This window comes from Bradyrhizobium sp. HKCCYLS3077, assembly GCF_051167555.1.
Lineage (GTDB): Bacteria > Pseudomonadota > Alphaproteobacteria > Rhizobiales > Xanthobacteraceae > Bradyrhizobium.
This window is the reverse complement of the sequence record NZ_JBNPTH010000007.1, coordinates 225841-282418: the sequence shown is the minus strand read 5'-3', so window position 1 is coordinate 282418 and position 56578 is coordinate 225841. Positions and strand designations below refer to the sequence as shown.

At 66.4% G+C, this 56578-nt stretch carries 50 protein-coding genes (2 of these 50 running past the window's edge); 28 read left to right on the top strand and 22 right to left on the bottom strand.

Annotated features, from left to right (window positions below; genetic code table 11):
• The 4 genes from ACQR0Z_RS27300 to ACQR0Z_RS27285 form a co-directional block, all read left to right on the top strand.
• Nucleotides 1–263 carry the 3' portion of a PepSY domain-containing protein gene (locus ACQR0Z_RS27300; protein WP_434861099.1) on the top strand. The gene continues 16 nt to the left of window position 1, outside the view, so 263 of the gene's 279 nt are visible here — the last part of the coding sequence; the start codon falls outside the window, past its left edge; the stop codon is at nt 261–263.
• A gap of 10 nt (nt 264–273) precedes the next feature.
• Nucleotides 274–1050, top strand: coding sequence for a cytochrome b/b6 domain-containing protein (locus tag ACQR0Z_RS27295; protein ID WP_434920828.1), 777 nt, complete (start codon nt 274–276; stop codon nt 1048–1050).
• A 559-nt stretch (nt 1051–1609) separates the two neighbouring features.
• Nucleotides 1610–1951, top strand: coding sequence for a cupredoxin domain-containing protein (locus ACQR0Z_RS27290; RefSeq protein ID WP_434875189.1), 342 nt, complete (start codon nt 1610–1612; stop codon nt 1949–1951).
• Between the two features lie 100 nt (nt 1952–2051).
• Nucleotides 2052–3905, top strand: a complete 1854-nt coding sequence (locus tag ACQR0Z_RS27285; protein ID WP_434920692.1) for an outer membrane beta-barrel protein — start codon at nt 2052–2054, stop codon at nt 3903–3905.
• A gap of 436 nt (nt 3906–4341) precedes the next feature.
• Here the strand turns inward: ACQR0Z_RS27285 and ACQR0Z_RS27280 are convergent, their stop codons facing one another.
• From ACQR0Z_RS27280 to ACQR0Z_RS27250, 7 genes are all read right to left on the bottom strand, one after another.
• Entirely contained in the window at nt 4342–5130 is a 789-nt protein-coding gene (locus ACQR0Z_RS27280) for an energy transducer TonB family protein (RefSeq protein WP_434920691.1), read from the bottom strand.
• A gap of 26 nt (nt 5131–5156) precedes the next feature.
• A complete protein-coding gene (gene exbD, locus ACQR0Z_RS27275) occupies nt 5157–5606 on the bottom strand; it encodes a TonB system transport protein ExbD (protein WP_434920690.1) in 450 nt (149 codons plus the stop codon).
• Nucleotides 5607–5611: 5 nt separating this feature from the next.
• Nucleotides 5612–6865, bottom strand: coding sequence for a tonB-system energizer ExbB (gene exbB, locus ACQR0Z_RS27270; protein ID WP_434920689.1), 1254 nt, complete (start codon nt 6863–6865; stop codon nt 5612–5614).
• Between the two features lie 665 nt (nt 6866–7530).
• Nucleotides 7531–8220, bottom strand: a complete 690-nt coding sequence (locus ACQR0Z_RS27265) for a Fe2+-dependent dioxygenase (RefSeq protein WP_434920688.1) — start codon at nt 8218–8220, stop codon at nt 7531–7533.
• A 45-nt stretch (nt 8221–8265) separates the two neighbouring features.
• Complete coding sequence (locus tag ACQR0Z_RS27260; RefSeq protein WP_434920687.1) at nt 8266–10800, bottom strand: TonB-dependent receptor; 2535 nt, start codon at nt 10798–10800, stop codon at nt 8266–8268.
• Between the two features lie 427 nt (nt 10801–11227).
• Nucleotides 11228–13621 carry a TonB-dependent siderophore receptor gene (locus tag ACQR0Z_RS27255; protein ID WP_434920686.1) on the bottom strand — a complete coding sequence of 798 codons (2394 nt, stop codon included), beginning with the start codon at nt 13619–13621 and terminating at the stop codon, nt 11228–11230.
• Between the two features lie 360 nt (nt 13622–13981).
• Nucleotides 13982–15103, bottom strand: a complete 1122-nt coding sequence (locus ACQR0Z_RS27250; protein WP_434861089.1) for a ring-opening amidohydrolase — start codon at nt 15101–15103, stop codon at nt 13982–13984.
• A gap of 118 nt (nt 15104–15221) precedes the next feature.
• Here ACQR0Z_RS27250 and ACQR0Z_RS27245 point away from each other — a divergent pair, with 118 nt between their 5' ends.
• From ACQR0Z_RS27245 to ACQR0Z_RS27230, 4 genes are all read left to right on the top strand, one after another.
• Nucleotides 15222–16025, top strand: a complete 804-nt coding sequence (locus tag ACQR0Z_RS27245; protein WP_434861088.1) for an MBL fold metallo-hydrolase — start codon at nt 15222–15224, stop codon at nt 16023–16025.
• Between the two features lie 118 nt (nt 16026–16143).
• A complete protein-coding gene (locus ACQR0Z_RS27240; RefSeq protein WP_434920685.1) occupies nt 16144–17844 on the top strand; it encodes a hypothetical protein in 1701 nt (566 codons plus the stop codon).
• Nucleotides 17845–17934: 90 nt separating this feature from the next.
• Nucleotides 17935–18423, top strand: coding sequence for a DUF427 domain-containing protein (locus ACQR0Z_RS27235; RefSeq protein WP_434861086.1), 489 nt, complete (start codon nt 17935–17937; stop codon nt 18421–18423).
• Nucleotides 18424–18582: 159 nt separating this feature from the next.
• Nucleotides 18583–19065: a hypothetical protein gene (locus tag ACQR0Z_RS27230; RefSeq protein WP_434861085.1), complete on the top strand. Its 483-nt coding sequence runs from the start codon at nt 18583–18585 to the stop codon at nt 19063–19065.
• A gap of 873 nt (nt 19066–19938) precedes the next feature.
• Here ACQR0Z_RS27230 and ACQR0Z_RS27225 read toward each other — a convergent pair.
• Nucleotides 19939–20349 (bottom strand): hypothetical protein, encoded by a 411-nt coding sequence (locus tag ACQR0Z_RS27225; protein WP_434861084.1) that lies wholly within the window; start codon nt 20347–20349, stop codon nt 19939–19941.
• Nucleotides 20350–20475: 126 nt separating this feature from the next.
• Complete coding sequence (locus ACQR0Z_RS27220; RefSeq protein ID WP_434861083.1) at nt 20476–21129, bottom strand: Mpo1-like protein; 654 nt, start codon at nt 21127–21129, stop codon at nt 20476–20478.
• A gap of 610 nt (nt 21130–21739) precedes the next feature.
• Between ACQR0Z_RS27220 and htpG the strand changes: the two genes are divergently transcribed.
• Nucleotides 21740–23617, top strand: a complete 1878-nt coding sequence (gene htpG, locus ACQR0Z_RS27215; protein ID WP_434920684.1) for a molecular chaperone HtpG — start codon at nt 21740–21742, stop codon at nt 23615–23617.
• Nucleotides 23618–23641: 24 nt separating this feature from the next.
• On the opposite strand, the gene ACQR0Z_RS27210 is transcribed toward htpG, so the two are convergent.
• Nucleotides 23642–24631 carry a tripartite tricarboxylate transporter substrate binding protein gene (locus ACQR0Z_RS27210; RefSeq protein WP_434920683.1) on the bottom strand — a complete coding sequence of 330 codons (990 nt, stop codon included), beginning with the start codon at nt 24629–24631 and terminating at the stop codon, nt 23642–23644.
• A gap of 177 nt (nt 24632–24808) precedes the next feature.
• Here ACQR0Z_RS27210 and ACQR0Z_RS27205 point away from each other — a divergent pair, with 177 nt between their 5' ends.
• The 5 genes from ACQR0Z_RS27205 to ACQR0Z_RS27185 all read left to right on the top strand — a co-directional run bounded on the left by ACQR0Z_RS27205 (nt 24809) and on the right by ACQR0Z_RS27185 (nt 31451).
• Entirely contained in the window at nt 24809–26608 is a 1800-nt protein-coding gene (locus ACQR0Z_RS27205; protein WP_434920682.1) for a long-chain-acyl-CoA synthetase, read from the top strand.
• A gap of 128 nt (nt 26609–26736) precedes the next feature.
• Nucleotides 26737–26982: a phosphopantetheine-binding protein gene (locus ACQR0Z_RS27200; RefSeq protein ID WP_434861079.1), complete on the top strand. Its 246-nt coding sequence runs from the start codon at nt 26737–26739 to the stop codon at nt 26980–26982.
• The gene (locus tag ACQR0Z_RS27195; RefSeq protein WP_434920681.1) at nt 26969–28357 is read left to right on the top strand and encodes a class I adenylate-forming enzyme family protein; all 1389 of its coding nucleotides are present in this window, start codon (nt 26969–26971) and stop codon (nt 28355–28357) included. Before ACQR0Z_RS27200 ends, ACQR0Z_RS27195 begins: the two co-directional genes overlap by 14 nt.
• The gene (locus tag ACQR0Z_RS27190; RefSeq protein WP_434920680.1) at nt 28350–29081 is read left to right on the top strand and encodes an SDR family NAD(P)-dependent oxidoreductase; all 732 of its coding nucleotides are present in this window, start codon (nt 28350–28352) and stop codon (nt 29079–29081) included. Before ACQR0Z_RS27195 ends, ACQR0Z_RS27190 begins: the two co-directional genes overlap by 8 nt.
• Nucleotides 29082–29156: 75 nt before the next feature.
• Nucleotides 29157–31451, top strand: a complete 2295-nt coding sequence (locus ACQR0Z_RS27185) for a heavy metal translocating P-type ATPase (RefSeq protein WP_434920679.1) — start codon at nt 29157–29159, stop codon at nt 31449–31451.
• 3 nt (nt 31452–31454) lie between these two features.
• Here the strand turns inward: ACQR0Z_RS27185 and ACQR0Z_RS27180 are convergent, their stop codons facing one another.
• Nucleotides 31455–31844 (bottom strand): hypothetical protein, encoded by a 390-nt coding sequence (locus ACQR0Z_RS27180; RefSeq protein ID WP_434920678.1) that lies wholly within the window; start codon nt 31842–31844, stop codon nt 31455–31457.
• Nucleotides 31845–31995: 151 nt separating this feature from the next.
• On the opposite strand from ACQR0Z_RS27180, the gene ACQR0Z_RS27175 reads away from it, so the two are divergent.
• A complete protein-coding gene (locus ACQR0Z_RS27175) occupies nt 31996–32712 on the top strand; it encodes an MgtC/SapB family protein (RefSeq protein ID WP_434861197.1) in 717 nt (238 codons plus the stop codon).
• Between the two features lie 164 nt (nt 32713–32876).
• Here the strand turns inward: ACQR0Z_RS27175 and ACQR0Z_RS27170 are convergent, their stop codons facing one another.
• Nucleotides 32877–33680 (bottom strand): RMD1 family protein, encoded by an 804-nt coding sequence (locus ACQR0Z_RS27170; RefSeq protein WP_434920677.1) that lies wholly within the window; start codon nt 33678–33680, stop codon nt 32877–32879.
• Between the two features lie 128 nt (nt 33681–33808).
• Here ACQR0Z_RS27170 and ACQR0Z_RS27165 point away from each other — a divergent pair, with 128 nt between their 5' ends.
• Nucleotides 33809–34957, top strand: coding sequence for a DUF3095 domain-containing protein (locus ACQR0Z_RS27165; RefSeq protein WP_434920676.1), 1149 nt, complete (start codon nt 33809–33811; stop codon nt 34955–34957).
• A gap of 6 nt (nt 34958–34963) precedes the next feature.
• On the opposite strand, the gene ACQR0Z_RS27160 is transcribed toward ACQR0Z_RS27165, so the two are convergent.
• Together ACQR0Z_RS27160 and ACQR0Z_RS27155 are read right to left on the bottom strand one after the other, a co-directional pair.
• Nucleotides 34964–35398, bottom strand: a complete 435-nt coding sequence (locus ACQR0Z_RS27160) for a DUF2147 domain-containing protein (RefSeq protein WP_434861072.1) — start codon at nt 35396–35398, stop codon at nt 34964–34966.
• A 1189-nt stretch (nt 35399–36587) separates the two neighbouring features.
• Entirely contained in the window at nt 36588–37121 is a 534-nt protein-coding gene (locus ACQR0Z_RS27155) for a GNAT family N-acetyltransferase (RefSeq protein WP_434920675.1), read from the bottom strand.
• A gap of 105 nt (nt 37122–37226) precedes the next feature.
• On the opposite strand from ACQR0Z_RS27155, the gene ACQR0Z_RS27150 reads away from it, so the two are divergent.
• The 9 genes from ACQR0Z_RS27150 (at nt 37227) to ACQR0Z_RS27110 (ending at nt 44042) form a co-directional block, all read left to right on the top strand.
• A complete protein-coding gene (locus ACQR0Z_RS27150) occupies nt 37227–37826 on the top strand; it encodes a superoxide dismutase (protein WP_172181129.1) in 600 nt (199 codons plus the stop codon).
• A gap of 210 nt (nt 37827–38036) precedes the next feature.
• The gene (gene crcB / locus ACQR0Z_RS27145; RefSeq protein WP_434920674.1) at nt 38037–38423 is read left to right on the top strand and encodes a fluoride efflux transporter CrcB; all 387 of its coding nucleotides are present in this window, start codon (nt 38037–38039) and stop codon (nt 38421–38423) included.
• Between the two features lie 282 nt (nt 38424–38705).
• Entirely contained in the window at nt 38706–38933 is a 228-nt protein-coding gene (locus ACQR0Z_RS27140) for a hypothetical protein (protein ID WP_434920673.1), read from the top strand.
• A gap of 5 nt (nt 38934–38938) precedes the next feature.
• Complete coding sequence (locus ACQR0Z_RS27135; RefSeq protein WP_434879407.1) at nt 38939–39691, top strand: metal ABC transporter ATP-binding protein; 753 nt, start codon at nt 38939–38941, stop codon at nt 39689–39691.
• Entirely contained in the window at nt 39691–40560 is an 870-nt protein-coding gene (locus ACQR0Z_RS27130; protein ID WP_434861608.1) for a metal ABC transporter permease, read from the top strand. Before ACQR0Z_RS27135 ends, ACQR0Z_RS27130 begins: the two co-directional genes overlap by 1 nt.
• Nucleotides 40561–40571: 11 nt before the next feature.
• On the top strand, nt 40572–41441 hold the full coding sequence (locus ACQR0Z_RS27125; protein WP_434920672.1) for a metal ABC transporter substrate-binding protein: 870 nt from the start codon (nt 40572–40574) through the stop codon (nt 41439–41441).
• Between the two features lie 87 nt (nt 41442–41528).
• The gene (locus ACQR0Z_RS27120; protein WP_035655685.1) at nt 41529–42569 is read left to right on the top strand and encodes a CobW family GTP-binding protein; all 1041 of its coding nucleotides are present in this window, start codon (nt 41529–41531) and stop codon (nt 42567–42569) included.
• A complete protein-coding gene (locus tag ACQR0Z_RS27115) occupies nt 42569–43588 on the top strand; it encodes a WD40 repeat domain-containing protein (RefSeq protein WP_434920671.1) in 1020 nt (339 codons plus the stop codon). The genes ACQR0Z_RS27120 and ACQR0Z_RS27115 overlap by 1 nt, the downstream gene beginning before the upstream one ends.
• A 145-nt stretch (nt 43589–43733) precedes the next feature.
• Nucleotides 43734–44042, top strand: coding sequence for a hypothetical protein (locus ACQR0Z_RS27110; RefSeq protein WP_434861605.1), 309 nt, complete (start codon nt 43734–43736; stop codon nt 44040–44042).
• Nucleotides 44043–44357: 315 nt separating this feature from the next.
• Here the strand turns inward: ACQR0Z_RS27110 and ACQR0Z_RS27105 are convergent, their stop codons facing one another.
• The 6 genes from ACQR0Z_RS27105 to ACQR0Z_RS27080 form a co-directional block, all read right to left on the bottom strand.
• Entirely contained in the window at nt 44358–45782 is a 1425-nt protein-coding gene (locus ACQR0Z_RS27105) for a homospermidine synthase (protein WP_434920670.1), read from the bottom strand.
• A gap of 67 nt (nt 45783–45849) precedes the next feature.
• Nucleotides 45850–46239, bottom strand: coding sequence for a RidA family protein (locus tag ACQR0Z_RS27100; RefSeq protein ID WP_434920669.1), 390 nt, complete (start codon nt 46237–46239; stop codon nt 45850–45852).
• A 96-nt stretch (nt 46240–46335) separates the two neighbouring features.
• Nucleotides 46336–46497 carry a hypothetical protein gene (locus ACQR0Z_RS27095; RefSeq protein ID WP_434920668.1) on the bottom strand — a complete coding sequence of 54 codons (162 nt, stop codon included), beginning with the start codon at nt 46495–46497 and terminating at the stop codon, nt 46336–46338.
• Entirely contained in the window at nt 46485–47075 is a 591-nt protein-coding gene (locus tag ACQR0Z_RS27090) for a GNAT family N-acetyltransferase (RefSeq protein ID WP_434920667.1), read from the bottom strand. The genes ACQR0Z_RS27095 and ACQR0Z_RS27090 overlap by 13 nt, the downstream gene beginning before the upstream one ends.
• 177 nt (nt 47076–47252) lie before the next feature.
• Nucleotides 47253–48395: a type III PLP-dependent enzyme gene (locus ACQR0Z_RS27085; RefSeq protein WP_008962716.1), complete on the bottom strand. Its 1143-nt coding sequence runs from the start codon at nt 48393–48395 to the stop codon at nt 47253–47255.
• Between the two features lie 677 nt (nt 48396–49072).
• Entirely contained in the window at nt 49073–49333 is a 261-nt protein-coding gene (locus tag ACQR0Z_RS27080) for a hypothetical protein (protein WP_434861600.1), read from the bottom strand.
• 125 nt (nt 49334–49458) lie between these two features.
• Between ACQR0Z_RS27080 and ACQR0Z_RS27075 the strand changes: the two genes are divergently transcribed.
• Genes ACQR0Z_RS27075 through ACQR0Z_RS27065 form a run of 3 tightly spaced genes read left to right on the top strand, consistent with a single transcriptional unit; the run spans nt 49459 to nt 53439 of the window.
• Nucleotides 49459–51540, top strand: a complete 2082-nt coding sequence (locus ACQR0Z_RS27075) for a M3 family metallopeptidase (protein WP_434920666.1) — start codon at nt 49459–49461, stop codon at nt 51538–51540.
• A gap of 10 nt (nt 51541–51550) precedes the next feature.
• Nucleotides 51551–52186 (top strand): DUF1007 family protein, encoded by a 636-nt coding sequence (locus ACQR0Z_RS27070; RefSeq protein ID WP_434879397.1) that lies wholly within the window; start codon nt 51551–51553, stop codon nt 52184–52186.
• Nucleotides 52183–53439 carry a nickel/cobalt transporter gene (locus ACQR0Z_RS27065; protein WP_434920665.1) on the top strand — a complete coding sequence of 419 codons (1257 nt, stop codon included), beginning with the start codon at nt 52183–52185 and terminating at the stop codon, nt 53437–53439. Before ACQR0Z_RS27070 ends, ACQR0Z_RS27065 begins: the two co-directional genes overlap by 4 nt.
• 619 nt (nt 53440–54058) lie before the next feature.
• Here ACQR0Z_RS27065 and shc read toward each other — a convergent pair.
• Complete coding sequence (gene shc / locus ACQR0Z_RS27060; protein ID WP_434920664.1) at nt 54059–56113, bottom strand: squalene--hopene cyclase; 2055 nt, start codon at nt 56111–56113, stop codon at nt 54059–54061.
• Between the two features lie 208 nt (nt 56114–56321).
• Nucleotides 56322–56578: the 3' portion of an MAPEG family protein gene (locus ACQR0Z_RS27055; RefSeq protein ID WP_434861595.1), read on the bottom strand. The gene runs 151 nt beyond the window's last position; the window shows 257 of its 408 coding nt (coding positions 152–408); its start codon lies off the right edge, out of view — the gene reads right to left on this strand; it ends in the stop codon at nt 56322–56324.

The window sequence follows — 56578 nt, the reverse complement described above, 5'->3', positions numbered from 1 at the left end:
TCATGGTCGTTGCTGCGGTGGCAGGTCTCGCATCGGGCTCCGCTGCGCTCGCCGACGGCTACAAGGATTGCACCAAGCTCGACAAGGCGTCGTGGAAGACGACCGCCGAGGCCGAGGCGAAGGCGAAGGCCGCGGGCTACGAGGTTCGCCAGACCAAGATCGAGGGCTCCTGCTACGAGGTTTATGGGGTCAAGGGCGGCAAGCTGTTCGAGCTGTTCTACAGCCCCGAGGACCTGTCGCTGAAGCACACCAAGGCGAAGTGATCTGATGATCATGCGTGACGCAGGTCCGGCGCAGCGAAGCGTTGCCTCCGAGCGGCCGGCGAACCCACGTTCGGGGACCGTCGCGATCTGGGACCTTCCGCTCCGCGTCTGGCACTGGGCCCTTGCGGCCTTCGTGCTCGTCGCCTGCGTCACGCCCAATACGTTCGACCGTCTGCACCGGCTGGCGGGCTATGCCGTGATCGGCCTGCTCGCCTTCCGCCTGATCTGGGGCGTGATCGGCAGCCGCCATTCGCTGTTCGCGCGCATCAGCCTGAAGCTGCGCGCGGCGCCCAAATACATCGTCAACATCCTGCGCGGCGAGACAGGGCGCTATCTCGGTCTCAACCCCGCGGGCGCAGCGATGCTGGTCGCCATGCTCGCTCTCCTGATCGTCTCGACGGTCAGCGGCGTGATGCAGGTCTCGCAGCGCTTCTTCGGCGTCGGCTGGATCGAGCAGGCCCATGCGCTGTCGTCGAACGCGATCATCGCGCTGATCGCCGTGCATGTGCTCGGGACCGTGTGGATGAGCGTGCTGCAGCGGGAGAATCTCATGCGTGCCATGGTCACCGGACGCAAGCGCGTGCCGGGCATCGTGCGCGCCGACCAGGCCGCGGCCCGCAGCCGCGTCCCTGAGCCCACGCCCGTTGTTGCGCGCGAGGAGGAGATATCGGTCGTGCCCGATCTGCCGCCGCAGCGCGCGGCGCCGCCCGTGACAGCAAAGCCGATGCCTGCGCGCATGCCTCGCACGCTCAGCGTCCACGACAAACGGCTCGGAGTCGGCCGATGAGACGGCGCGCATCGGTGGCGTGCGCCCGCAGGCGTCATGGCGGTGCAGGACGGCGTTTGATTTCGCTGCTGGTTCATGCGCGGCTCTCAGGCGCGCGTGCCGGCGATCGTCCGGTCCCGCAGGATGCGAACAGCCCGCGTGAGCGCGAACGTCTTCGCGCATCCCGCGTACCGTCGGTGCATTGATCGGGCCGAGGTCCTGGCTGGAGCCGCGTGCGCGGAGCACACGTCTCTTGAAGAGATCATCCCGGTTGGGATCGACAGGCGATAGCGGTGTTTCGGACCAGCGCGGCCTGCACACGCACGGACTTCGGCACACGGCGCCTTCGTGCACATGACGGCCGGATGTCCCGCAACTGATCGGGGACGCGTTCGTCATTACGCATCAACTAATAAAGTTCGCGCGCTTTGTCGCACACAACGAGTTTGTCAAATTTCGACACGGTAAATTGCCGCATTCGGTAATTTATAGTCGTTCTACGATGTGTCGGAAACGCGTGAAGACAGACGCGCCTTTGTGAGCTCCGCCACACGACGAATTCGGGACAGGGACATCCATCATGACGCTCTTCGAAAAAGCACAGGCTGCGGCCGCCGTTGCGCTGTTGGCGACCGCGTTCGCGCTGCCCGCTCGGGCGGCCGAGACGACGATCGAGATTTCCGTCAAGGACAACAAGTTTCAACCGGCCGAGATGAAGGCGCCGGCGGACACGCCGATCGTCTTCAAGGTGAAGAACCTGGATGGTGCGCCCGTCGAGTTCGAGAGCGAGCCGCTGCAGTTCGAGACGGTGATCAAGCCGAACATGGAGGGGATCGTGAAGATCAAGGCGCAGAAGCCTGGCCGCTACGAATTCTTCGACGACTTCCATCAGGGCAACAAGGGCACGCTGATCATCGAGTGATCCGATCGTCGACGGCCGCGTTGTCGTGAGGCGAGAACGTCTCACGCCGGCGCGGCCGCCATCCTGCTCAGGTTGCCGGCCGCGACGGAGACGAAGCTTTTTGGAACGGAAAGCACGAGAAACGTCCGATTCCAGGCGTGGCATTGGTTGGGTCTCGCTGCGTCAGGAGGAGACGGCCGCGTTCGCCGTGCTGCTCGTGACGTTGGTCGGCGGGGCGCCCGCGCTCGGCCAGACCGTCGTTCCCGGCACGCAGGCCAGCGCCTATGCAGATCCAGGGACCACCGAGGGCGGACCGGTGGTGGTCATTCCCGGTCGTCGCCGCCAGCCGGCGCGGCCCGCCAATGGCAATGGTCCGCTGGTGATCCCACAGGTGATCGTCGCGCCGGGCGGCACCGAGCCCGAGCCGAAGGCGGCGACGCAGGTCGAGGAGCGGCCGCGACCGAAATCTCCGATCGATGCCGGCGCTGGCGCGCTTCCGCAGGCTGCGCGCCGTGAGCCGCCGCCCCGCCTCGCTCCCGTGCGCAACGGATTCTTCGGCGCGCCCTCAGCGGGTCTCTTGGTCGGCGGCTGCCTGTCGACGCCGGGCCGGCTGTCGATGACCAACGTCCCCAATCGCTGTCTCGATGCGCTGGCCTTCGCCGTGAGCCCTCCGCCCGCCACGCGAGGTGTGCTGCCGCGCAATCTTCCGCCGATCCCGCGGCAGGACGCGCAGCCGATCCCGCCGGTTCTCGCCGACAAGCCGAAAATGCGGCTGCCACCGGTCAATCGGGGACAGAAGCCGCAGGAGCCGCAACCGCAGGCGCCACCGATGATGGAGGAGGACCCTTTCGAGCCAAAGGGCATCACGGTCGGCAACTTCATCCTGAAGCCTGCCTTCGAGATGTCCTCCGGTTTCGACAGCAATCCCGGGCGTGTGCCGCAAGGCAAGGGCTCCGCTTTCGTCAGCGTTGCGCCGGTCCTGCTCGTGCGCTCTCAGTTCGAGAGGCATCTGCTCAACGCCGATGTGCGCGTCGGCTATATCGACTATGCCAAGCTCCGGCAGCTCTCGAGGCCCACCGTCGACGCGAAGGTGAATGGGCGCTACGACATCACCGATACGTTTGCGCTCAACGGCGAGGGCCACGTTGCCGTCGATGCCGATGATCCCGGCACGCCGCGCTTCGCCGGACGCTTCGCGAGGATTCCGCTGGCGTCGACCGTGGGCGGCTCCGCCGGCCTGACCAAGCGGTTCGAGGAGGTCGAGATCTCGACCAAGGCCGCCATCGACCGCGTGGCCTTCCAGAACGCGCCGCTGATGGATGGCCAGATCGTCAGCAATGCGGACCGCAACTTCGTGCAGTACGGTTCGCAGAGCCGCGTCACCTACAATCTCACCCCGGAGATCCGGCCCTTCGTCGACGTCGCCGTCGATCGCCGCGTGCACGACATCGCCGTCGACGCCGAAGGCTTTCGCCGCGACTCCACCGGCACCGCGGTGGAGGCAGGCGTCACCTTCAACTATGCCGACACGCTGACCGGCGACGTCGCCGTCGGCTATCTCACGCGCCGCTATCAGGATCCGATGCTGAAGCCGGTCAACGGCTTCATCGCCGACGCCAACCTCACCTGGCAATATGCCAAGGAGACGGCGGTCATGCTCGGCGCCAAGTCGCAGGTCGTGGAGATCACCGAGCCGGGCATCTCCGGCGTGCTCAAGCGCGACGTCACCGTCGGCGTCGAGCACCAGTTCGAGCCCTGGCTGGTCGGCACGTTCCTCGCAGGTGTCGGCCAGGACGCCTTCACCGGCACCACCCGCGTCGACAACCGCTATCTCGTCGAGGTGGGCATGCTCTACAAGTTCTCCCGCCTGCTGCAGCTCCGCGCCAGCGTCCGCCGCGAGGAGACGCGGTCGAACTTCAAGGAGAACAATCTGTCGGCCACGGTCGTGCAGGTCGGCGCCAGGGTGCAGTATTGATCGGCCGGCATGGCCCGCGTACGGTCAGCCAGCGACATCGTCCTGAACTGCGCGTGAGTTATAATGACAAGATGTAAGCCTGCTCGTGAGATCCTCGTTGCTCTTGATGCATGCGCATCGCTCGCCGGCACGATCGCCATCTCGTCATAGATACGTCTGCCAATGAGTGACTCCGTCATGCCCGGGCTTGTCCCGGGCATCCACGTCGTTCCCAGCATGCCGACCGACGTGGATGGCCGGGACAAGCCCGGCCATGACGACGTGGAAAGAGATGAGCGCAAGAACCTCGATTGTCATGAGCCAGCCCCTCAGGGCAGGGGTCCAAATCGGTCGCCATGCGGCGAGGCCGCATCGCGGCCACTCGCACACGAAAAGGCAGCGCCCGCGTGATCGCCAGCGCTGCCTGGTCTATGGATGCATCCGTAAGGGCGCGCGACTACTTCTTCTGATTGAAGTTCACGTCGAGGCTGAAGCTGAACTGATCGTCGGTCAGCCCGGCCGGCGGCGCGGGCACCGGGTCGGAGCGGCGGATCATCGACAGGGCCGCGTTGTCGAACATCGGGTCACCGCAGGACTGCATCACCGACGCCGACATCACCTTGCCGGCGCGGCTCAGCACCAGCGCGACCTTGACGGTGCCGTTGTGCTTCTTGCCGTCCGGATACTTCTTGTGCAGCTCGAAATAGGCGCTGATCTTGCGTCCCCAATCGTTGGTCAGCTTCTGCTTGTCCTTGCCCATGCCGGGATTCGGCGCCTTGGCGGTTTCGGCCGGCGGAGCCGCCTCGTCGAGGGCCTTGCGCGCCGACTCCTCCTGCGCGGCGGATGCGACGGAGGCTTCCGCCTGCTGCTGCGCCTGTTGCTGCTCTTCCTTCTCCGGCTTCTTCGGCTCGTTCATCGTGACGACCCGATCGGCCTCCTCCTCGGTCTCGGTCGGCTTGTCCTTGACCGCATCGGACTCCTTGACCTCGGCGGTCTGCTGCATCTGTTCCGGCGCGGCCTCGGCCGCGTCGCTGTCGGGGCCGGGCGGAAGATCGTTGTCCTCGACCTGGGGCGACGCCATCTCGAGGGCGAACTCGGCGCCGGCGGCGCCAAGGCCGCCTTCCTGTTCTTGGCCGCTGAGATGGACGACCGCGAGAGCGGCGCCGCCGCCGTGCAGCATCACCGCGCCGATGGCGGCTGAGATCCACAAGCGGCGCGACGCTCCTTGATACTTGTGTTCGACCATTCTTCACTTCCGTCGTTACAGGGGAGTCAATGTGCAGCCTGTGCGGCCGCCTGCGGGACGCCTTCGACCGTGACCAGCTTGATCTTCGGATAGCCGCCGGTCCGCAGCAGTTCCATCACGTCCATCAATTCGCCATAGGCGACGCCGCGGTCCGCCCGGAGAAAGATGAACTTGTCCTTCGCGGCGTCGGGAATGTGCTCGAGCGTGCTCACCAGGCTCGCGCGCTTGACCTGCTCTTCGCCGACGAACAAGGTCAGGTCCGGCTTGATGCTGACATAGATCGGCTTGTCCGGCTTCTTCTGCGGCGTCGCCGACGAGGTCGGCAGGTCGACGGGCACGTCGACCGTCGACAGCGGCGCCGCCACCATGAAGATGATCAGCAGCACCAGGATCACGTCGATGAACGGCGTGACGTTGATGTCGCTGGATTCGCCAAGATCGTCGTCGCCATCGGCTTCCGAAAGAGAGACCGCCATTGCGCTTACTCCGCGGCCAGCGCCATCGGAGGCGCGGAGTGGACGTGGATCGGCTCGAAGCGGCTGTCATGCGGCGTGTGGTGGCTCTGGCCGCGATCGAGATCACGTGACAGCATGCGGGCCGTGGCGCCGGAGGACCGGTTGACGAGCTCCATGTAGCCCTTCGTCACCCGCGTGAAGTGGTTGTAGATGATGACGGCGGGGATGGCGGCGACGAGGCCGATGGCGGTCGCGAGCAGCGCCTCGGCGATGCCGGGAGCGACGACCGCGAGGTTCGTGGTCTGCGACTTCGAGATGCCGATGAAGCTGTTCATGATGCCCCAGACGGTGCCGAACAGACCCACGAAGGGCGAGATCGAGCCGATGGTGGCGAGCAGTCCCATGCCGGTCCGACAGCGGCGGCCTTCGGCACGCACGATCTCCGAGAAGCTCGACGCAGCGCGTTCGTTCACGCCGTGAGACGGCAGCTCGGACGACAATCTGATCTCATGCATGGCGGCGTCGATCAGCGCGTTCAAGACGGTCTGGCGCGAGCCCAAGGCGAGCTTCGCTTCGGACAGCCAGCGGACGTTGTCCACCTTGCGCAGCGCGCTGCCCAGCTTGCGGCGCAGGATGCCGAACTCGATGGTCTTGGCGATGAAGACGGTCCAGGTCGCGAGCGAGGCGAGTGCAAGGCCCATCATCACCGACTTCACGAGGATGTCGGCGGCGAGGAACATCGACCACGGCGACAGGTCGTGGGGCACGTGCGTGGCCGCCTGCGTCGTGGTCTGGGCCGGCTTGTCGGCCTGCTCCTTTGCCTTGTCGGCTGGCGACGCGTCGGTGACGGCCTCGGTCGCGGTCGGCGCGTGTGCGTCGGCGGCAGCCGCAGGGGCCGCGGGCGGCGTCGTCGCCGCCGGCGCGACCGCTGCGGCCGGCGCTGCCGCGGTCGTTGCCGGCTGTGGCGCGACGGCTGCCGGCGCCAGCGTCGGTGCCTGACCGGTGGTCACGGGCTTCGCCGCGGCTGGCTGTGCCTGCGCCGTATTGTTAGTTGTGGCGGCGCTGACCGGCGCCTGGGCCTGCGCGATCGTCGCCGCGGGTGCCGGTGTGCTCGGGGTGCTTCGCGCTGCGGCCGCGGGGGCGGGCGCCGTCGCAGCGATCTGTGGCGCAACAGCAGCCTGGCCAGGTCTCGGCGAGGTGGACGGCTGCTCGGCGTGCGCCATGGCGCCGGCCGAAACGGCTGCGATCACCGCTCCGACATGAAGAACGATCCTGAACATGTTGCTGCACACCCCTAGTAGTTAAACTTGCGGTAATGATTCACGGCGCAACGGGGCTGATTTGAGACGCTGCCTTGACTCAAACCGGGTTCATCAATGTCGGCAATCAAGCCCGTGCGTGCGATGCGATGTGCGAGAGCATGCCGTGCGGCTAGCGGATCGTCGCTTGAAGGCGCTTGTCGTGCACTAACTATCTGAAGTTTCTAATCTGGAACGATTCGAAGGATGCCGGTCGCCACCAATGCGGCCTGCAGATCACGCAATTGCCGCCGTTCGGACTTCCATCAATTCTAATTAGTCGTGGCCGCGGAAAAAGATCAGCGCCAGCTTAGCAGCGGTCCCGCGGCGAGATCGGCGCGCTGCGCCCGATTTGGATGATTCGGTGCGCAAGTGATCGAAGCGGGTGACCGCGCTCACTGTGGCATGCGGGCGGGCGACCGACGATGCGACACATCGACTGAAGCGCTGAAAGACAATCGCGCACGATCTGGTTCGGAGGGATGCGCAGGTGATCGACTGCCGTGCTGATGATCGACCCGCCGAGGACAGGGTCTCGGCTGTCGAAGCGGCAGGGCCGCGCGCGAAAGGAACACGGATCGGCGAGCCGAGGCTCCTGAGCCGCAGCTCGCTGGCAGAGGATACTGACGCGCCGGTGAGACCCGGGCTCAGACATCGGCCCAGTAGCGGATCAGGTTGTGATAAAGGCCGGTCAGCCGAACCATCTCCGGATCGTCACGTCCGAGACGCTGCGACAGGCCCTGGATGGTCGTGTCGAGATCGAAGATCATGCTGCGGGCGAGCGGATCCCGGATCATGCTCTGCAGCCAGAAGAACGAGGCGACGCGGACGCCCCGCGTCACCGGCGTCACCATGTGCAGGCTCGAGGCGGGATATAGCACGAGGTCGCCGGCCGGCAGCTTCACCTCACGCGAACCGTAGAGGTCCTCGATGACGAGCTCGCCGCCATCGTAGTCCTCGGGCTCGGAGAGAAACAGCGTGACCGAGAGATCCGTGCGGATGCGCAGGCCGGTGAGCTTGTCGCCACGCACGGCGTTGTCGACGTGAATGCCGAAATGATGTCCCGACTCGGCGCTGTAGCGATTGAACAGCGGCGGGAAGATCTGCTGGGGGATGGCGGCGGCGAGAAAGCGCGGATTGGCGGTCATCGCCGAGATGATGCGGTGGCCGAGCTTGCGCGCCACCTCGCTGTCGGGCGGTAGCTGCTCGTTGCGCTTGACCATGGCCGACTGGGCGCCGGCCGTCGAACGGCCGTCCTCCCAGTCGCTGGAATCCATGATGCGGCGGAACTCCGCCACATCGTCTTTGCTCAAGATACCGGGGACACAGATCAGCATGAACTCATCAACTCGATAATGTGCCCCGGCTCGCTTGCCCTGAGGTCAGAACCGTCCGGAGACGACGATCGATGCGCTCCTTCCTGGGCCGACAAGCGTAAACGGCGTGGCACTCTGATAGAATGCGTCGTAGTAGAGCTTGTCGAAGATGTTGGCAACAAACACCTTCGCCGTCCAGTTCTTGTTGATCTTGGCCTCGGCGAACGCATCGAAGCGCCAGTAGCTCGGCAGCTCGGTGCCCTGGTTGGCCGCGAGCCAGGTGCCGCCATAGATCTTGGAGCGGTAGACGGCCTGACCGCCGATCTCCCAGGTGTCGTTGAGCTGGTACTTCGTCAGCAGGCTGAACGACTGATGGGCGGTATTGGCGAGCTGCAGGCCGACATTGCTGGTGAACAGCGCCGTGTTGGCCGGCGGGATGTTCGACTTCGTCACCTCGGATTCCATCAGCACGAGGCCGCCGAAGATGCTCCATTTGTCGGTCAGCTTCCCGCCCGCCTGCAGGTCGATGCCGCGGATGCGGTAGGCTGCGCCTGCCGACAGACACGGCACGTTGCCGGTGGTCCCGACCGGATAGGGGCAGTCGGCCGTGGCCTGGGCCCTGTTGGCGATGTTGCGCGACTCGCGGGCGTTCTCCTTCTCGGTCTGGAACAGCGCGCCGGTGACCAGCAGGCGGCCGTCGAGCAGCTCCCATTTGGTGCCGATCTCGATCGAGGTGTTCTTCTCGGGCCCGAACACCTGGTTGGCACCACCGTTGGTGACGGCCGAGATGCCGCCATATTGCGCGCTGAGGCCGTCGAACTCGGCGCCGACCGGATTGGACGATGTCGCATAGGCCGCATAGACGCTGGCATAGGGCAGCGGCTTCAAGGTGAGGCCGACGTTGAAGTTCGGCAGGCCGCTGGAGGCCGCGGTCGAGCCCGGCGTGTTGGCGACGCCGTTGACGGTGCCGAAGCCGTCGACGCGAACGTCGTATTTGTCGTAGCGGACGCCGCCATTGAGGATGACGAAGTCACGATAGTTGACGCTGTCGAGCGCGTAGACGCTCGTGGTGTCGATCTTGATGTTGGTCGGGAACTGGCCGAGCGAGGGAATGCCGAACGGCAGGTTGGTGAACTGCGGGTTGAACACGCTGACGTTCGAGAGCGAGCCGTTGCCCGCGAAGGCGAGGCCCTGCTGCTCGGAGGTCAGGCCGGTGTAGCTGTTGATGATGGCCTTTTCCTGCGAGACCTCGAGGCCTGCGACCAGCGTGTGCTTGAACGGGCCGGTGTCGAACTTGTAGGTCGCATCCAGCTGGTTGGCGAGAACGTCGGTCTGCTGGAAGCGGCTCTGCGGATTGGCCCGGATCACCGAGTTCTGGATCGGATTGGTGATCGTGGCGCCTTCGGGCAGGGTGCCGATGTAGTTCAGGGTCGAACGCGACACCCGGATCTTGTCGGAGATCGTCAGGTCGGGGGTGACCTTCACTTCCGCGTTGAACGAGCCGATGTCCTGACCGATGCGCTGGAAGTCGCGGTTGACGAAACCGTACCAGGCGGTCCGCGGCGATCCCATTTCGGGGAAGGGCGCCCCGGCGGTCAGATTGCCGGGCAGCCGATAGTACGGCACGCCGAAGTCAGGGCGTCCCGAGACCTCGCTGTGGATGTAGTTGGCCGCCAGCGTCACCGTGTCGAGCGGCGTCCATTTAGTGGCGATGAAGCCGCCATTGCGGTTGTCGGTGACGTAGTCGCGCCCCGCCACGCCGGCGTCCTGGAACAGGCCGCCGACGCGGGCTGCGAAGGTCGGCGTGATCTTCTGGTTGACGTCGATCACCACGCGCTTGGTCTGGTCGGTGCCGAACGTCGTGTCCATGTTGTAGAAGCTGTTCTCGGTCGTGGCCTGCTTGGTCACGATGTTGATCGCACCGCCGGTGGTGCCGCGGCCGGCGAAGGACGACGCCGGGCCGCGCAGGATCTCGACCTGCTCGGTGAAGAAGTTCTCGCGCACCGAGACGCCGGCATCACGCACGCCGTCGATGAACACGTCGTTGCGGGCGTCGAAGCCGCGGATGAAGAAGCGGTCGCCGAACGCATTGCCGCCTTCGCCGGTGCCGAGCGTCACGCCGGCGGTGGAGAGCACGGCGGATTTCAGGCTGGTGGAGTTCTTGTCGGCCAGGATTTCCTTGCTGAGGACCGTGACGGTCTTCGGCGTGTTCAGGAGCTTCTCGGGGAATTTGCCCGAGGCCTGCAGCCGCTCGCCCTTGTAGTCGGAGGCGGGGCTCGAATAGGGGTTGCGGTCGGGCGGCAGGTTGCTGACGGGAGCCGCGACCTGCTGCTGCTGTTGCTGGCGGGCGGCGCGACGCATCGCGTCGCGGGCGCGGATCTGCTCCGTGGATGGGCGCGAGGCCGCGGGCTTCGGACGCGCCACCGGCGCTTCGACATTGACGGACGGCAGCGGCGCCTGCTGGGCTTCGGCACTGGAGAACGACGCGACCGCGATCAGGCCGGCCACTGCCGAGACCGTCACGCCCGACACGTCAGCCGGTGATTCCCATTCGTGCCCGCCGGCTCCTCTCAAGCTCCTTGGAAAGACTGCCTTACCCATCTTCGACCACCCCATTCGTTACGCAACTTGACTTGGGTTTTGTGAACCTTGGTCCGCGAGAACCTGGTTCGTTGAACGCCCGCAACGGGCGCGTGCCTGTTGCGAATGCAAGTCAAGAAGCGAGGGAAAGCGGTCCAAAGCTGGTTCCGCTCGTGGCCGGAATGCGAAAAGTTTCCATCCATTTCCGAAAATGGGAGTTGATCCCCGGACTGTCGCCTCACGGCAACAATTGAGACCTCCTGGTTGCGCTGATGTTCGTCATTCAATTCGAGATGGGAGAGCGACGCTGATGTCGAGCCTTCTCTGCGGTTGATTGGGCCTCCTGCGCGCTGTTCGGTCGATCAGTTCGTCGGTCCGTCTCCCGCCGCGCCCGAAGGATGCGGCGGGAGTTTGGCGAAACTGTTTCTGGATCGGGACGATGTCCGGCTCAGAACTTCGCGGTGGTGATCAGATAGAACGCGCGGCCGGGAGCGACCTGCGTGAACGGCACGGCGCTGCGGTAGAACGTGTCGTAATAGAGCTGGTTGGTGATGTTCTGGGCATACACCTTCATGCTCCAGTTCTTGTCGATCTGCTTCTCCACGAAGGCATCGAAGCGCCAGTAGCTCGGCAGCTCGTTGCCGGTGTTGGCCGCGAAGGTGCCGCCGAACACTTTCGACCGGTATACGGCCTGGCCGCCGATCTCCCAGCCGTCGTCGAACTTGTACTTGGACAGCACGCTCAGCGACTGGTGCGCGATGTTGGCGAGCTGCAGGCCGTTGTTGGAGGCGATGCCGCTCTGCGTCACCTTCGACTGCATCAGAACCAGGCCGCCGAAGATGCTCCAGCGATCGGTGATCTTGCCCTCGGCCTCGATGTCGATGCCCTGGATGCGGTAGGCGGCACCCGAGGTCAGCAGTCCGTTGACGGTCTCGCGGGCGTTCTCCTTCTCGGTCTGGAACAGCGCGCCGGTCACCAGGAGATGGCGGTCGACCAGCTCCCATTTGGTGCCGATCTCGGCGCCCTTGTTGCGCTCCGGCCCGAGGATGATGGTGCTGTTCGGCGGAATGCCGCCGTAATCGGTCGCGGTGCCGTCGAGCTCCGAGCCGAACGGATTGGCCGAGGTCGCATAGGCCGCATAGAGGCTGCCGATCGGCAGCGGCTTGAAGACGAGGCCGACATTGTAGTTGATCAGGTCGGAATCGACCGTCGCCGACGCCGTGTTGTTCGACGAGCGCATCGCGTAGCCGTCATAGCGGATGCCGCTGGAGAGGATCAGCGTGTCGCGCCAGTTGGCGGTGTCGATGACATAGGCGCTCTTGCTGTCGACGTCGTAGCGCGTCGGATTGCCGGTCAGATAGGGCACGGTGGTGAACGGCAGGTTGGTATAGGCGGGACTGAACATGTTCTGGTTCTGCAGTCCGCCGCCGGTGGTGCCTTGCGAGCCGAACGCCTCCGAGGTCAGGCCGGCATAGCGGTCGATCGAGATCTTCTCCTTGGAAAACTCGGTGCCCATCACCGTGGTGTGCTTGATCGGACCGGTGTCGTATCTGAACGTCAGATCGTTCTGGTTGGCCCAGTTGTCGACCAGTTGATAGCGGCTCTGCGCGCTGGCGTTGAAGAACCATTTGGTCGGATCGGCGTTGGCCGTTCCCGCCACGCTCGCATTCGGCAGGGTGCCGATGTAGTTGAGCTCGGAATGCTCGCCGCGCAGCTTGCTGGTGAAGGTGACGCTGTCGCTGAGCTTCAGCTCGCCCGCCAGCGTGCCGAAATCCTGCCGCGCCGCCTGGAAGTCGCGGTTGAGGAAGCCGTACCAGTTGGTGCGCGGGATGCCGGCCGAGGTTGCAGGGATGTTGCCCTGCTTGTAGAACGGCACGCCGAAATCCGGGTAGCCGGAGAGATCGGTGTGGACGTAGTTGGTCGTGACCTTCACCGAATCGTTCGGCGTCCATTTGGTCGAGATGAAGCCGCCCCAGCGATCGTCGGTGACGTGGTCGCGCCCCGCGACATTGGCGTCCTGGAACAGGCCGCCGGTGCGCACCGCAAAGGTCGGCGAGATCGTCTGGTTGACGTCGAGCGTGACGCGCTTGGTCTGATCGGTGCCAACAGTCGATTCGGCGTTGTAGAAATTGCGGTCGCCGGCCTGCTTGGTGATGATGTTGATGGCGCCGCCGGCCGTGCCGCGGCCGGCATAGGCGGATGCGGGCCCGCGCAGGATCTCGACCTGCTCGGTGAAGAAGTTCTCGCGCACCGACACCGCGGGATCGCGGATGCCGTCGATGAAGATGTCGTTGCGCGCGTCGAAGCCGCGGATGAAGAAGCGGTCGCCGAACGCGTTGCCACCCTCGCCGGAGCCGAGCGTGACGCCGGCGGTGGAGCGGCCGACCTCCTTCAGGGTGGTGATGCGCTTGTCCTCCATCACCTCCTTGCTCATCACCGTGATGGTCTTCGGCGTATTGACCAGCTTCTCGGTGAACTTGCCGGAGGCGACGCGGTCGACCTTGTAGGGCGCGGCGGCGTCGGCATACGGGTTGGCGTCCGGCGGCGTCTGCGGTCCGGTCTGGGCCGGCGGCTGCTGCGGCGGGCGCGCGGCGCGGCGCAGCGCGCTGCGGGCGCGGATCTGTTCGGCTGACGGCCGCGATGGCGCGGGCTTGGCGCGGGCGGTCGGCGCCTCGACGGTGACGGAGGGCAGGGGCGCCTGCTGCGCCTCGGCGCCGGAGAACGAGGCGACGGCGATCAGTCCCGCGACCGCCGACACCTTGACTCCGGATACGTCAGAGGAGGGTTCCCCCCGAAGCGCGGGGCCTCCGCGCAAGCTCGCTGGAAAGACAGCTCGACCCATACTCACCACCCCAATGGTTGCTCAAGGACTGAATTGTTGTTCGTGAGGTCTGCAACTGGCTTGTTCCAATTGCGAACCTCTCTCAACAAGGCCGTGAATTTGGGTGAAAGGTCGTTACATCCGTGACTGCACTAGGACGATATTACCTGATGCAGGTGAGAATTATTCGCAATCCTTCGTGCTGCCTCATTCCACGGTTTTTTGTTACCGTTCGCCGCTGAGAGGCGCATTATGTCGCAGGCCGGCGTCCAGCGAGTCCGAACTGCCGCCACGGTACCGGTGCGCTCCCCTCCCCCTTGCGGGGAGGGGAGCGGAGGCACCGGTGTTTGTGCAGGGGTTCCTGGGGGATCCAGACGGCGCTCAGCATCGCTCCGCGATGACCGCGACCGGCCCGCCGCCGTCCGGGCCCTGGTGCTCGGCGCCGCCGGAGACGAACAGATCGGTGAAGCCAAACAGGCCGGCGAGCGCGCCGCCGACAAAGGCCCGGGCATGCCGGGTCGAGGAGACGTCGCTGTCGTCCAGCATGGTGTGCCGCTGGCCGCGGACCCGGCCGCCTTGCGCCGCTTCTGCCTTGGCGAGCACCGCTGCGATGCGGCCGCGCTCGCCGGCCGGGACCTGGCCGGCCACGCCGAGCCCGAGCCGCGCGAGCGCCTGCCGCGCCGGCTCGATGTCGATCGCATCCGCCATCACGCCATGATCGATCGCGAGCGGCCCGCGCCAGTCGGCCGACATGCCGGCGACCATGATCTCGTGGTCGAGCAGTTCGACGCCGCCGGAGGTCGCAGCGCGCCGGCTGAAGCGCGAGAAATCGGAACAGATCATGGCATCGGACAGCTCGGCCAGCTCAAGCTCGCCGAGCGCGACGGCCACGCCCAGCGCCGAGGCGCCACGGGAAAATCCCATCGACTTCAGCGTGTCGCGAACGGCGGTGCGGGCGCCGCGCGCCTCCGCCGCCTCGATCCGCTCCATCGTCAGCAGCGGGCACTTGACCTGCACGTAGTGGACGTCGGCGGCGTCGCGGATGCCGGCGTCGGCCATTGCCGCGCGCACGCCCTCGGCGACCAGCTCCACCTGCCGCATGCGGCCGAGATGCTCGCTCGCCAGCACGCTTGTCCGCGCGCGCCCGAGCGCGAGCGAGGTCGCAAACCGCCGCGGCTCGTCGGACGCGCCGCTGTCCCGGCGCGCCTCGAACACGATCATGTGCGGTGACAGCGCGCCCTCGGTGCCGCCGGACATCACCATCGCGATCTCGCGCAGCGCATCGGCGGCGAGGTAGCGGCCAAGCAGCGCCTCGAGCGAGCGCACGGCGAAGGCACGGGTGAAATCATTGACGCAGCCGTTGCCCTCGGTCTTGCCGAGAATGGCGACGATGCCGGCGGGATCGATCGTGCCTTGCGCAATGGCAGATTCGAGCGCGCCGACATCATCGGGGCTGCGCATTGGCAGGCGGTGAACGAAGGCGCGGCGCGGCGTGGTCGGCATGTCCCGGGGCTCCTGGTCTGAACGGGCGGACGATAGGCCATCAGGAACCGGTGCGCGACCATGCCGACGCGCGGCCGCCATGCTATGCTTCACTCCTTGCAACCTCACGAGGTGATCGATGCCGCTCTGGACCTGCTTTCAATGCGGCGCGCAGTTCGCCGATACGCCGGCGCCGCCGCAGGCCTGCGTGGTCTGCGAGGACGAACGGCAATATGTGAACTGGAACGGCCAGCGCTTCCTCAGCCGGGACGAACTCGCCGCGAAACATCAGCTCGTCTGGCGCGACGATGACGGCCTGACCGGCCTCGCTCTGGACCCCGGCTTTGCGATCGGCCAGCGCGCGCTGCTGATCCCCGAGCGCGACGGCTGCGTGATGTGGGATTGCATCCCGCTGGCGACCGATGCGGCCATTGCGCATGTCCGCAGCCTCGGCGGCCTCAAGGCCATCGCGGTGTCGCATCCGCACTATTATGGCGCCGTCGCCGATTGGAGCGAGGCGTTCGGCAACATCCCGATCTATCTTCATGGCGACGACCGCGCCTTCGTCACCCGGCCGCATCCGGCGATCGTGCCGTGGACCGGCGATCGCATCGCCATTTCCGACGATGTGGTGCTGCTGCGCACCGGCGGGCATTTCGCCGGCGCCACCATGCTGCATTGGCGCGCGGGCGCGGCAGGCAAGGGGGCGCTGTTCGCCGGCGACATCGCGATGGTCGCGATGGACCGCCGCCACGTCAGCTTCATGTATTCCTATCCGAACTACATCCCGCTCGGCGCCGCCGCCGTGCGCCGCATCGCCGACGCGGTCGCGCCGCTCGCCTTTGATCGCATCTATGGCGCGTGGTGGCAGAAGAACGTGGCCAGCGACGGCAAGGCGGCCTTCGACCGCTCGGTGGCGCGCTATCTCCAGGCCATCGCCTGAGTGGCTCAGCCCCCGTAATTTAACGGGGCATTAGGTACAACCATAAGGCTGCGTCGCCGCTGCCTTGCCGTCTGAGATCGGATGGTATCGAAGTATCCCGGTGGGAGTGGGTACCTCGATGCGTCTGCAACCGTTCTGGTCGTTCGCCGGCCTTTCCGCGCAGGATCGACCCGGGCTGCCTGTCGAAGCCGGCGCGGCTCCGCAGCCTCCGTCAGCTGCCACGACGCGCTCCCTTCCTCGCCTCTGGCTCGTCCTGGCGCTCCTGCTCGCAATCGTGCTCGCGACCCCGTTCCTGCTGGTCGACGTGCCGCCGGTGCTCGACTATCCCAATCACCTCGCGCGCCTGTTCGTGCTGGCGCATCCCGATGATCCCGTGCTGTCGCAGATGTACCAGCCGAACTGGCGCATCCTGCCCAATCTCGGCATGGACCTGATCGGCACGGCGCTGTTGCGTTTCACCGACGTTCATGTCGGCGGCCGCATTCTGCTTGCGCTCAGCCTGTTCGCGCCGCTCGCCGGCGTCGTGGCCTATCATCGCGCCGCGTTCGGTCGCTTGTCCTTGTGGCCGCTGGCCGCCGGCGTCATCGCCTATAACGGCGTCTTCCTGCTCGGCTTCATGAACTTCCAGATGTCGCTCGGGCTGGCGCTCGGCGGCGCCGCCGGCTGGCTGATGCTGCGCCGACGTGGCGATTGGTGGCTGCTGACGGCCTGGGGCATGCTCGCGGCGACGGCGACCTTCCTGTCGCACATCCTCGGCCTCGTCTTCTTCGCCGTGATCGTCGGCGCGGCCGAAGCCGAGCGGCTGTGGCGGCTGCGCGGGTCGACGGGCCTGCCGCGAGAGCTCGGACTCACAGCCGCGGCGCTCGCGCTGTCGGTCATGCCCGCGCTGACGCTCTATGCGCTCGGCCCGCTCGGCGAAGCCGGCGCGCGGCCCGGCCCCTGGCTGTGGCAGCCGAAGCTGTGGTGGATCTTTGCTCCGTTCATGACCACCAGCACCGGGCTGACGCTTCTCACCGCCTGCGCCGTGCTGTCGCTGCTGGTCCTGATCCGCAGACAGATCGAACTCGCTCCCGGTCTCTTGCTCGCGCTTTGCGCGCTGCTGCTCGGCTTCGTCATCGCCCCCGCGAAGGCCATCAACGGCGTCTATATCGATTTCCGGATTGCCACGATGATGGGCCTGCTGCTGTTCGCCGGGCTGCAACCGCGGCTCAGCCGACGCGGCGCTGCGTATGCCGGGCTCGTGCTCGGGGCGCTTACGATCCTGCGCTGTGTCGATGTCGGCGCAGGCTGGATCGATCATCGTGATGATCTCGCCGAATTGCGTGCGGCGATCGCGCAAGTGCAGCCGGGAACGCGCGTGCTCGCGACCAATGGCGAGCTGGAGGGGATCGACGACGGCAGCCGAACCGAGCGGACCTTGCCCGGTGTCCATCGGGTCGATACGCATCTGGCGGCCCTGCTCGTGATCGAGCGCCGCGCCTTCTGGCCCCTGATGTTCGCGCATCCGGCGATGCAGCCGGTCATCGTGCGCGCGCCGTTCGATCAACTCGCCGAGCCGCTGGGAGAGCCGGTCGAATGGCGATGGCTGCGCGCGCCGGATCTGGTGTCCGACGGGCCGCCGCCATCCTATCTGGATCGCTGGCGGTCTGATTTCGACGATGTGCTTCTCATCGGTCCGCCGCGACGCCAGCCGACGGTCGCCGGATTGTCGCCGCTGTATCGCGGCAGCTATGTCCAGCTGTACCGGATCGAGCGCGCGCCGGGAGCCGACCTGACCTCGAAGAGCCCCGAGCCGGTGCGATCCAGGTCCAGCAGCTGATGCACGCTGATCCCTGCTGACGCCAGCGTCGTTCTGATCCCGATGTCGCCGGCCGGCCATGCGGGCTGGTCCGCATGCGGAGGGATCGGAATGCAGCGTATCGCGCCAGGACCAGGACAGGAATCGGTGTGGGACTATCCGCGGCCACCGCGACTGGAGCGTTGCACGGCGAGGCTGCGCGTCGAATTCGCCGGCGTCACGATCGCCGACACGCAAGACGGCTATCGCGTGCTCGAGACCAGCCACCCGCCGGTCTACTACATCCCGCCGCACCACGTTGCGATGCAGTGGCTGCGCCGCGCGCCTGGCCGCTCCTTCTGCGAGTTCAAGGGCTTTGCCGGATATTGGACGCTGGATGTCGATGGCCGCATCTCCGAGCAGGCGGCGTGGAGTTACGAGCAGCCGACCGCATCCTTCACGCCGATCGCGCGACATCTGGCGTTCTACGCGTCCCGCGTCGATGCCTGCTTCGTCGGCGAGGAGCGTGTTGCAGCGCAAGAAGGCGACTTCTATGGCGGCTGGATCACGTCGCGCGTGGTCGGTCCGTTCAAGGGCGCGCCGGGAACGCGGCATTGGTAGCTGCTGCGAATTGATCCGCGGTTTCGCGCCGTTCGTTTAAGCTGCTGGGATTCGCCCGGCGCGCTCCGGCTGACGCGGACACCCAGGCAGGGCGCGCGATGCGTGCTCTCCGCCGGCAGTCCACATGCATTCGGTCCACGCCGCTCCAGGGGGAACGCCATGCGACGGCTGATGAAGTTCCTGCATACGATGGGCGCGATCGGCATGATGGGCGCCATGGCCTGCCTGGTCGTGCTGCTCGGCCTGATCCCGCAGCCCTCGGTGTCGCTGTCGCATTATGCCGAGATGCGCGCGGCGATGGGGGCCATCGTCAACTACGTGTTCTTCCCCTCGCTCGGCCTCACTTTGGTCGCGGGCCTGCTCGCCATCGCCATCAACCGCGCCCTGCACAGCGCCGGCTGGGCGCTGGCCAAGCTCGCCTCCGGCATCCTCGTCTTCGAATGGGGCTTCGCCGCCGTGCAGGGCCCGATGCAGGAGGCCGCTGAAGAAGCCGCCCGCGCCGTCGCCGGCCAGATCGACCCAGCGACGCTGGCGCCAAATTTCGGCACCGAACAGGGCGCCATCTGGGTGATGCTCGGCGTCGCCACGGTCAACGTCATCCTCGGCGTCTGGCGCCCGAAGTTCACCAATTTGCCGGATTAGGCCACGCCCGCCGCTCCGCTCCCCTCCCCCTTGCGGGGAGGGGTCGGGGGTGGGGGTCCCCACCGGCAGTCTGTCGATAAAGCGCGATCGCTTTTGAGCCGGTGCGTCCCAACAAAGCTCATCGCCCGGAGACCCCCACCCCCAACCCCTCCCCGCAAGGGGGAGGGGAGCGCACCGCCCTCCGGGGGCGCACCTCGCACAATATCGGCGTCGAATACGACGCGGATCAAATTCGTTCTTACCGAAATTTACCTTGCTTCTTTTCCGAAATCATGTTTATCTCCCTCCATCCCGCCTCGAGCAGAGGGACGGACGCGTCGTCACGAACGTGAGGTGGGCTGCGATGGACGTGACGGCTGTGCCAGACGAGCACAGGCCGACGCGGACGGCGAAGTCGTGTGGTCCTGGCCTCTCGACGCTGAGGTCAAGTCCGCGGTCGTTGCTTGACGGCACACGCGGGCGATGGGGGCAAGAACGCCGATCCCCAGGGAGAGCACGAAGGACACCGTAAAACCATTGCGCGGGGGAGGCCGCTTGGTGGCCCGACCTGTGGTGACTGCCGCCTGCTTTCCTTGTTGCAGGCGGGCCATGGGCCGTGGTCAGCACCCGGCCTTCCCCGCGCCCTCTGCATCTGAGAGGGATGACGGCCGCACCACCCGGGCATCGCATGTGCCGCGGGAACGCGCCTACGCATGCGGATCAGTTCTGATGATGACGATGTTCGGAGCAGCGCATGCGGAGCACAGCGCGCGCGGATGCGACGTGGGCAAGCTTTCGGCCAGCAACCGAATGGCTGTCAGCGAGCGGTCGGGTTCTCGGCTGCCGATCGGGGACGGCGGCGCCGTGGCGCAGCCGTCGATGATGTCCGGGCTCTCAGAGCTGCGTCGCGCGCAGTTCGATCGTGACCGGCGTCGCCGTCCGCTTGCTGGCGGGATCGGCCGGCATCTGCAGCACGCGGGCGCGCTGGCCGGCGGCGAGGTCGGTGACCTTGACGATGCGGCCGTTGGCGAATTCGAGCGCGTCGTGATGCTCGGTCGGCTTGTTGGTGTCGACCTGGCGGAAACGGGCGAGCTGCGCGCCGACCTTGCGGCGGAAGAAGAAGCCCTTGATGCGGACGTCGCCTTCGAAGGCCAGCTCGGTGCCGGGCCGCAGGCAGACAGCGGTCAACGGATCGTTCTTGGTGCAGAAGCCGCGGGTCTCCGTGCCGGGAAAGCGACAGGAGACCAGCACGTCGTCGATCTTGGCATCACGGGAAGCGACAGTATGGAGGCTGTAGTCACACATGGAAAGCTCCTGAAGGCCACCAGCACTGAGGCCGCAACGGCGCAGCGGAAGAGTCGTTCCATGTTGTTGATGGTCGCAGCTGGTTCCACCGCCCGCGCGGCGGGCGGTGGAAGCGCGAGAGGCACATCAGGTGAGATGCGCGGCCTCCTCGGCGTCGTCGTCCTCCGCCGCGCCCCAATGCGAGGCGTCCTTGATGGTCGGGTCGATCAGTTCGCCGCGCAGCAGCGCCAGCGGCGACTTCCAGTACAGCGCGATGTTGTGGAACGGGTCGGTCAGCACCTTGAACGCCCAGATCAGGCCGGTCGAGACGTCCTGCGTCGCGAACAGCTGGATCACGCGAAACAGGCCGCCGCCGATGCCGACGGCGAGCCACAGCACGCCGACGTGGCGGATGAAGTCCGTGCGGGTCACCGGCGGGTCGAACAGGCCGAACAGCGTGGGGAAGGCGAACAGCGCGACCGGCACCAGGCCCCACACCGTCAGCAGCGCGATCTTGCGGCTCTGATTGTAGCCGACCTTGACCGCTTCCTTGTAGTCGTTGGTGACGTCGTTGACGTGGTCGTAGCCGTTCGGCTCGAAGAAGAAGTGCCCAGCCTGGCGCGTCAGCATCGCCAGCCAGCCGACCAGCCCGGCCATCGCCGGGTCCTTGAACAGCAGCGCGTAGGCGACGAGGAAGATCACGGCGCTGATCAGGTGCAGCGTCTGATTGATCCGGCTCTGATGATAGTAGCGATAGTCGTCGAAGCGCTGCGTCTGCAGGACTTTGTAGTAGCGCGGCATGCGAATCCCCGTGGCTTGGTGGAACGGGATCGAGCCGTAGATGGCTTCAGTGAAGCTGAGGTGACATTATGATGTTGTCACAATGAATGTGCCCGGTGCGGTGATAAATTTGTTGCATATGCAACAAATAATAAGCCCGGCGCATCAGGCGTATCGGACAACATGCGCCGGCTCCGCGAGTTCGGTCATTGATCCATGTCAACTGTGTTGCCTCTCCGCCAACCGCACGGAAGGTGCGCTCCCTCTCCCCGTTCTTCACGGGGAGAGGGTCGGGGTGAGGGGCAGCCGCACGGGAGGTCTAAGCGGAAGAGACGTGCCCCCCTTCCTGCGCATTTCTGTTGGGGACCTCGCACTTCTCTCTTCGGCAACGGGGAAGCATCCGAGCTCGGCGGCAAGCACCACCCGCGGAGCTGCCCCTCTCCCCGTGAAGAACGGGGAGAGGGAGCGCACCGCTCGTGCCGATGGAGCCGGGCACAAGCTCTCCCCCAGGGAGGCCAAGCGTGCCGCTCGGCCTCCGATCCGACCACCCCTCTCCCAAACTCTTGATCACGGCGGCGTCAGCGCTATATCGACGGTCTCTCCTCAACCGCGATTGCTTCCGGGAAGACGCATGACGATGACCGACACCGCCACCGTATCCCATCCATTTCAGGCCGAAGTCTCCGAGCTGCTGCATCTGATGGTGCACTCGGTCTATTCCGAGACCGATATTTTCCTTCGCGAGCTGATCTCCAATGCCTCCGACGCCTGTGACAAGCTCCGCTATGAGGCGATCGCCAGGCCCGAGCTGATCGGCGAGGGCGAGCCGCCGCAGATCCGCATCATTCCGAACAAGGACGCCAGCACGCTCACGATCGCCGACAGCGGCATCGGCATGGACCGCCAGGAGCTGATCGACCATCTCGGCACCATCGCGCGCTCCGGCACCAAGGCGTTCGTGCAGAAGCTGTCCGAGGCCAAGGACGGCACCGGCCTGATCGGCCAGTTCGGCGTCGGCTTCTACTCGGCCTTCATGGTCGCCGACCGCATCACCGTGATCAGCCGCCGTGCCGGCGGCAGCGAGGTCTGGACCTGGACCTCGACCGGCGGCGCCGGCTTCGAGGTCGCGCCGGCCTCCGAGGAGGAGGCTAGCCGCGTGGCGCGCGGCACCGAGATCGTGCTGCACCTCAAGGACGACGCCAAGAAATATCTCGAGACCTACGAGATCGAGCGCATCGTCACCGCGTACTCCGACAACATCCAGTTTCCGATCATGCTGGTCGCCGCCGAGGGCGAGCCGCGCCAGATCAATTCGGCCAGCGCGCTGTGGCAGCGCTCCAAGTCGGAGCTGACGCCTGAGGACTACAAGACCGCCTACAAGTCGATCGCCAACGCCTTCGACGACCCGGCGATGACATTGCACTACCGCGCCGAGGGCCGCTATTCCTACGCCGTGCTGCTGTTCGCGCCTTCGACCAAGCCGTTCGACCTGTTCGAGCCGGCGCGCAAGGGCAAGGTCAAGCTCTATGTCCGCCGGGTCTTCATCACCGACGATGCCGACCTGCTGCCGGCTTACTTGCGCTTCATCCGCGGCGTGATCGACAGCGAGGACCTGCCGCTCAACATCTCGCGCGAGATGCTGCAGAACAATCCGCAGCTGGCGCAGATCCGGAAAGCCGTGACCACGCGCGTGATCAGCGAGCTGGAGCAGCTCGCCGAGAAGGACGCGGAGAATTTCGACAAGATCTGGGACGCCTTTGCGGCCGTGATCAAGGAAGGGCTGTACGAGGACTTCGAGCGCCGCGACAAGCTGCTGGCGCTGTCGCGCTTCACCACGACCACGGGCGAGCGGCGCTCGCTGAAACAGTATGTCGAGGGCCTCAAGGAGAACCAGACCGAGATCTACTTCCTGGTCGGCGACAGCCTGGAGCGGCTGAAGTCCAACCCGCGGCTTGAGGCCGCCAAGGCGCGCGGCATCGAGGTGTTGCTGCTGACCGATCCGGTCGATGCGTTCTGGACCTCGGCGCGGCTGGAGTTCGACGGCAAGCCGCTGAAGTCGCTGAGCCAGGGCGACATCAACTTCGAGTCCATCCCGGTCACCGAGGAGCAGAAGGCCGAGGAGGCGGAGAAGCCTCAGGCCGACGAGGCCAACACGGTGGCGCTGATCAAGGCGAGCCTCGGCGATCGCGTCACCGACGTGAAGGTCTCGACCCGGCTCACCACCAGCGCCTCGTGCCTGGTCGCCGGCAGCCATGGGCCGGACCGCGAGCTGGAGCGGATCCTGTCGCAGCAGGCGCGCGGCGCCCGCACCAAGCCGATCCTGGAGATCAACCTGCGCCATCCGCTGGTGGTGGCGATCGCCAAGGCGGCGGCCGACAAGGACAAGGTCGACGACATGTCGTTCCTGCTGCTGGAGCAGGCGCAGATCCTCGACGGCGAGCTGCCCGAGGATCCGGCCGCGTTCGCCGCCCGGCTCAACCGGCTGGTGCTGCAGGGCGTGGCGGGCTGAGGACGAGAGATGCGGGCGCGAAGATCAGTTCTTCGCGCTCGCCTGCGGCATCAGCTTGCGCCAGTGCATGATCTCGGCGTGGTAGGTCGCAGCATAGACGCCGGTGTCGCCGGCGAGCGGCGTCGCGCCGATCTCGGCGAAGTGCTGGATGATCTCGGGATCGGCGAGCGCGTCGTTGATCTCGCGGTTGAGCAGGTCGACGATCGGCTTCGGCGTGCCGCGCGGCACCGCGACGCCGTAGAAGCCGGAGGTCTCGAATGCCGGCAGCACGTCGGCGACCGGCGGCAGGTCGGGGAAGGCCGCGGCGCGTTCGCGCGTCGACACCGCCAGCGCCCGGACCTTGCCGCTGCGCAGCAGGTCGACGGCGGAGGCGGTGTTGTCGAACATCGCATGGATGTGGCCGGAGGCGAGGTCCAGCAGCGCCGGTCCCGAGCCGCGATAGTGCACGATGGACCAGCTGACGCCCGCCAGCGTCCGGAACAGCTCGGCCGACAGCATCTGGATCGTGCTCGGGCCGGCCGAGCCGACGCTGAGCTTGCCGGGATTGGCGCGGGCATAGGCGAGGAATTCGGGCAGCGTCTTCACCGGCAGCTGCTTGCTGACCAGCAGCAGCAGCGGCATGCGGGCCATGCCGGCGACCGGAATGAGATCCTCGTCGGGGGCGGGCGGGGCGCCGCTGGAGGCGGTGATGATGTTGGCGGTGGAGGTGGCGAGGATCGTGTAGCCGTCAGGGGCGGCGGTCGCGACGCTCTTGGTCGCCACGGCGCCGCCGGCGCCGGGCCGGTGGTCGAGCACGAAGGGCTGGCCGAGCCGGCGCGACAGCCGATCGCAGATCAGCAGCGACAGCCGGCCGGTGGCCCCGCCGGGCGCGAACGGAATGACCCAGGTGACCGGGCGCGCGGGATAGGGCGCCTCGGGCCCGGCGATCGCCGCCGCCGGAGAGATGGCCGCAGCGCTGCTCCAGGCGATGCAGCGCAGCAGTGCACGTCGTGTGATCGTCGTGTCCTTGGGCATGCCGGCCTTCGCGTTGGCATGGTTTGGGAGTGGGAGACTAACCGGTATTTCCGAGAACTTCGTAAAGGATCGCATTCGCATCAACCACGCCCGACTCTTCGGAGGTTAACCCTGCTGCTTAACACCTGGTCAGTCCTGGCGACTTATAAGGACCGGGGATCTGAGGCGGTGGCAGGCATGAACTCCGAGCGCGCGAGCAACTCTGCGGAACTCACGACGCCCGTCCGGCGTCCGTCGACGGCGAAGATCTGGCTGAAGGCGATCGAGCTGACCGCACGGATCGAGGCGGAGCCCGCGCGGCTGTTTGCCGATATCGTCGACGACTGGGCCGCCAAGCAGCCCGAGAAGCCGGCGCTGATCTCCGACCGCGAGACCTTCACCTACGGCCAGCTCGCGGCTCGCATCAACCAATACGCCCGCTGGGCGCTGGCGCAGCGCATCCGGTCCGGCGACACCGTCGCGCTGATGATGCCCAGCCGGCCGGACTATCTCGCGGCGTGGCTCGGCATCAGCCGCGTCGGCGGCGTGGTCGCGCTGATCAACACCAATCTGGTGGGATCATCGCTCGCCCATTGCATCACGGTGGCGAAGCCGCCGCACATTATCGTCGCCAACGCGTTTCGCGAGACCTTCGCCGGCGCGCAGCCGGGGATCGGAGCATCGCCGCGGGTCTGGACCGAGCACGAGCTGACAGCCGTTCTTGCCGAAACGGACGGCCATCCGCTTCCGTCCGCCGCGCGTCCGGCCGTCACCATCAACGACCGTGCGCTGCTGATCTACACCTCCGGCACGACCGGCCTGCCCAAGGCCGCCAGCATCAGCCATCGCCGTATCATGAATTGGGGCGGCTGGTTCGCCGGTCTGACCGGCGCCACTTCGGATGACCGGCTTTATGATTGCCTGCCGGTCTATCATTCCGTCGGCGGCATCGTCGCGCCGTGCAGCATGTTGCGCGCGGGCGGTGCGGCCGTGCTCGCGGAAAAATTCTCGGCGCGAAACTTCTGGCGCGACATCGTCCGCACCGACTGCACGCTGGTGCAATATATTGGCGAACTCTGCCGCTATCTGCTCGCGGCCGAGCCGTCCGAGTTCGAGCGCGCGCATCGGCTGCGGCTTGCATGCGGCAACGGCCTGCGCGGCGATGTCTGGGAGGCCTTCCAGTCGCGCTTCGCAATCCCTGAGGTGCTGGAGTTCTACGCCGCCACGGAAGGCAACTTCTCGCTCTACAATGTCGAGGGACGGGTGGGTTCGATCGGCCGGGTGCCGTCGCTGCTCGCGCATCGCTTTCCGGCTGACATCATCAAGCTCGATGCCGACCAGCGCACGCCGCTGCGCGGAGCCGACGGGCTGTGCATCCCATGCGCGCGTGGCGAGATCGGCGAAGCCGTGGGGCGCATCGGCACCGCGGATGAAGGCGGCGGCCGCTTCGAGGGCTATACCGACACGGCCGAGACCGAGAAGAAGGTCCTCCGCGGCGTGCGGGCCAAGGGCGATGCGTGGTTCCGCACTGGCGATCTGATGCGCCAGGACGAGCAAGGCTTCTTCTACTTCGTCGACCGCGTCGGCGACACCTATCGTTGGAAAGGCGAGAACGTCGCGACCAGCGAGGTCAACGAAGCGATCCTGCAATGCCCGGGTGTTGTGGAAGCCTCGACCTATGGAATTGTCGTACCCGGCACCGACGGGCGCGCCGGTATGGCAGCGCTCGTGGTCAACGAGGATTTTGATCTCGAGGCGCTCTCGGCGGAGCTCGCGCGCCGGCTGCCGGCCTATGCGCAGCCCGTCGCGCTGCGCCTCACGCCGTCGCTGCAGGCGACCGAGACATTCAAGCAAAAGAAGCAGGATCTGATGCGCGACGGATTCGATCCGTCGCGTGTGTCCGATCCGATCTATCTACGTGAGGCCGCGACCGGTGCCTATCGCGCGCTCGACTCCGAAGGTTATGCGCGGGTCGTCGCCGGCGGGGTCCGTTTGTAGACAAGTTTAATCATAGGCGACGATGTGCATTTACCAACGCCCTCGAAACCTCCGGGCAAATACCGGGTTCCTTCACCATCGCCCCGTATCGTCGGTTGCATCGTTTTGAACAGCAAGTGGATTGACCCATGTCGGTACGGTTGAGGATCATTGCAGCCATCAAGCAGATCGCGGAGGAGCAGAAGGTCAAGCTGCCGCCGCTGACGGATGAACTGAGCCTGCATGAGACCGGCTTCGACTCGCTCGCCTTTGCCATTCTCGTGGCGCGGCTCGAGGATGATCTCGGCGTCGATCCCTTCACGCTGTCTGAAGAGGTCACCTTCCCCAACACGATCGGCGACTTCATTGCGGCTTACGAGAATGTCCCCGCGTGAAGTCTTCGCGCTGCGCGATCATCTCGGGACGGCGCTGACGGAACGGACGATCTCCGATCCGCGGCACGTCGTAGCGCTCGCGCAGCTCACGACACAGAGCTGCGTCGGCGGCCGCAGCGGCGAACTCGATGGCCGCTCCGTCCTGCTCGCGACCTCGGGCCAGCTGCTGGCAGGGCTCGCGCTGATCGAAATCGACGGCGTGGCCCGGCGCATGCTGATGTGCCCGCCGGATCTCAAAAGCGAGCATCTCCCGAGCCTGATCGCCGATGCGGAGATCGATGCGGTCGTGACCGATGAGCCGGCGCGTTTCAACAAATGCGGCATCGATCTCGTCATCCCTGTCGCTCTGCCGCAGCCTGCCCCACGTCTCGCGCAGACCGTGCGTGCCACCGAATGGCTGATGCTGACTTCCGGCACATCAGGCGTGCCCAAGATCGTTGGCCATACGCTCGAGGGCCTGTGTGGCGCCATCATCGGCGACCGCCCTGTTCCCGGTGATGCGCTGCCGGTCTGGGCCACGTTCTACGACATCCGGCGCTACGGAGGGCTGCAGATTTTCCTGCGTGCGATCGTCGGCGGCGGCTCCATGGTGCTGTCCGACCCCGGCGAGGCGCTGGCTGATCATGTCGCGCGTCTCAACGCGCGCGGCGTCACCCACATCTCAGGGACGCCGTCGCATTGGCGCAAGCTGCTGATGAGCGGCTCGGTCGCAAGCTTTGCGCCGCGTTGTGTGCGGCTCTCAGGCGAGATCGCCGACCAGGCCGTGCTCGACGGCTTGAAGCAGGCGTTTCCGAATGCCTCGGTCGGTCACGCCTATGCCTCGACCGAAGCCGGCGTCGGCTTTGCCGTCAATGACGGGCTGGAAGGATTTCCGGCCGCGCTGTTGGGCGAGGGACGCGGTGCGGTCGACATGAAGGTGGTCGACGGCTCGCTGCGCATCCGTTCGCGCCGCGCGGCACATGCCTATGTCGGGCGTGCGGCCGCCGCGATCACCGACGGCGACGGCTATGTCGACACCGGCGACATGGTGGAGCTGCGCGGCGACCGCTACTACTTCGTCGGCAGGCGCAACGGCATCATCAATGTCGGCGGGCTCAAGGTGCATCCCGAGGAGATCGAGGCGGTGATCAACGGTCATCCGGAGGTCCGGATGTCGCGGGCCAAGTCACGGCGCAGCCCGATCACCGGCGGCATCGTCGTCGCCGAGGTCGTGCTGACGGCGGAGGCCGATCCGGCGCGGGCGGATGTCGTCCGTCACGAGATCCTCAGCCAATGCCGCGAACGGCTCGCCGCGCACAAGGTGCCCGCGATGATCCGCTTCGTGCCGGCGCTCGACGTCACCCCCGCTGGCAAACTGGCGCGTACCGATGCGTAACGTTCTCGTCACCGGCGGCAGCCGCGGCATCGGACTGGCCATTGCGCGCAGGCTGGCCGGCGCCGGCTACGATGTCATCGCCGTCGCGCGCCGCGAGAGCGGGGAACTGCGCGCCGCCATGGCCGAGTTCAGTGCCAGCAGCGGCGGCATTCATTTCCAGGCCTGCGACCTCAGCGCCACCGACGCCATCCCGGCGTTCGTGAAGTCGGTGCGCGATGCCTTCGGTCCGATCTATGGCCTGGTCAACAATGCCGGCATCGGCACCGAGGGGCTGCTCGCGACCATGCACAATTCGGAGATCGAGGCGCTGGTGCGGCTCAACGTGCTGGCGCCGATGGTCCTCACAAAATACGTCGTGCGCCACATGATGGCGGCGGGCGAGGGGCGCGTGATCAACATTTCCTCGATCATCGCCTCGACCGGCTACAACGGCCTCTCCGTGTATGGCGCGACGAAGGCGGCCGCGAATGGCTTCACCCGCTCGCTGGCTCGCGAGGTCGGCAAGGTCGGCATCACCGTGAACGCGATCGCGCCGGGATTCATCGCGACCGAGCTGACCCAGAGCATGGACGCGGAGCAGCAGAACCGCATCGCCGGGCGTAGCGCGCTGCGCCGGCTGCCGGAGACCGAGGACGTCGCCGCGATGGTCGAGTATCTGCTCGGCGACGGCGGTCGCAACGTCACCGGCACGGTGCTGACGGTGGACGCCGGCAATACCGCCTGAGCGGGTTGATTTCGCTCAAGCGCACCGGGGGCGGCAGCGGCGATAGTGGCGCCGCAATCCGGAAACCGGCATCCCATGTTCGAGCGCATCCTGCGGTGGACCCTCGTTGCAATCGCGGTGAGCGGCCTCGCCGCGGGCGGCGTCGCGTATCTGCTCGGCCGCTCCGACCTCGCCGGGATCGCCTTCACGGCCTCAACCGTTCCCGTCATCGCCGGCCTCATCGTCTCGATCATCCGCGACGTTCTCGCCGGCCGCATCGGGGTCGACGCCATCGCCCTGGTCTCCATGAGCGCGGCGATTGTGCTTGGCGAGCCATTGGCCGGCGCGGTGGTGGCGCTGATGTATTCCGGCGGCAACGTGCTCGAGGATATCGCGGTCGCCCGCGCCGAGCATGATCTGCGCGCGCTGGTCGATCGCGCGCCGCGCGAGGCGCATCGCCGTTGCGGCGACGACATCGACAACGTTCCCATCGCTGCCGTGCTCGTCGGCGATCGCCTGATGGTCCGGGCCGGCGAGATCGTGCCGGTCGATGGCGTGGTCGAGGCGGCGTTGGCGGTGGTCGATGAATCCGCGCTGACCGGAGAGCCGATCCCGGTGACGAAAACGCGCGGCATGGCGATCCTGTCCGGCTCGGTGAATGCGGGCGACACGTTCGAGATGTCGGTCACGGCGACGGCGGGAGAAAGCACCTATGCCGGCATCGTCAAGCTGGTCACGGCCGCGCAGACCGCCAAGGCGCCGTTCGTGCGGCTGGCCGACCGTTACGCGCTGATCTTCCTGCCGGTCAGCCTCATCATCGCCGGCGCGGCCTATGTCGCCTCGGGCGATCTGATCCGCAGCCTCGCTGTGCTCGTCGCGGCGACGCCCTGTCCGCTGATCCTGGCGGCGCCCGTCGCCTTCATCGCCGGCGTGGCTCAGGCCGCCCGCAGCGGCATCCTGGTCAAGGGCGGTGGCAAGCTCGAAGCGCTCGCGCGCGCGCACACCGTGCTGTTCGACAAGACGGGCACGCTGACCGTCGGCGGCGCGCGGCTGTTGTCGGTCGATGCGGCGCCGGGCGAGGATGCGGACGACGTGCTGCTGCTCTGCGCGTCGCTGGAGCAGGCCTCGCATCATGTGGTGGCCCACGCGATCGTGCAGGCCGGCCAGGCGCGGGGGCTGAAGCTGAAGGTGCCAGCGCAGGTCCGGGAGACGATGGGCTCCGGCCTGGAAGGTCTCATCGATGGCCGCGCCGTCATCGCCGGCTCGCGTGATCTGGTGCTTGGCTCCCGCACGCCGCCGCCCTGGGCCGCCCGCGCCATCCGCCGCGCCTCCTGGCGCTCCGCCCTGATCGTCTTCGTCGCGGTGGAGGGGCGGCTGATCGGCGCGCTGCTGCTGGCGGACGAACTGCGCGCCGACACGCCGCGCGCGATCCGCTGGCTGCGCCACGCCGGCATCGCCCGCATGGTGATGGTGACCGGCGACCGCGCAGCGGCTGCGCAGGCGATCGGCGCCGCGCTCGACCTCGATGCCGTGCTCGCCGACCGCGTTCCGGCCGACAAGGTGGAGGCGGTCAAGACCGAGCAGCGGCTGCATCCGACCATCATGGTCGGCGACGGCATCAACGATGCCCCCGCGCTGGCCTCGGCCGACGTCGGCATTGCCCTCGGGGCTCGTGGCGCCAGCGCCTCGTCGGAAGCCGCCGACGTCGTCATCCTGGCCGATCGTCTCGACCGCGTCGGCGAGGCGATCGTCATCGCGCAGCGCGCGCGGCGGATCGCGCTGGAGAGCATCTTCGCCGGCATGGGGCTGTCGTTCATCGCGATGGGCGCGGCGGCATTCGGACTGCTGCAGCCGGTGCCGGCCGCCCTGGTGCAGGAGGCGATTGATGTCGCCGTGATCCTCAACGCGCTGCGCGTGCTGCTGCCGGCCGGCCGCGGCAAGGCCGGGCAGATCACGGCCGAGGACGGTCGCGGGCTGCGGCATGACCACCAGGCGCTGCTGCGCGGCCTCGACCGGCTGCGCGGGATCGTCGATGCGCTCGACGAGGCCTCGCCCGAGAACGCGGTGGCGCTGATCATGGAGGCGAACGGCCTGGTCCAGGACAAGGTCGTCGCCCATGAGCGCGACGACGAGGGCTCGGTCTATCCCAAGCTCGCGCGGCTGCTGCAGGAGAGCCACGGCCTGTCGGCGATGAGCCGGGCGCATCGCGAGATCCTGCATCTGGCGCGCCTGCTCGGCCGCCTCGTCGAAGACCTGCCTTCCGAGCACGTCGACCGCTATCTGATCCGCGACGCGCAGCGCGTCATCGAGGCGATCGAGACGCTGGTGCGCATGCATACCGCGCAAGAGGACGACATCTACGAGGCGGTGGCGGCGCACGCCGCGGCCTGATCGTCACTTGGCCGGCTTGGGCAGGTCGATGCGCTCGCGGGCAAACTCCGGCGGCCCTTCGATCAGGCGCCGAATGCGGCGTTCGCGCTCGTCTGGGGGCAACGTCGGATCCAGCATCTGGTCGATCAGGCTGATGGTGCGTTGCTCGATGGCCGCGGGATCATCCATTCGCAGGCGGCGCGGTCGCGGCGGCGGAGCGACGCCGAGGCCCAGCTCAAGCAACCGGCTGATGGCATCCGAGCGCGTGATCTGGTGGGTCTCCGCCCACGCATCGATCTCGGCGGTGAGCTCCTGGGACAGCTTCACCGCGCTCACGGCATCATGTCCCAGCCTGACGGCGGGACTATAGTCCCTTCGCGTGTCGGACAATGACGTCATCTGCCTGTTGATCATGTCAGCCTAAAAGATGCAGGAGGGATTGGGATTTGATTTCGATCAAGGACGGCCTAAGAAAGCGGCCGTCGCGCGGTGGTCCGACTGCCCGATACCATCCTTGTCCGCGGTCGAGACGGCCGCGCGCGTGATTCCGAACGGCCCGTTGCCCATGCGATTCCTGCACACCTTCCAGCTCTATGACTTCCTCGACACCATTGTCAGCCTGTTCACGGCCTTCGTGCTGGGCACGCTGATCGGTGCCGAGCGGCAATACCGGCAGCGCAGCGCCGGCCTGCGCACCAACGTGCTGGTCGCCGTCGGCGCGGCCGCCTTCGTCGACATCGGCAATCGTCTGACCGGCGCCGACGGCGCGGTGCGCATCATCGCCTATGTGGTCTCGGGCATCGGCTTTCTCGGCGCCGGGACGATCATGAAGGAGGGCATGAACGTCCGCGGCCTCAACACGGCGGCCACCTTGTGGGCCTCGGCCGCGGTCGGCGCCTGCGCCGGCGCCGACCTGATCGCACAGTCGCTGGCGCTGACGCTGTTCGTGCTCGCCGGCAACACGCTGCTGCGGCCGCTGGTCAACGCCATCGATCGCATCCCGCTGAATGCCAAGACCTCGGAGGCTCACTACAAGATCGTGGTGACCACCGACGTGCTGCATGCGGCCGAGCTGCGTGAGGCCGTCGATGAGCGGCTGGAGGCGGCGAGCTATCCGGTGCGGGAGACCGATGTCGTCTACCGGTCCGAGGACATTGTCGAGATCACCGCGGCGCTGGTGCCGCTCGCCGTGGAGAGCGCAGAGCTCGACCGGATCGTCTTGGAGCTGGGCAGGCTGCCCGGCGTCCGTCATGCGACCTGGAGCGTCAGCGCGCTGGAGTGATGCGACGGCCGTCATGCGCCCCGCATCCAACAACGACGACGGTCTGCCCTCGTCATCCAACTCGCTCCCCGTGCTCCTCGTCGAGCATGACCGCAATGTTCCATCCGGCGGCTGAACCCGAGCTGAATGCCCCGGACTCGCGCGCCGTAGACAAACGCCTGGCGTCAATGGCCGGCGCGGGCGAAGATCTCGTAGAAGCCGAGCACGATCTCGCAGGCGATCAGGATGACGACGATGACCTCGAGCCGCAGCGAGCGCTTGGTGTCGATGATGTCGGCCAGCGCGGTCGCGGTCTCCGCGATCACCGCGAGCTTGCGGTTGAGCGTCTCCTCGCGCTCTTTCAACTCGTACTCGTCCTCGAGCCGCGCATAGAGCCGTTCGAGATCGGGCCGGTCCCACAGCACGTCGGGCTTCTCGCCGACGGCGACGCGGCCGGAGACGCGGTGCTGCACCAGCAGCGCCGCGCCGAGCAGCTTGAGCATCGCCACCCGGCTCTTTGAGGTCCTGCCCAGCGAGGCCAGCTCGCGCGCGAACGGCTCGATCGTGTCGAACACGGCTGCGATCTCGCGCTCGCTGCGGCCGAGCACCACGCTCTTGGCCAGCGCATCGGCGACGATCAGCAGCCGCTCGATCGACAGCTCCTTGACCAGGATCGGACCGCCGACCGGGATCGGCTCCTCGGATTCGCGGGCAACCTGGACCTTCGCCAATTCCTCCTCGGGCGGCGAAATCGGACCGAACAGCCGTGGGCTCAACTGGTCCAGGACGTTGATCTCCTCGGCGACGGTCAGACCGATGAAGACGACCACGCCATAGCGGAACACCACCGCGATGCCGGTCTCGCCGATGCGCACCGCGAGCGGCGTGGCCGACAGCACCTGGCCTTCGAAACCGGCGGTATTGATGCGGTCCGCGATCTGCACGGCGCGGGCGGCGAGTTGGGGGACAGGCGGGGACTCGGCACTCATGAGGCAAGGCTAGCACGTCGATGCCGACGGAACGATAACACGTGCCGCCTGACGCTTCCGGTCTGAACCCGCTTGACAGGGATGATCGTAGCTCCGCATGGAAGGCGCATTCCGACGGATGACCTCGCATGTCGAAGATCAGCTCTGCAGACTATTACGCTTCGATCCCGGTCTTTCGCGGCTTCTCGAGGCTGATGGATCCCGGGCTCTACAAGCCGGTGCCGGACGATTGGCTGATCGGCACCGCCGATATCGTCGATTCGACCAAGGCGATTGCCGACAAGCGCTACAAGGCGGTCAACATGGCCGGAGCGGCGGTCATCGCCGCGGTGACCAACGCGCTGGAGGGGCGCGAATTCCCGTTCGTGTTCGGCGGCGATGGCGCAAGCTTCGCGGTGGGCCCGGAGGATGCCGCCGCGGCGCGCGAGGCGCTGTCTGCGACGGCGACCTGGGTGCGGGAGGATCTCGATCTTTCGATGCGTGTCGCGCTGGTGCCCGTGACGGCCATCCGTGCGCAGGGCCTCGACGTGCGCGTCGCGCGCTACGGGCCGTCGGCCAATTTGTCCTATGCGATGTTCGCCGGCGGCGGGTTGGGCTGGGCCGAGGCGGCGATGAAGCGCGGCGAGTTCGCGGTCTCCCCGGCGCCATCGGGTGCGCAGCCCGATCTGTCGGGCCTGTCGTGCCGCTTCGAGGAGATGCCTTCGGCGCGCGGCTTGATCCTGTCAGTGCTGGTGCTGCCGGGCGCCAATGCGGATCCGCAGGCGTATCGCAAAGCCATCGAGGACATCATCACGCTCACCGAGCGGAGCCCCGAGGCCGGGCGGCCGGTGCCGGCCGGCGGGCCCGCGCTGCGGTGGCCGCCGCAGGGGCTGGGCTACGAGGTGCGTGCCACGCGCGGCTCGGCCGTCTCGCGCTGGGTCCGCGTGATCGGGCGCACGCTGTTCGTCTATGCCGTCATGCGCTTCGGCATCAACATGGGTGGCTTCGTGCCTGTTCTCTACAGGCAGCAGGTCGTCGAGAATTCCGACTTCCGAAAATATGACGATGCGCTGCGCATGATCCTCGACTGCTCCGAGGATCTCGCCAAGGAGCTGGAGCGGCGTCTCAGCGAGGCCGCCGCCGATGGCATCGTGCGATACGGGCTGCATCGGCAGGATACGGCGATGATGACGTGCTTCACGCCATCGGCCATTCGTCCCGACCACGTGCACTTCGTCGACGGTGCGCAAGGCGGCTACGCCTCCGCGGCGACCGCGCTCAAGACCGCGGCCGCCTGAGGTCGCTCAGCGCGCGCGGGTCCAGGTCTCGCCGCCGCACATCGCGCCGACGCAGCCCTCGACCTTCAGCGTGTCCGGGCCGGAGACCGAGATGTGGCTGGTGTAGCTCTGGCCGTCATCGGCGTTGTAGATCTTGCCGGACCATTTGTTCGGCCCCTCGGGGTGCACGCCTTCGAACAACTGCAGCCCGATGATCGGACGGTTGGCCAACGCGCGATTGGGGTTCTTGTTGTCGACCGCCGGCTTGCCGGTGTCGGTGTCCATCGGCTCTTTCAGCCACACCACCGTGCCGCACAGATTGGCGCCGCACTTGGCGACCTTGATCTTGGCATCGCCCGCCTGGGTCAGCCAGGTGCCGGACGGATCGTCGGCGGCCAAAGCAGGTTGTGCGATCACCAGCGACGCGAAGGCGAGACCAGCCAGACGCAATTTCCAAATCATAATAACCCCCGTTCAAGCCGCGCCTGAATAACAGCAAACGGGGCAGTTGCAATCGGCGTGGTGCGGTTGTCCAAAGCGCGATCATCACGATCGGGTGCATTCGCGATGGGGTGTCTCAATTCCTTGCGCGGTTGTCTCATGGCCCCCGGGGATCGGGTCTCGCTATCGCGACAATCACCGCCGTCGTCCCGGCCTTGAGCCGGGACCCATACCCCCAGGGAGCAGTTTGAGGCAGACTGGCGATTGGCTTCTTCGCGCATCATGGTCGTCACGGCGTATGGGTCCCGGATCGGCGCCGCGACGCGCTGCGCGCATCACGGCTTGTCCGGGACGACGGCGGTTAAGTGGGACGGATTCACGGTTCAAACAGCTGAGGCGGGCGAGGGGCGTGCAGTCGTCGTCTCGCGGCACGTGATGCCCGAGGTCTGCGATCAGTTCGTCCCTCGCGATTATGCAGAGGGCGCAGGGAATGCCGGGTGACAGCCTCACCCATGGCCCGCCTGCGTAAAAAAATGCAGGCGGCAGGTACCACAGGCAAAGCCGAAACACGCCGGCATTCCCTGCGCGATGGTCTTCACGCTTATACGCAGTCTCCCTGGTGCGCCGGGCTTGTTGGCCACCATCACCACGCGGCACGTCAGTGCCATCGCGGCTTGATACCAGCATCGGGGTATCAGGACGCTGCGACTTCACGTCCGCGAAGAATCGTTCGTCCACGCCCTCGTTGCCGAGGACGCTGCGATCTCTCGCGGCCATCGCATCCCCACCTCGCGTGTCGTGACGATCGCGCGCTACGCCCCTTCTGCTTGAGGCGGGATGCGCGGAGATAATCATGATTTTCGGAAATACGCAAGGAGATTAATTTTTTTCGAATTCACGTTTCGCGAGCAGACCGGCAGAGAGAGCCCGGCCGGCACGGCAGCGGCGGTGCGCTCCCTCTCCCCGTCCTTCACGGGGAGAGGGCTGGGGTGAGGGGCAGGCGGCACGGGTGGTAGGCGTGAAGAAGCTTACCTGTGAATTCTGCGCTGAGTTTAACGATTGGAGCAGGGCTCACCGCAAGCACCTCCCGTGTGGTCGCCCCTCACCCCGACCCTCTCCCCGTGAAGGACGGGGAGAGGGAGCACACCTGGCGTGCCGCTCGACTCGGGCTCAAGTGCCGAAGGTAGAGCATTGCGCCACTTTGAGTGCCTCACCAAGGCAGTCCGCACAGATCGATCGTGCCTCGCGTCGGCGCGGTGCGCTTCACGTCGTGCACCATGGCCGACAGCGTGTCGAAGCGGATGCGGCCTTTGTCCGGCTGCTCGGCATAGACGTCGCCGTCGAACGGGATGAAGCCGCGCGCGCCGTAGAAGGCGAGGCGATCGGGCGCGCAGAACAGCAGGGCGTAGTTGATGGAATCCTCGTGCCGCAACGTCTGAATCGCGGCATTCAGCCCGACCGTGGCGAGGCCGCGATTGCGCATGTCGGCGCGCGTCAAAACGCCGCCGATGCCGGCGATGTTGACGTTCTGCCCGTTCCACTTGACGAGGCGGCGATAGATGCCGACATGACAGAGCAGATCGCCGGCCTCGTCCAGCACCAGCACGCGCAGGTCGGCATGCGCAAAGGTGATACCGGCCCAGGGTAACGTGGCGACGACCTCTGGGGGCCAGATCGCATCATAGAGCGGCTTGGCCTGCGGCCAGGACGCGTCGCCATTCAGGACCTCGATTTCGATGCTCATCAAAACGGCTCGCTTTTTCCAGAATCACAGTGTTTAGGAGTCCGGAACCTTCTATAAGGAGGTCCCGTTTAATCCCGTCTTCCCACAAGTTGCGGAACCGACCCCATGACCTTTACGCTTCCCCCCCTGCCTTACGCCTATGACGCCCTCGGCGCCTACATGTCCAAGGAGACGCTGGAGTATCATCACGACAAGCATCACCAGGCCTATGTGACCAACGGCAACAATCTGATCAAGGGGACCGAATTCGAAGGCAAGTCCCTCGAGGAGATCGTCAAGGGCTCGTTCGGCAAGAACGCCCCGATCTTCAACAATGCCGGCCAGCACTACAATCACATCCACTTCTGGTCCTGGATGAAGCCGAATGGCGGTGGCACCAAGCTGCCGGGCGCGCTGGAGAAGAAGATCGACGAGGACCTCGGCGGCTACGAGAAGTTCAAGGCGGACTTCATCGCCGCCGGCGTCGGCCAGTTCGGCTCCGGCTGGGCCTGGCTGTCGGTCAAGAACGGCAAGCTCGAGATCTCCAAGACGGCCAATGGCGAGAGCCCGCTGGTGCACGGCGCGACCCCGATCCTCGGCGTCGACGTCTGGGAGCACTCCTACTACATCGACTACCGCAACCGCCGTCCCGACTATCTCAAGGCGTTCGTCGAGAACCTCATCAACTGGGAATATGTCGAACAGCTCTACAGCAAGGCTGTCTGATCTGACGTGATCGACAGGGAAGGGCGGTGAGCGCAGAGCTCGCCGCCCTTTTTCTTTGACGCGCAGGGTTTCTCGAGGCGCGCGCTCTCTGACGGTCATGTGACGCGGACCATTCTTGCCAGGATGGGACCGCTGCGGCAAAAGTTTTGCATCGATCATGGTGAAGGCAGGGCATTCGGTCTCGCGATGCCGTGCGAGGGTGGGGCTTTCGTGAATCAGCTGTTCGGCTATTTTCTCGTCTTCTTCGGCGGCGGCTGCGGCGCCTCGATCCGGCATGCGGTCAACATGGCGAGCGCCCGCGCACTCGGCACCGATTTTCCGTGGGGCACCTTCATCATCAACATCACCGGCTCGACCGTGATGGGCCTGATCGCCGGCTATCTCACCTTCAAGGGCGGCGCCACCCAGCACTGGCGGCTGTTCCTGATGACCGGCATCCTCGGTGGCTACACCACGTTCTCGGCGTTCTCGCTGGATACGGCGCTGCTGTATGAACGCGGCGCAGTAGGACTGGCGGCGCTATATGTGCTGGGCTCCGTCGCCATCTCGATCGCGGGGCTGTTCGCCGGGCTGGCGCTGGTCAGGGTGTTGAGCTGAGGTGCGTCGCTCCCGCGTGAAGGAGCTCGACTGTTAACTTGGCCCCTGGATCGCTTCGCTGCGCTCGCGATGACGGAGCAACGTTCCGGCAGAATGCTCGCCATGACCGGTGAGGCGGCACCGGGCATGACCACGACCTCCGTCATCGCGAGCGCAGCAAAGCGATCCAGGGGCCGAGGAAAATACCTAGCCGGATGTGGGCCAATATCCCTCGGTGGAAGGTCAAGGCGCCATTTGCCCTCGGTGGACAGGCGTGACGTTATAATGTAACATTATGACGAAATGACCCAGTCCGCCCTCCCGAGTCATGGCCACAGCCATGCGCATGACGCGCAGGGGCATGGCCACGGCCACAATCACGGCCATGCCCACAGCCACGGTCCCGCCGCGCCGCATCCGGCGCAGCCGGCGCCGTGGTCGATCCTGCGGATGCCGGTGACGGTGCGGCTCGGTGCGGCGCTGGCAGCCAGCGCGGTGCTGTGGGTGATCGTCATCCTGGCGATGCGGTGAGGACGATGGCGCAGTTGCAGTTTCGCGATGTCACGCTGGGCTATGACCGCCACCCGGCCGTGCACCACCTCTCCGGCGAGGTCTCCGAGGGCGCGCTGCTGGCCGTGATCGGGCCGAACGGCGCCGGCAAGTCCACGCTGTTTCGCGGCATCGTCGGGCTGCTGAAGCCGCTCGCCGGCAGCATCTCCGCCGCCGGCCTCAAGCCGCGCGAGATCGCGTATCTGCCGCAGATCGCCGACATCGACCGCAGCTTCCCGATCTCGGTGTTCGACTTCGTCAGCACCGGGCTGTGGCGCAGCACTGGCATCTTCGGCGGCATCGGCGCCGCCGCGCGCGACAAGATCGCCCACGCCATCGCCGCGGTCGGCCTCACCGGCTTCGAGGGCCGGGGCATCGGTACACTCTCCGGCGGCCAGATGCAGCGCATGCTGTTCGCGCGCGTGCTGCTGCAGGACGCCCGGGTGATCGTGCTCGACGAACCCTTCAACGCGATGGATTCCAAGACCTCGGCTGACCTGCTGCAACTGATCGAGCACTGGCATGGCGAGCGCCGCACCGTGCTGGCGGCGCTGCACGACATGGACATGGTGCGCGCGCACTTCCCGCAGACCCTGCTGCTGGCGCGCGAGGCGGTGGCCTGGGGCCCGACCGCCGAGGTGCTGACGACGGACAATCTCTCGCAGGCGCGCCGGATGTGCGAGGCCTTTGACGACACCGCCGCCCCCTGCGTGCCCGCGCAAGCCTCGCGGGCGGCGTGATGTTGCGCGAGGTCCTGTTCGCTCCGTTCTCGGATTTCGAGTTCATGCGCCGCGCGCTCGCGGCCGTGATCGCGCTGTCGCTCGGCTCCGGTCCGATCGGCGTGTTCCTGATGCTCCGGCGCATGAGCCTGGTCGGCGACGCCATGGCGCATGCCATCCTGCCGGGGGCGGCGATCGGTTTCCTGCTGTCGGGACTCAATCTGTTTGCGATGACCACCGGCGGCCTCGTCGCCGGCTTCGCGGTGGCGCTGCTGTCCGGCCTGGTCTCGCGCTCCACCGGGCTGAAGGAGGACGCCTCGATGGCGACCTTCTATCTGGCGTCGCTGGCGATCGGCGTCACCATCGTCTCGGTCAAGGGCACCAATATCGACCTGCTGCACGTGCTGTTCGGCAACATCCTGGCGATGGACGACCCGACCCTGCTGATGGTCGCCACCAACGCCACGATCACGCTGGTCGTGCTCGCGGTGATCTATCGACCGCTCGTCGTCGAAAGCGTCGATCCGCTTTTCCTGCGCACGGTGAGCCGCGCCGGCGCGCCGGCGCATCTGATCTTTCTCGGCCTGATCGTGGTCAATCTGGTCAATGGCTTCCAGGCGCTCGGCACCCTGCTCGCGGTCGGGCTGATGATCCTGCCCGCCGGCATCGCGCGGTTCTGGTCGCGCGACGTCACGCCGATGATCTGCATCGCGGTCGGAGCCGCGATCGTGTCCGGCTATATCGGGCTGGTGCTGTCGTTCCAGACCCGCATTCCCTCCGGCCCGGCCATCATCCTGGTCGCGTCCGTTCTCTATCTCGGCTCGGTTCTGTTCGGACGCGTGGGCGGCGTGCTTCCGCAACTGTTTCCGGGACGCCACCTCGAAGCCTGAAGTTGATGCCCATGACACGTCTGCTCCCCGTCCTCGCCCTGCTGCTCTCGCTCACGGTCCCTGCATCGGCGGAGACCAAACTGCCCGTCATCACCAGCTTCTCGATCCTGGCCGACTTCGTCCGCCAGGTCGGCGGCGACAAGGTCAGCGTGACCTCGCTGGTCGGGCCCGACAGCGACGTGCACGTCTATACGCCGACGCCGCATGACGCGAAGGAGGTCGGCGCGGCGAAGCTCCTGATCGTCAACGGTCTCGGTCTCGAAGGCTGGCTGCCGCGGCTGCAGCAGGCGTCGGGAAGCAGGGCGCCGATCATCACGGCGACGGCCGGCATCACGCCGCGCAAGCGCGGCTCGGAGGCCGATCCGCATGCCTGGCAGTCGGTCGGCAATGCCCAGGTCTATGTGACAAACATCCGTGATGCGCTCGTCGCGGTCGATCCCGCCGACGCCGAGACGTTCAAGGCCAACGCCGAGCGCTACCTGGCCGAGCTGACCGCCCTCGACCGCGAGGTTCGCGCCGAGATCGACAAGATCCCGGCCGAGCGGCGCAAGGTGATCTCGACCCATGACGCCTTCGGCTATTTCGCCGACGCCTATGGTGTCGCCTTCATCGCCCCGCTCGGCGTCTCCACCGAGACCGAGCCCTCGGCCCGCGACGTTGCCGAGATCATCCGCCAGGTGAAAAAAACCGGGATTCCGGCAGTCTTTCTCGAGAATTTCAACGACGACCGGCTGGTCGGGCGGATCGCGGCCGAGACCGGCGCCAAGATCGGCGGCACGCTGTATTCGGATGCCCTGAGCGCGGAAAACGGCCCTGTTCCCACTTACATTGCCCTGGTCAGGCACAATATAAGGGCCCTGACGAGCGCGCTTGTCCGTTAGGGTTTTGGCCCTCGCGGCTTTCTGCGCTTTCGAGCCATTTTCGACGCGATCCCCAGTCGACGCGATCTTAAAGTTTTCGGAGTGCGCATGTCCGACGCGAGCAAGACCCCCGTAACGGTGCTGACCGGCTATCTCGGCGCCGGCAAGACCACGCTTCTCAACCGCATCCTGTCCGAAGACCACGGCAAGAAGTACGCCGTCATCGTCAACGAGTTCGGCGAGATCGGCATCGACAACGACCTCATCGTCGGCGCCGACGAGGAAGTGTTCGAGATGAACAATGGCTGCATCTGCTGCACCGTGCGCGGCGACCTCGTCCGCATCATCTCCGGCCTGATGCGCCGCAAGGGCAAGTTCGACGCCATCATCGTCGAGACCACGGGGCTCGCCGATCCGGCGCCGGTGGCGCAGACCTTCTTCGTCGACGAGGACGTGCAGAAAAATGCGCGGCTCGATGCCGTGGTGACCGTGGCCGACGCGAAGTGGCTGTCGGACCGGCTCAAGGACGCGCCCGAGGCCAAGAACCAGATCGCGTTCGCCGACGTCATCGTGCTGAACAAGACCGATCTCGTCACCAAGCCGGAGCTGGCCGAAGTCGAGGCGCGCATCCGCGCGATCAACCCTTACGCACGGCTGCATCGCACCGAGCGCTGCCAGGTGGCGATCGCTGACGTGCTTGAGCGCGGCGCGTTCGATCTCGACCGTATTCTTGAAATCGAGCCGGAATTCCTCAACGCCGGCGACGATCACGATCATCACCACCATGATCACGACCACGGCCATGATCATCACCACCATCATGACCACGGCCTGAAGCACTATCACGACGAGGAGATGCAGTCGCTGTCGCTGCGCTCCGACAAGCCGCTCGATCCGTCGAAATTCATGCCGTGGCTGCAGAACCTGGTGCAGACCGAGGGCGGCAAGATCCTGCGCTCCAAGGGCATCCTGGCGTTCCAGGACGATGACGACCGCTACGTCTTCCAGGGCGTGCACATGATGCTGGAGGGCGATCACCAGCGGAAGTGGAAGCCGGACGAGGCGCGGCAGAGCCGCGTCGTCTTCATCGGCCGCGAACTGCCGGAAGACGCCATCCGCGAAGGCTTCGAGCGCTGCATCGTCTCCTGATGAGCTCGTTCGATCAGAGCGGCGAGGCCGCATCCATCGTCTCTGTCACCGACAAGGTGAAGCCCGTCTCGCTCGGCATGGCGGTCACCGCCGTGCACTATCTCGGCGATCGCGCCGCCTTCGTCGGCACCGAGGAGAGCGTCGCCGTTGTCGATGGCGAGGGCGAGGTCAGCAAGGTCGAGGTCACCAGTGGTGGCATCCTGTCGGCGGTGTCGGACGGATCGCGCATCGTGTTCGGCGGCGATGACGGCAAGGTGTCGTCGCTCGACAAGGCGGGCCAGGTGAGCGTGCTCGCCACCGATCCGAAGCGGCGCTGGATCGACAATGTCGCGCTTCATCCGGATGGTGCGATCGCGTGGTCGGTCGGCAAGACCGCCTTCGTGCGTCAGCCCAAGGGCGAGGAGAAGTCGCTCGAGGTGCCCTCGACCGTCGGCGGCCTCGCGTTCGCGCCGAAGGGCCTGCGGCTGGCGATCGCGCATTACAACGGCGCGACCCTGTGGTTTCCGAACATGGCGGGCGAGCCGGAATTCCTCGCCTGGGCCGGCTCGCATCTCGGCGTCACCTTCAGCCCGGACAACAAATTCCTGGTGACCTCGATGCACGAGGCGGCGCTGCATGGCTGGCGGCTGGCCGACTCCAGGCACATGCGCATGACTGGCTATCCCTCGCGGGTGAAGTCGATGTCCTGGGGCAGCGGCGGGCGTTTCCTCGCGACGTCAGGCGCCGACATGGTCATCCTCTGGCCGTTCGTCGGCAAGGACGGGCCGATGGGCAAGGAGCCGGCGATGCTGGCGCCGATGAAGGCCAAGGTTACAGCTGTCGCCTGCCATCCCAAGCAGGACATCCTGGCCTGCGGCTACGAGGACGGCACCGTGCTGATGGTGCGGATGCAGGACGGCGCCGAGATCCTGGTGCGCCGGAACGAGACGCCGCCGATTGCGGCGCTGGGCTGGAATGCCGCGGGAACTTGGCTGGCGTTCTCCGACGAGAGCGGAGAAGCGGGGCTGCTGCGGCTCTGAGGAGCGTTCCAGTGGTTAATGGGGCATAGCGGCGCAGGCCCGAATGGGAACCTCGCCGCTAGCAATCCGTTGTTCCCGCGCATGATCCGATGCGAGCGCCACATGAGGTGGCTTGATGCGCGTCGGACGATGCGGAGGATGACGGATGGCCCCGATCAACAGCAAACGCACTCTGCGCCGCGACCTGTGGCTTGCAGCCGGTCTGCTCGGCCTCGGCGCGCTGGTGGCGATCATCTCATTCACCGAGATCAAGGCCGGCCATCTCGATCAGATGGCGCAGGCGACGCCCGAGCCGTCGGCGACGCCCGCCGAATCCAAGCCCGGCGGCACCCGCCCGACCACGCCGGCGCCTGAACCTGCGCGTCCGGATCCGGCCGCCGTCCAGGAAGGCGCAAAGCCGGCCCTGCCGCCGGCCCCGGCCGAGAAGGTCGCGCCGCCGATGGAGAAGAAGTAGTTCGCTGCAGCGAAACTGCTCGCTGTCTCGCACTCTGCCTCAACGTCGTCATGCCCGGGCTTGTCCCGGGCATCCACGTCTTTCGAGTGTGCGGCTGCGTGGATGGCCGGGTCAAGCCCGGCCATGACGGAGGAGAGAGCGGGGCCTGAAAGCGGCTACACACTCCATGCTTCTGCACACGCTGCTGTCGTCCCGGCGAACGCCGGGACCCATAACCATCGTGCGTGGCTTGAGGCAGGCTGTTAGCTCCACCTCCCGCCTCATGGGCGTCACGGAGTCCGGGTCCCCGCTCGAGGCCGGGACGACAGCGGGGGCTTACCGCACCAGGATGTTGCGGAACTGCCAGGGATCGGAGGTGTCGATGTCCTCCGGGAACAGGCCCGGGCGGTCATTCAGCGGCGTCCAGTCGGTGTAGTAGCCCTTCACCGGGCCGAGATACGGCGTCTGGATCTCGAGGCAGCGGCGGAAGTCCATTTCGTCGGCCTCTACGATGCCGGCGTTGGGGTTCTCCAGCGCCCACACCATGCCGGCGAGCACGGCGGAGGACACCTGCATGCCGGTCGCGTTCTGGTAGGGCGCAACGCGGCGGGTTTCCTCGATCGAGAGCTGCGAGCCGTACCAATAGGCGTTCTTGCCGTGGCCGTAGAGCAGCACGCCGAGCTCGTCGATGCCGTCGACGATCTCGTTCTCGTCCAGGATGTGCCACTTCTCCTGCATCTTGCCGGTGGCGCCGAAGATCTCGTGCAGCGACAGCACCGCGTCGTTCGCCGGGTGATAGGCGTAGTGGCAGGTCGGGCGGTACACCACCTTGTCGCCGTCGCGCACGGTGTAGTAGTCGGCGATCGAGATCGACTCGTTGTGCGTCACCAGGAAGCCGTATTGCGCGCCCGGCGTCGGGCACCACGAACGGACCCGGGTGTTGGCGCCCGGCTGCAGCAGATAGATCGCGGCGCCGCAGCCCTCGGTGTGGCAGCGGCCGTTGTCCGGCATCCACTTCTCATGCGTGCCCCAGCCGAGCTCGGCCGGCTGCATGCCCTCGGACACGAAACCCTCGACCGACCAGGTGTTGACGAACACGTCCATCGGCTTCGGATTCCTGGAGCGCTGGGTGTCGCGCTCGGCGATATGGACGCCCTTGACGCCGAGCTTCTGCATCAGCTGCGCCCAGCCCTCGCGGCTCTTCGGCTCGACGATCTCGGTCTTGGTGTCCCGGGCGATGTCGAGCAGCGCCTGCTTGACGAACCAGGAGACCATGCCGGGATTGGCGCCGCAGGTCGAGACCGCGGTGGTGCCGCCCGGGCTCTTGCGGCGCGCGGCCAGCAGCGTCTCGCGCAGCGCGTAGTTGGAGCGCTGCTCGACGCCCATCTGCTTGTCGAAATAGAAGCCGGCCCACGGCTCGACGACGGTGTCGATGTAGAGCGCGCCGATCTCGCGGCACAGGGTCATGATGTCGACCGAGGAGGTGTCGACCGAGAGGTTGACGCAAAAACCCTGGCCGCCGCCTTCGGTCAGCAGCGGCACCAGCAGCTCGCGGTAATTGTCGCGCGTCACGCCCTGCTGGATGAAGCGCACGCCGTGCTTCTTTGCCAGCGCGCCGTCGTCATGCGGATCGATGATGACGAAGCGGCTCTTGTCGTAGTCGAAATGGCGTTCGATCAGGGGCAGGGTGCCCTTGCCGATCGAGCCGAAGCCGATCATGACGATGGGGCCGGTGATTTTCGCGTGGATCTGCGAGCTCATGAGGGATGGTCTCCGGACAGGTGCTTTCGCGTTCGTGGAATGGATGCGTCAGGCGCTACGCCGCTCTTTAAGAGCTACGCCGTTTGGCGGTGACTTCGATCTCGACCTTCATCTCGGGCTTGAGCAGCGCCGCGACCACCACCATCGTGGCAGCCGGGCGGATGTCGCCGAGGACCTCGCCGCAGACCGCGAAATGCGCATCGGCGTCGGCGACGTCGGTCAAATAGTAGGTCGCGCGAACGATATCGGCCATCTCGAACCCGCCCTCCTGCAGGGCGGCCGCGATGGTCTTGAAGCAGTTGCGTGACTGGCTCGTGACGTCGGCCGGCATCGTCATCGTGGTGTAGTCGTAGCCGGTGGTCCCGGCGACGAAGGCGAAGTCGCCATCGATCACCGCGCGGCTGTAGCCGGCGGTCTTCTCGAACGGTGATCCGGTAGAGATCAAGCGGCGCGCCATGGGACACCTCGTCGGGGGATTTTCGGGGGTTAAAGAGCTTTTGCTGCACCTGCGCAACCCCTGGCGGGACGGCCGCGGCGCGCAGTGCCGGCATGCCTAACGCAGCCGCGTGATATCGGGTCCGGCCGGCGGGCCGCTCGACCAGCGCCGGACCACGATGTCGCGGACGATCATGATGCCGAGCAGGATCAGCACCAGCGTGGGCAGCCACGTCCGTCGCGGCAGCTGCGCCGCCGCCTTGGCCCTCACGCCGCGCATGGCAGCGGCCGCTCCTTGCGACGGCGGGCTCTGCGTTCGGGCGCGCCGGTCGCGACGATCATGCCGGATGCGCCGTCCAGCGCGCCGTCGACCAGCTCGAGGCCGAGCAGACGGGCGCGCTCGAACGCGCCGGGCAGCTCCAGCGCGGCCGCCTTGGCCGCGTCGAAGCCGAAGCGGGCGTAGTAGGGCGCATCGCCGAGAAGGACCACGGCGCCATGGCCGCGCGACGCCGCGATCATCAGCGCGGCATTCATCAGCGCGGCGCCGACGCCGACGCTGCGGGCCTCGGGGGCGACCGCCAGCGGCCCGAGCATCAGCGCATCGCGTCCGCCGGCGCTGACGTGCCACAACCGCAGCGTTCCCACGAGCTTGCCGCCGCGCACGGCCGTCAGGGCTAGGCCTGCGGCGGGCGCGCGTCCGTCGCGCAGGCGCTGGCAGGTGCGCTCGTGGCGATTGTCGCCAAAGCAGGCATCGAGCAGCGTCTCGCGCGTCGCGACGTCGGAGGCACGTTCCGCACGGATCACGAACGGAGCGGCAGTCCGAGAGGGCGCAGTCATCTGGGAGCGGAAAGCGGTCATGGCACGTCAGTCCCCGGCCTGCGCCGCGGGCTGTCGCCCGCGCGCAAACACGTGATGTCAGGTTGAAGGTGACGGTCTGTCGCTCCCTCCCCCGCTTGCGGGGGAGGGTCGGGGTGGGAGAAAGCCCCACCCGTGGCTCTTGCCTAACTCACCCGCGAACGGGCGAGGGCAGCCGGATCAGATGTGATAAGTCTTCAGCGGCGGAATGCCGTTGAAGGCCACCGACGAGTAGGTCGAGGTATACGCCCCGGTCCCCTCGATCAGCACCTTGTCGCCGATCGAGAGCGTCACCGGCAGCGGATACGGCAGCTTCTCGTACATCACGTCGGCCGAATCGCAGGTCGGGCCGGCGAGCACGCACGGGGTCATGTCCGCGCCGTCATGCGGGGTGCGGATGGCGTAGCGGATCGATTCGTCCATCGTCTCGGCGAGACCGCCGAACTTGCCGATGTCGAGATAGACCCAGCGCAGCTCGTCCTCGTCGCTCTTCTTCGAGATAAGCACCACTTCCGACTCGATGATCCCGGCATTGCCGACCATGCCGCGGCCCGGCTCGATGATCGTCTCCGGGATCTGGTTGCCGAAATGCTTGCGCAGCGCACGGAAGATCGAGCGGCCGTACTGCACGACCGGCGGCACGTCCTTGAGGTACTTGGTCGGGAAGCCCCCGCCCATGTTGACCATCGAGAGGTTGATGCCGCGCTCGGCGCAGTCGCGGAACACTGTCGAGGCCATCGCCAGCGCGCGGTCCCACGCCTTCACCTTGCGCTGCTGCGAGCCGACATGGAACGAGATGCCGCACGGCTCGAGGCCGAGGCGCTTCGCCAGGTCCAGCACTTCGACAGCCATCTCCGGATCGCAGCCGAACTTGCGCGACAGCGGCCACTCGGCGCCGGCGCAATCGTACAGGATGCGGCAGAACACCTTCGCGCCGGGAGCCGCGCGCGAGATCTTCTCGACCTCGGCGGCGCAGTCCACGGCAAAGAGGCGGATGCCGAGCGCATAGGCGCGCGCGATGTCCCGCTCCTTCTTGATGGTGTTGCCATAGGAGATGCGGTCCGGCGTCGCACCGGCGGCCAGCGCCATCTCGATCTCGGCGACGGTCGCCGTGTCGAAGGAGGAGCCGAGCGAGGCGAGCAGCGACAGCACTTCCGGCGCCGGGTTGGCCTTGACCGCGTAGAACACGCGGCTGTCGGGCAAGGCGCGGGCGAAGTTCGTGTAGTTGTCGCGCACGACATCGAGATCGACGACGAGACAGGGCTCGTGGTCCAGACCTTCCTCGCGGCGGTTGCGCAGGAATTCCCGGATACGTTCGGTCATAGCACCCTCCAAACGGCCCGTTTGCGACGTGGCCCGTTCAAAATGATCCCGACACGGGTGCCTTGGCCTCGCTGCCCGATGGAAAGGCGACAAGACCTCGAACCCGAAGCCGAATTGTGCTGCCGTGGATTGGTTGGGAATTTCCCGCCCGCACACCTGGCAATGAAGGACAAGCCTTTTCAGTAGCCCGCGCCGGCGTTGGACTGCCGGTAGAGACCAAAAAAGCCCGATCCGTCGTTGCTTTAAGTCGCGTCCCCCGTTGAGAGCGGGGTGCGCCGGTTCGCCTCCGGCTGCCAGTCACGGTTGCAAAAGAGGAGGTGACCTTCAGCGGCATCTCTTGAGAGAGATGCTGGGCTCCTGGAGCATGACGATCTCGATCGAACTGATCTTGATCGCAACGATCCGAGAACCCCTCGGTTCCTCATCCCTTGGCGGCTGTCCGGCCTCTTGTCCGGATACCTACCGACTGACACACGACCACAGGCACGTGCGAAATTGGGCAGGACGGGAAATATGCGTTTTGAATTTCGTTCGCAAGGAGTTTTTCGGCGCCGGGAAAGATTTCCCTAACCTGTGCTTACGCGACACAGGAAGCGACGTCGTGAGCTGAACGAACGTTAAGCGAGCTTAAAGATTTGTAACGCGTTCACGCTTGCAGGACAGTGTTTTTGCAGCACTCACGCGCGCTTGGTGAAAGGCTCGATGCGCTGTGCGCCGCGGATGAAGCCGATCATCACGAACACGCCGATCGCGAACAGCACCGCCTGCAGGATGTGCGCGCCCTGGTCGCCGAGCCCGAACAGAATCGCCAGCGCCCAGCCGCCGGCGAAGGCCGCGCCGAACACTTCCGCGCCGATCAGGATCGCCGCCGAGATGACGGTGATCACGCTCTGCCAGGCGATCTGGCGGGCGGGCTTCGAGGTCGTGTCTGCGCTCATGGTCCGGGGTCCTTTTGAGGGGCGCAATCTCTCCGATATGGCCCCGGCCTTCAAGGGGAAATGACCCAAAAAGGACCGGCTCCGTGGTAAGAGGGGCGCGTTCGAGATCCGGGGAGCATGAACCGATGTCAGAGACGACCGCCACGATCGACGCCCACAGCAATCCGCTGCTCGTGGCCTGGGACACCCCGCACCAGACACCGCCCTTCGACGCGATCAGGCCCGATCATTTCCTGCCGGCCTTCGAGCGCGCCTTCGCCGACCACAGCGCTGAAATCACCGCGATCACGCACGATCCGGCCGAGCCCGACTTCGCCAACACCATCACGGCGCTGGAGCGCTCGGGCAAGCTGCTGTCGAAGGTCGCGGCGGTGTTCTACGACCTCGTCTCGGCGCATTCCAATCCGGCGATTCTGGAGATCGACAAGGAGGTGTCGCTGCGAATGGCGCGGCACTGGAACCCGATCATGATGAACGCCGTGCTGTTTGGTCGCATCGCGCTGCTCTACGACAACCGTAAGACGCTGAAGCTGACGGGCGAGGAGCAACGCCTGCTGGAGCGGACCTATACCCGTTTCCGTCGCGCCGGCGCCGGCCTCAAGGACGACGCCAAGGCGCGCATGGCCGAGATCAACGAGCAGCTCGCCCAGCTCGGCACCACCTTCAGCCACCACGTGCTCGGCGACGAGCAGGACTGGTTCCTGGAGCTCGGCGAGGACGACCGCGCCGGCCTCTCGGACAGCTTCGTTGCCGCCGCCAAGGCTGCGGCCGAACAGCGCGGCATGCCCGGCAAGGCGATCGTGACCCTGTCGCGCTCCTCGGTCGAGCCGTTCCTGCAGAGCTCCGCCCGCCGCGACCTGCGCGAGAAGGTGTTCAAGGCCTTCACCGCCCGCGGCGACAATGGCAACGCCAACGACAACAACGCGGTCATCGGCCAGATCCTGGCGCTGCGCGAGGAGTCCGCCAAGATCATGGGCTTCCCGAACTTCGCGGCCTATCGCCTGGAGGATTCCATGGCGAAGACGCCGGAGGCGGTGCGCGGCCTGTTGGAGCGGGTGTGGAAGCCGGCGCGCGCCAAGGCGCTGGCCGACCGCGACCAGCTACAGGCATTGATCGCGGAGGAGGGCGGCAACTTTAAGCTCGAGGCCTGGGACTGGCGCTATTACGCCGAGAAGCTGCGCCAGGCGAAGGCGAATTTCGACGACGCCGCCATCAAGCCGTATCTCGCGCTCGACAACATGGTCGCGGCCGCCTTCGACTGCGCCACGCGGCTGTTCGGCATCACCTTCGCCGAGCGCAAGGACATTCCGGTCTGGCACCCGGACGTGCGGGTGTGGGAGATCAAGGCAGCCGACGGCAGCCACAAGGCACTGTTCTATGGCGACTACTTCGCGCGCCCCTCGAAGCGCTCCGGCGCCTGGATGACCTCGCTGCGCGACCAGCAGAAGCTCGACGGCGACACTGCGCCCTTGATCATCAACGTCTGCAACTTCGCCAAGGGCGCCGACGGCCAGCCCTCGCTGCTGTCGCCGGACGACGCCCGCACGCTGTTCCACGAGTTCGGCCACGGCCTGCACGGCATCCTCTCCAACGTCACCTATCCGTCGCTGTCGGGCACCTCGGTGTTCACCGACTTCGTCGAGCTGCCGTCGCAGCTCTATGAGCACTGGCAGGAGCGGCCCGAGGTGCTGCAGACCTTCGCGAAGCACTACCAGACCGGCGAGTCCTTGCCGCAGGACCTGCTGGAGCGTTTCCTCGCCGCACGCCGCTTCAACCAGGGCTTTGCGACCGTGGAGTTCGTCTCCTCGGCGCTGATCGATCTGGAGTTCCACACCCAGCCAGCGTCGGCGTCGAAGGATGTGCGTGCCTTCGAAAAGGCCGAGATGGAGAAGATCGGCATGCCGCAGGAGATCGCGCTGCGCCACCGGCCGACTCAATTCGGCCACATCTTCTCGGGAGACCACTACGCGGCGGGCTATTACAGCTACATGTGGTCGGAGGTGATGGATGCAGATGCCTTCGGTGCCTTCGAGGAAGCCGGCAACATCTTCGATCCCGCCGTCGCCAAGCGGCTGCACGACAACGTCTACTCCTCGGGTGGCTCGCTCGATCCGGAGGCGGCCTACGTGGCGTTCCGCGGCCGCGAGCCCGAGCCCGACGCGCTGCTGCGCCGGCGCGGTCTGCTCGACGTCCCCAAGGCGGCTTGAGGTGAAGGTGATGGCGGTCGTTCGTGTCATTCTCGCTGCGCTGACGCTCGTGCTCGGCGCGAGCGCGGCGAGCGCCCATCCGCATGTCTGGGTCACCGCGACCAGCGAGCTGCTCTACGCGGCCGACGGCACGGTGACCGGCGTGCGCCACGCCTGGACCTTCGACGACATGTTCGCGACCTATGCGCTGCAGGGTCTGGAGACCAAGCAGAAGGGCGTCTACACCCGCGAGGAGCTGGCGCCGCTGGCGCAGACCAACGCCGAGTCGCTGAAGGAATATGCCTACTTCACCTTCGTGAAGGCCGACGGCCGCAAGCAGAAGCTCGTCGATCCCGTCGACTACTACCTCGAATACAAGGACACCAAGCTGACCCTCCACTTCACCCTGCCGCTGAAGGCGCCGGTGAAGCCCAGGGAGCTGCAGGTCGAGGTGTACGATCCCAGCTATTTCATCGATTTCCAGATGGCGGAGAAGGATCCCGTCAAGCTGGTCAGTGCTCCCTCAGGCTGCAAGTTCGGCCTGGTGAGACCGAGCGACGGCGGCGCCGTCGCGCAGACCATGAACGAACAGACATTCCTGAGCGGCGGGGCGAACGCCAATTTCGGAATGAATTTCGCCAACAAGATCTCAGTGGAATGTCCATGACGCCTCGCCCCAGCTCTCGACCGCTCCTGACCTGCGCCGCGATCCTTGCCGCGCTTCTCGCCGCCGACGCGGCGTCCCATGTGCTGCTCGCCAAGTCGCCATTCGGCGCGCCGGCCGAGCCGCAGGTCGGCGGCATCGTCGGTTGGATCCTGGCCAAGCAATCGGAATTCTACCGCCAAATGTCGTCGACGATCCGCGCGGCCAAGGCCGACGGCTCGGCGGTGTGGTGGCTGCTTGCCATCTCCTTCGCCTATGGCATCTTCCACGCGGCCGGCCCCGGCCATGGCAAGGCGGTGATCGCCTCCTATCTCGTCGCCAACCAGGAAACGGCGCGGCGCGGCATCGTGCTGTCGTTCGCCTCGGGCCTGATGCAGGCGCTGGTCGCGGTCGCCATCGTCGGTGTCGGCGCCGTGCTGCTCAACGCCACCGCGGCCACGATGTGCAGCGCCGAGAAGGTGGTGGAGATCGCAAGCTACGGCCTGATCGCGCTGCTCGGCGCGCGACTGGTGTGGGTCAAGGGCGCGTTGTTCCTGCGCACGTGGCAGCCGGCGACGCCGGCACTGGCGCTGGCGGGCGCGCCAGCCGCGGTGGTGACGTCGGCGCATGATCACGGCCACGCGCATGATCATCAGCATCGTGCGCCTGTGCATGATCATCATGGACATGATCACCACGGCCACGATCATCACGGCCACGATCACCATGGGCATGACCATGGTCACGGGCATCATCATGGCGACCACCATCATGGGCATGATCATCATCACCACGATCATGCCCCTGTGGCCGCTGCGCATCGTCACGGCGCTCATGATCACGTTCATCACGATCACGCGCACCATGGCCACGTGCACGGCGACGATTGCGGCTGCGGCCATTCCCACGGCCCGGCGCCGAGCGAGCTCGCCGGTCCCGGCGGCTGGCAGCGCGGCTTCCAGGCGATCTTCGCCGCCGGCATCCGCCCCTGCTCGGGCGCGATCCTGGTGCTGGTGTTCGCGCTGGCGCAGGGCATGTTCTGGGCCGGCGTTGCCGCCACCATCGCGATGGGCATGGGCACCGCGATCACCGTCGCCACCATCGCGGTGATTGCCGTTGCCGCCAAGGACGTCGCCCGCCGCCTCAGCGCCGGCCGCGACGGCGGCGGCGCGCTGATCATGCGCGGCCTGGAATTCGGTGCGGCGGGACTCGTGCTGCTGTTCGGCGTCGGCCTGCTGTTCGGGTACATGGCTGCGGAACGGACCACCTGTTTTTGAGCTGGGGCGGTCAGCTACGACGCTTCTGCCCAACACGTCCGCCGCAGCGTACTGGATGCCCGCCTGCGCGGGCATGACAGTGGTGGAAGTAGACCGAGATCGCGCAACATAATCAGTGTCGTCCCGGACAAGCCACGAGCGCGCGCCAGCGCGATCGTGGCGCCGATCCGGGACCCATACGCCGCGGCAGTCATGTTGGGCGAAGTGCCAACCACACGCGTGCCTCAAACCACTCCCTGGGGGTATGGGTCCCGGGTCAAGCCCGGGACGACAGCGGAGTGCGTGGCGATAGCGAGCCTCATGATCGGTCAGCGTGGCATGGCAATGGCGCGGACCTAGAACCTATTCACTGTTGCAGCTAACTCGCTGCGCGATACAGCGCCCTCTCCCCTTGTGGGAGAGGGCATGTACGGCCTGTCCGCGCATGCGGTTGGGTGAGGGGTTTCTTTCGGCGATTCGCGCTCTTGGAGAGAGACCCCTCACCCAACCGAGTTTGCTGCGCTGTCCTACATGCCCTCTCCCACAAGGGGAGAGGGCGCATACATGGGCACCACGCGGAGGATATAGTTAGTTAGAAGCTATCGTTGTTAGTGCCAGCCTCATGTGCCAGCGCCCCGCCTTACCCATGCCCCTGCGGCCGCAGCGCGCGGCCCAAGGCCATCAGCGGGAAGTAGTGGCGGTACATGCCATAACGCAGCATGAAGGCGCGTGAGAGCTCCGGGCCTTGCATCAGCCGCTCCGAGAGCGCGGGGTCGTTCAGCTTGATGGTCTGGCCGACGCCGTAGCCGGGGAAGCCGGTGCCGGTGAATTCGGGCTCGTCCCAGGTGCCGGCGGATTGCCGCTCGACCAGCCATAGGCAGCCGCGTTCGATCGCCTCCCGATCCTGCGGACGGTTGGCGGCGAGCAGGGCCATCAAGGCCCACGCCGTCTGCGACGCCGTGGTGGTGCCGCGGCCGACCGCGTTGACATCCATGTAGGAGGCGCAGCTCTCGCCCCAGCCGCCGTCAGGCTGCTGATGCGCAACCAGCCAGTCGCAGGCGCGGCCGATATAAGGCTGGGTCATGTCCTCGCCGATCGCGGCCAGCGCCGGCAGCACCGCGCCGGTGCCGTAGACGTAGTTGACGCCCCAGCGGCCGAACCACGGGCCGCTCGGCTCCTGCTCGCGGCGGATATAGTCGAGCGCCTGCACCATCGACGGATGATTGCGCGAGATGCCGAGCTTGCCGAACGCCTCGATGATGTGCGCGGTCACGTCGACCGAGGGGGGATCGAGCGCCTCGCCGTAATCGCAGAACGGAATCTTGGTCAGGATCTGCTGGTTGTTGTCCTTGTCGAACGCGCCCCAGCCGCCACCCCGGCTCTGCATGCCGATCAGCCAGTCGACGCCGAGCTGGATCGCCTCGTCGATGCCCTTGGCCTTCCACTTGGGATCATGGCGCAGCGGGGCCAGCGCGATCAGCGCCACCGCGGTGTCGTCCGTGTCGGGATAATAGTTGTTGGCGTATTCGAAGGCCCAGCCGCCGGGCTTGACGTGCGGCAGCTTCATCGACCAGTCGCCGGGCACGCGCACCTGGCGGTCGAGCACCCAGTTGACCGCCTTGTCGACGGCCTCGGGATAGTCGCCGAGCACGCCGGCATCGTCGAAGGCGAGCAAGGTGAGGATCGTGTCCCATACCGGGCTGTTGGTGGCCTGGATGTAGGTGGCCTCTCCAACGTCGACGCGCCAGCCGGGATCGTTCAGCGCATCGAGCCCCTTGGCGAGCACGGGATGATTGAGCGGATAGCCTTCGGTGTACAGCGCCATCAGGCCGTAGATCCAGGGCGGCTGGATGCCGCCCCAGGCGCCGTCGAAATCCTGGTGGCGGATCATCCATTCCAGCACGCGGCTGGTCGCGGCGGGGCGGAACAGGCCGAGATTGAGCTTGTTGCCGAGGTTCTGCAGCGCATGCAGCACCTTGTCGGCACCGCGGAAGAACTTGTCCCAGCCGCCGGCATTGGCCTTGACCGGCAGCTCGTAGTCGAAGGCGCCGCGGCCGCGCGGAAACAGCGCGTCCAGCCGGTTCTCAGGCGGCAGCGGCCGGCTCGGCCGCTTGGCCGAGAGCACCGCGATCGGCATCAGCGTGGCGCGCGCCCATTGCGCGAAATTGTAGATCGAGAACGGAAACCAGAGCGGAAACCAGATCACCTCGGGCGGGATGTTCGGCGTCTTCTCCCACGGCCATTCGCCGATCAGCGCCAGCCAGTAGCGGGTGAACACACGGATGTTGCGCAAGCCGCCCTTGGCCTCGATCCATTCGCGCGCGCGTCGCACCGGCGGCTCGTCATCGCGGAAGCCGAGCGAGCGGAGCGCGGCATAGGCCTCGACGGTGGCGTTGATGTCGCCATTGGGCGCGCCGAAATAGACCTGCCAGGCGCCGTCAGGGCGCTGGCTGTCGAGCAGCGATTGGCCCAGGCGCTTGCGCAGGGGATGGTCCTCAAGGCCCAGGAACCACAGCGCCAGGCACCATTGCGCCTCCATGCAGGCGTTGGACTCGGCGCGGCCGACCCAATGGCCATCCGGCTTCTGGTTGGCGATCAGCCAGTCCGAGGCCGCCCGCACCGTCGATTGCAGGGCGGTCTGGTAGTTTCCCGGGTCGCGCGGCGCGCGCGCGGAGGCCGAGCTGGTCAAGGTCATCACAAGTCCTCTGGCGGCCTGACAGCGCCGCTGCAGCAGTCCGAATTCACCCCGCCCTATAGGGAATTTTACTGCCAAATCCAATCAACTGGCTGTAGCGGGCCGGATCAAAGGGGAAACGAAAAGCGTACAGACAGAGGTGTTCCGCCCCCTTGGTTAGCAGCCCCGTGGGGACGGGGATGTGACGCCCCTCACGTCCGGCGCGGGCTCAGACGGGCAGGTAGACGCGCAGCAGCGGCAGGAAAAAGATCCCGACCGTGATCAGGAAGCCGATCGCCCACAGGATCGAGCGCAGCGAGGGCCGATCGCCGATATAGGTCAGCACATAGGCCACCCGCACGATGACGAACAGCACCGACAGCTCGTTGATGAGGTTCTGCGGCGCGGCGCGGAACTCCGCCAGCAGCACGGCGGCGGCGAAGAACGGGAACGCCTCGATGCCGTTCTGGTGGGCGCCCAGGGCCC

Excerpts from the sequence above, each read along its gene's own strand:
- ACQR0Z_RS27250 (WP_434861089.1), bottom strand. The coding sequence starts at position 15,103 with ATGCCGACCACGCCGCGCCGCGCCTTCGTTCACCGCCTGCCAATGCGC.
- ACQR0Z_RS27115 (WP_434920671.1), top strand. The coding sequence starts at position 42,569 with ATGAGCTCGTTCGATCAGAGCGGCGAGGCCGCATCCATCGTCTCTGTC.
- ACQR0Z_RS27065 (WP_434920665.1), top strand. The coding sequence starts at position 52,183 with ATGACGCCTCGCCCCAGCTCTCGACCGCTCCTGACCTGCGCCGCGATC.
- shc (WP_434920664.1), bottom strand. The coding sequence starts at position 56,113 with ATGACCTTGACCAGCTCGGCCTCCGCGCGCGCGCCGCGCGACCCGGGA.
- ACQR0Z_RS27295 (WP_434920828.1), top strand. The coding sequence starts at position 274 with ATGCGTGACGCAGGTCCGGCGCAGCGAAGCGTTGCCTCCGAGCGGCCG.
- ACQR0Z_RS27140 (WP_434920673.1), top strand. The coding sequence starts at position 38,706 with ATGACCCAGTCCGCCCTCCCGAGTCATGGCCACAGCCATGCGCATGAC.
- ACQR0Z_RS27185 (WP_434920679.1), top strand. The coding sequence starts at position 29,157 with ATGTTCGAGCGCATCCTGCGGTGGACCCTCGTTGCAATCGCGGTGAGC.
- ACQR0Z_RS27075 (WP_434920666.1), top strand. The coding sequence starts at position 49,459 with ATGTCAGAGACGACCGCCACGATCGACGCCCACAGCAATCCGCTGCTC.
- ACQR0Z_RS27090 (WP_434920667.1), bottom strand. The coding sequence starts at position 47,075 with ATGACCGCTTTCCGCTCCCAGATGACTGCGCCCTCTCGGACTGCCGCT.
- ACQR0Z_RS27180 (WP_434920678.1), bottom strand. The coding sequence starts at position 31,844 with ATGATCAACAGGCAGATGACGTCATTGTCCGACACGCGAAGGGACTAT.
- ACQR0Z_RS27220 (WP_434861083.1), bottom strand. The coding sequence starts at position 21,129 with ATGCCGCGCTACTACAAAGTCCTGCAGACGCAGCGCTTCGACGACTAT.
- ACQR0Z_RS27225 (WP_434861084.1), bottom strand. The coding sequence starts at position 20,349 with ATGTGTGACTACAGCCTCCATACTGTCGCTTCCCGTGATGCCAAGATC.
- ACQR0Z_RS27120 (WP_035655685.1), top strand. The coding sequence starts at position 41,529 with ATGTCCGACGCGAGCAAGACCCCCGTAACGGTGCTGACCGGCTATCTC.
- exbD (WP_434920690.1), bottom strand. The coding sequence starts at position 5,606 with ATGGCGGTCTCTCTTTCGGAAGCCGATGGCGACGACGATCTTGGCGAA.
- ACQR0Z_RS27235 (WP_434861086.1), top strand. The coding sequence starts at position 17,935 with ATGCAGCGTATCGCGCCAGGACCAGGACAGGAATCGGTGTGGGACTAT.
- ACQR0Z_RS27150 (WP_172181129.1), top strand. The coding sequence starts at position 37,227 with ATGACCTTTACGCTTCCCCCCCTGCCTTACGCCTATGACGCCCTCGGC.
- ACQR0Z_RS27260 (WP_434920687.1), bottom strand. The coding sequence starts at position 10,800 with ATGGGTAAGGCAGTCTTTCCAAGGAGCTTGAGAGGAGCCGGCGGGCAC.
- exbB (WP_434920689.1), bottom strand. The coding sequence starts at position 6,865 with ATGTTCAGGATCGTTCTTCATGTCGGAGCGGTGATCGCAGCCGTTTCG.
- ACQR0Z_RS27070 (WP_434879397.1), top strand. The coding sequence starts at position 51,551 with ATGGCGGTCGTTCGTGTCATTCTCGCTGCGCTGACGCTCGTGCTCGGC.
- ACQR0Z_RS27205 (WP_434920682.1), top strand. The coding sequence starts at position 24,809 with ATGAACTCCGAGCGCGCGAGCAACTCTGCGGAACTCACGACGCCCGTC.
- ACQR0Z_RS27130 (WP_434861608.1), top strand. The coding sequence starts at position 39,691 with ATGTTGCGCGAGGTCCTGTTCGCTCCGTTCTCGGATTTCGAGTTCATG.
- ACQR0Z_RS27175 (WP_434861197.1), top strand. The coding sequence starts at position 31,996 with ATGCGATTCCTGCACACCTTCCAGCTCTATGACTTCCTCGACACCATT.
- ACQR0Z_RS27265 (WP_434920688.1), bottom strand. The coding sequence starts at position 8,220 with ATGCTGATCTGTGTCCCCGGTATCTTGAGCAAAGACGATGTGGCGGAG.
- ACQR0Z_RS27240 (WP_434920685.1), top strand. The coding sequence starts at position 16,144 with ATGCGTCTGCAACCGTTCTGGTCGTTCGCCGGCCTTTCCGCGCAGGAT.
- ACQR0Z_RS27210 (WP_434920683.1), bottom strand. The coding sequence starts at position 24,631 with ATGCCCAAGGACACGACGATCACACGACGTGCACTGCTGCGCTGCATC.
- ACQR0Z_RS27290 (WP_434875189.1), top strand. The coding sequence starts at position 1,610 with ATGACGCTCTTCGAAAAAGCACAGGCTGCGGCCGCCGTTGCGCTGTTG.
- htpG (WP_434920684.1), top strand. The coding sequence starts at position 21,740 with ATGACGATGACCGACACCGCCACCGTATCCCATCCATTTCAGGCCGAA.
- ACQR0Z_RS27110 (WP_434861605.1), top strand. The coding sequence starts at position 43,734 with ATGGCCCCGATCAACAGCAAACGCACTCTGCGCCGCGACCTGTGGCTT.
- ACQR0Z_RS27170 (WP_434920677.1), bottom strand. The coding sequence starts at position 33,680 with ATGAGTGCCGAGTCCCCGCCTGTCCCCCAACTCGCCGCCCGCGCCGTG.
- ACQR0Z_RS27255 (WP_434920686.1), bottom strand. The coding sequence starts at position 13,621 with ATGGGTCGAGCTGTCTTTCCAGCGAGCTTGCGCGGAGGCCCCGCGCTT.
- ACQR0Z_RS27245 (WP_434861088.1), top strand. The coding sequence starts at position 15,222 with ATGCCGCTCTGGACCTGCTTTCAATGCGGCGCGCAGTTCGCCGATACG.
- ACQR0Z_RS27190 (WP_434920680.1), top strand. The coding sequence starts at position 28,350 with ATGCGTAACGTTCTCGTCACCGGCGGCAGCCGCGGCATCGGACTGGCC.
- ACQR0Z_RS27280 (WP_434920691.1), bottom strand. The coding sequence starts at position 5,130 with ATGGTCGAACACAAGTATCAAGGAGCGTCGCGCCGCTTGTGGATCTCA.
- ACQR0Z_RS27085 (WP_008962716.1), bottom strand. The coding sequence starts at position 48,395 with ATGACCGAACGTATCCGGGAATTCCTGCGCAACCGCCGCGAGGAAGGT.
- ACQR0Z_RS27165 (WP_434920676.1), top strand. The coding sequence starts at position 33,809 with ATGTCGAAGATCAGCTCTGCAGACTATTACGCTTCGATCCCGGTCTTT.
- ACQR0Z_RS27135 (WP_434879407.1), top strand. The coding sequence starts at position 38,939 with ATGGCGCAGTTGCAGTTTCGCGATGTCACGCTGGGCTATGACCGCCAC.
- ACQR0Z_RS27160 (WP_434861072.1), bottom strand. The coding sequence starts at position 35,398 with ATGATTTGGAAATTGCGTCTGGCTGGTCTCGCCTTCGCGTCGCTGGTG.
- ACQR0Z_RS27230 (WP_434861085.1), top strand. The coding sequence starts at position 18,583 with ATGCGACGGCTGATGAAGTTCCTGCATACGATGGGCGCGATCGGCATG.
- ACQR0Z_RS27105 (WP_434920670.1), bottom strand. The coding sequence starts at position 45,782 with ATGAGCTCGCAGATCCACGCGAAAATCACCGGCCCCATCGTCATGATC.
- ACQR0Z_RS27125 (WP_434920672.1), top strand. The coding sequence starts at position 40,572 with ATGACACGTCTGCTCCCCGTCCTCGCCCTGCTGCTCTCGCTCACGGTC.
- ACQR0Z_RS27195 (WP_434920681.1), top strand. The coding sequence starts at position 26,969 with ATGTCCCCGCGTGAAGTCTTCGCGCTGCGCGATCATCTCGGGACGGCG.
- ACQR0Z_RS27080 (WP_434861600.1), bottom strand. The coding sequence starts at position 49,333 with ATGAGCGCAGACACGACCTCGAAGCCCGCCCGCCAGATCGCCTGGCAG.
- ACQR0Z_RS27200 (WP_434861079.1), top strand. The coding sequence starts at position 26,737 with ATGTCGGTACGGTTGAGGATCATTGCAGCCATCAAGCAGATCGCGGAG.
- ACQR0Z_RS27095 (WP_434920668.1), bottom strand. The coding sequence starts at position 46,497 with ATGCGCGGCGTGAGGGCCAAGGCGGCGGCGCAGCTGCCGCGACGGACG.
- ACQR0Z_RS27155 (WP_434920675.1), bottom strand. The coding sequence starts at position 37,121 with ATGAGCATCGAAATCGAGGTCCTGAATGGCGACGCGTCCTGGCCGCAG.
- ACQR0Z_RS27100 (WP_434920669.1), bottom strand. The coding sequence starts at position 46,239 with ATGGCGCGCCGCTTGATCTCTACCGGATCACCGTTCGAGAAGACCGCC.